At 65.5% G+C, this 49,028-nt stretch carries 46 protein-coding genes, 1 pseudogene and 1 riboswitch; of the genes and pseudogenes, 22 read left to right on the top strand and 25 right to left on the bottom strand.

From position 1 onward, the window contains the following. From Q376_RS0108455 to Q376_RS0108445, 3 genes are all read left to right on the top strand, one after another. The coding region (locus tag Q376_RS0108455) for a sugar phosphate nucleotidyltransferase (protein WP_027349957.1) at window positions 1–534 on the top strand (534 nt) is incomplete at its 5' end. A 285-nt stretch (window positions 535–819) separates the two neighbouring features. Then, window positions 820–1,680, top strand: a complete 861-nt coding sequence (locus Q376_RS0108450) for a helix-turn-helix transcriptional regulator (RefSeq protein WP_211266625.1) — start codon at window positions 820–822, stop codon at window positions 1,678–1,680. Window positions 1,681–1,768: 88 nt separating this feature from the next. Further along, a complete protein-coding gene (locus tag Q376_RS0108445) occupies window positions 1,769–2,410 on the top strand; it encodes a LysE family translocator (RefSeq protein ID WP_027349955.1) in 642 nt (213 codons plus the stop codon). A 386-nt stretch (window positions 2,411–2,796) separates the two neighbouring features. Here Q376_RS0108445 and Q376_RS0108440 read toward each other — a convergent pair whose 3' ends face one another. Further along, complete coding sequence (locus tag Q376_RS0108440) at window positions 2,797–4,269, bottom strand: MFS transporter (protein ID WP_043446919.1); 1,473 nt, start codon at window positions 4,267–4,269, stop codon at window positions 2,797–2,799. A 98-nt stretch (window positions 4,270–4,367) separates the two neighbouring features. Here Q376_RS0108440 and Q376_RS0108435 point away from each other — a divergent pair, with 98 nt between their 5' ends. After that, window positions 4,368–5,171 (top strand): helix-turn-helix transcriptional regulator, encoded by an 804-nt coding sequence (locus Q376_RS0108435; RefSeq protein ID WP_027349953.1) that lies wholly within the window; start codon window positions 4,368–4,370, stop codon window positions 5,169–5,171. Between the two features lie 108 nt (window positions 5,172–5,279). On the opposite strand, the gene Q376_RS0108430 is transcribed toward Q376_RS0108435, so the two are convergent. Further along, the gene (locus Q376_RS0108430; RefSeq protein ID WP_052365074.1) at window positions 5,280–6,479 is read right to left on the bottom strand and encodes an MFS transporter; all 1,200 of its coding nucleotides are present in this window, start codon (window positions 6,477–6,479) and stop codon (window positions 5,280–5,282) included. A gap of 152 nt (window positions 6,480–6,631) precedes the next feature. Between Q376_RS0108430 and Q376_RS0108425 the strand changes: the two genes are divergently transcribed. From Q376_RS0108425 to Q376_RS0108415, 3 genes are all read left to right on the top strand, one after another. Next, the gene (locus Q376_RS0108425; protein WP_027349951.1) at window positions 6,632–7,534 is read left to right on the top strand and encodes a LysR family transcriptional regulator; all 903 of its coding nucleotides are present in this window, start codon (window positions 6,632–6,634) and stop codon (window positions 7,532–7,534) included. A gap of 308 nt (window positions 7,535–7,842) precedes the next feature. Then, the gene (locus tag Q376_RS0108420) at window positions 7,843–8,478 is read left to right on the top strand and encodes a YbhB/YbcL family Raf kinase inhibitor-like protein (RefSeq protein ID WP_027349950.1); all 636 of its coding nucleotides are present in this window, start codon (window positions 7,843–7,845) and stop codon (window positions 8,476–8,478) included. 3 nt (window positions 8,479–8,481) lie between these two features. Continuing rightward, window positions 8,482–9,372 (top strand): helix-turn-helix transcriptional regulator, encoded by an 891-nt coding sequence (locus Q376_RS0108415; RefSeq protein ID WP_052365073.1) that lies wholly within the window; start codon window positions 8,482–8,484, stop codon window positions 9,370–9,372. Window positions 9,373–9,478: 106 nt separating this feature from the next. On the opposite strand, the gene Q376_RS0108410 is transcribed toward Q376_RS0108415, so the two are convergent. Then, on the bottom strand, window positions 9,479–10,417 hold the full coding sequence (locus Q376_RS0108410) for a patatin-like phospholipase family protein (RefSeq protein WP_027349948.1): 939 nt from the start codon (window positions 10,415–10,417) through the stop codon (window positions 9,479–9,481). 489 nt (window positions 10,418–10,906) lie between these two features. Here Q376_RS0108410 and Q376_RS0108400 point away from each other — a divergent pair, with 489 nt between their 5' ends. Next, complete coding sequence (locus tag Q376_RS0108400) at window positions 10,907–11,845, top strand: AEC family transporter (protein WP_043446916.1); 939 nt, start codon at window positions 10,907–10,909, stop codon at window positions 11,843–11,845. 8 nt (window positions 11,846–11,853) lie between these two features. On the opposite strand, the gene sixA is transcribed toward Q376_RS0108400, so the two are convergent. The 3 genes from sixA to Q376_RS0108385 are packed head-to-tail and all read right to left on the bottom strand — an operon-like array spanning window position 11,854 to window position 15,035. After that, on the bottom strand, window positions 11,854–12,339 hold the full coding sequence (gene sixA / locus Q376_RS0108395) for a phosphohistidine phosphatase SixA (protein ID WP_027349946.1): 486 nt from the start codon (window positions 12,337–12,339) through the stop codon (window positions 11,854–11,856). Window positions 12,340–12,380: 41 nt separating this feature from the next. Then, window positions 12,381–13,451 (bottom strand): NAD(P)H-dependent glycerol-3-phosphate dehydrogenase, encoded by a 1,071-nt coding sequence (locus tag Q376_RS0108390; protein WP_027349945.1) that lies wholly within the window; start codon window positions 13,449–13,451, stop codon window positions 12,381–12,383. A 48-nt stretch (window positions 13,452–13,499) separates the two neighbouring features. Continuing rightward, on the bottom strand, window positions 13,500–15,035 hold the full coding sequence (locus tag Q376_RS0108385; RefSeq protein ID WP_081803454.1) for a protein adenylyltransferase SelO: 1,536 nt from the start codon (window positions 15,033–15,035) through the stop codon (window positions 13,500–13,502). 340 nt (window positions 15,036–15,375) lie between these two features. Here Q376_RS0108385 and Q376_RS0108380 point away from each other — a divergent pair, with 340 nt between their 5' ends. Both Q376_RS0108380 and Q376_RS21920 read left to right on the top strand, forming a co-directional pair. Then, complete coding sequence (locus Q376_RS0108380) at window positions 15,376–16,038, top strand: response regulator (RefSeq protein ID WP_027349943.1); 663 nt, start codon at window positions 15,376–15,378, stop codon at window positions 16,036–16,038. Next, the gene (locus Q376_RS21920; protein WP_245598927.1) at window positions 16,035–17,525 is read left to right on the top strand and encodes an ATP-binding protein; all 1,491 of its coding nucleotides are present in this window, start codon (window positions 16,035–16,037) and stop codon (window positions 17,523–17,525) included. The genes Q376_RS0108380 and Q376_RS21920 overlap by 4 nt, the downstream gene beginning before the upstream one ends. An 80-nt stretch (window positions 17,526–17,605) precedes the next feature. On the opposite strand, the gene Q376_RS0108370 is transcribed toward Q376_RS21920, so the two are convergent. The 3 genes from Q376_RS0108370 to Q376_RS0108360 all read right to left on the bottom strand — a co-directional run bounded on the left by Q376_RS0108370 (window position 17,606) and on the right by Q376_RS0108360 (window position 20,942). Further along, window positions 17,606–18,397 (bottom strand): protein bax, encoded by a 792-nt coding sequence (locus Q376_RS0108370; RefSeq protein ID WP_027349942.1) that lies wholly within the window; start codon window positions 18,395–18,397, stop codon window positions 17,606–17,608. A gap of 260 nt (window positions 18,398–18,657) precedes the next feature. Continuing rightward, a complete protein-coding gene (htpG, locus tag Q376_RS0108365; protein ID WP_027349941.1) occupies window positions 18,658–20,550 on the bottom strand; it encodes a molecular chaperone HtpG in 1,893 nt (630 codons plus the stop codon). Window positions 20,551–20,612: 62 nt separating this feature from the next. Then, complete coding sequence (locus Q376_RS0108360; RefSeq protein WP_027349940.1) at window positions 20,613–20,942, bottom strand: YkvA family protein; 330 nt, start codon at window positions 20,940–20,942, stop codon at window positions 20,613–20,615. Between the two features lie 144 nt (window positions 20,943–21,086). On the opposite strand from Q376_RS0108360, the gene Q376_RS0108355 reads away from it, so the two are divergent. Beyond that, the gene (locus Q376_RS0108355) at window positions 21,087–23,060 is read left to right on the top strand and encodes a transglycosylase SLT domain-containing protein (protein WP_245598926.1); all 1,974 of its coding nucleotides are present in this window, start codon (window positions 21,087–21,089) and stop codon (window positions 23,058–23,060) included. Between the two features lie 9 nt (window positions 23,061–23,069). On the opposite strand, the gene Q376_RS0108350 is transcribed toward Q376_RS0108355, so the two are convergent. The 5 genes from Q376_RS0108350 to Q376_RS23995 form a co-directional block, all read right to left on the bottom strand. Then, entirely contained in the window at window positions 23,070–24,071 is a 1,002-nt protein-coding gene (locus Q376_RS0108350) for an ABC transporter substrate-binding protein (RefSeq protein WP_155834226.1), read from the bottom strand. Window positions 24,072–24,120: 49 nt separating this feature from the next. Then, complete coding sequence (locus tag Q376_RS0108345) at window positions 24,121–24,885, bottom strand: ABC transporter permease (protein ID WP_027349937.1); 765 nt, start codon at window positions 24,883–24,885, stop codon at window positions 24,121–24,123. Beyond that, entirely contained in the window at window positions 24,878–25,660 is a 783-nt protein-coding gene (locus tag Q376_RS0108340; RefSeq protein WP_027349936.1) for an ABC transporter ATP-binding protein, read from the bottom strand. The genes Q376_RS0108345 and Q376_RS0108340 overlap by 8 nt, the downstream gene beginning before the upstream one ends. Window positions 25,661–25,713: 53 nt before the next feature. Continuing rightward, window positions 25,714–25,822: riboswitch (TPP riboswitch) on the bottom strand. Window positions 25,823–25,858: 36 nt separating this feature from the next. Then, complete coding sequence (locus tag Q376_RS0108335; RefSeq protein WP_027349935.1) at window positions 25,859–26,293, bottom strand: TM2 domain-containing protein; 435 nt, start codon at window positions 26,291–26,293, stop codon at window positions 25,859–25,861. Window positions 26,294–26,407: 114 nt separating this feature from the next. Next, the gene (locus Q376_RS23995) at window positions 26,408–26,899 is read right to left on the bottom strand and encodes a GNAT family N-acetyltransferase (RefSeq protein ID WP_052365072.1); all 492 of its coding nucleotides are present in this window, start codon (window positions 26,897–26,899) and stop codon (window positions 26,408–26,410) included. Window positions 26,900–27,354: 455 nt separating this feature from the next. Here Q376_RS23995 and Q376_RS0108325 point away from each other — a divergent pair, with 455 nt between their 5' ends. Then, on the top strand, window positions 27,355–27,561 hold the full coding sequence (locus tag Q376_RS0108325; protein WP_027349934.1) for a cold-shock protein: 207 nt from the start codon (window positions 27,355–27,357) through the stop codon (window positions 27,559–27,561). A gap of 184 nt (window positions 27,562–27,745) precedes the next feature. Here the strand turns inward: Q376_RS0108325 and Q376_RS21910 are convergent, their stop codons facing one another. The 4 genes from Q376_RS21910 to Q376_RS0108305 all read right to left on the bottom strand — a co-directional run bounded on the left by Q376_RS21910 (window position 27,746) and on the right by Q376_RS0108305 (window position 30,362). Then, on the bottom strand, window positions 27,746–28,105 hold the full coding sequence (locus Q376_RS21910; RefSeq protein ID WP_155834224.1) for a hypothetical protein: 360 nt from the start codon (window positions 28,103–28,105) through the stop codon (window positions 27,746–27,748). A gap of 157 nt (window positions 28,106–28,262) precedes the next feature. Next, window positions 28,263–28,700: a nucleoside deaminase gene (locus tag Q376_RS0108315; RefSeq protein ID WP_027349933.1), complete on the bottom strand. Its 438-nt coding sequence runs from the start codon at window positions 28,698–28,700 to the stop codon at window positions 28,263–28,265. Window positions 28,701–28,718: 18 nt separating this feature from the next. Then, window positions 28,719–29,648 carry a lipid kinase YegS gene (gene yegS / locus Q376_RS21905; RefSeq protein ID WP_052365071.1) on the bottom strand — a complete coding sequence of 310 codons (930 nt, stop codon included), beginning with the start codon at window positions 29,646–29,648 and terminating at the stop codon, window positions 28,719–28,721. A gap of 9 nt (window positions 29,649–29,657) precedes the next feature. Next, entirely contained in the window at window positions 29,658–30,362 is a 705-nt protein-coding gene (locus Q376_RS0108305; protein ID WP_245598925.1) for an MgtC/SapB family protein, read from the bottom strand. Window positions 30,363–30,556: 194 nt separating this feature from the next. Between Q376_RS0108305 and bioB the strand changes: the two genes are divergently transcribed. The 7 genes from bioB (at window position 30,557) to Q376_RS0108265 (ending at window position 38,087) form a co-directional block, all read left to right on the top strand. Further along, window positions 30,557–31,600, top strand: a complete 1,044-nt coding sequence (gene bioB, locus Q376_RS0108300; protein ID WP_027349931.1) for a biotin synthase BioB — start codon at window positions 30,557–30,559, stop codon at window positions 31,598–31,600. 16 nt (window positions 31,601–31,616) lie between these two features. Continuing rightward, complete coding sequence (gene bioF, locus Q376_RS0108295; RefSeq protein ID WP_027349930.1) at window positions 31,617–32,792, top strand: 8-amino-7-oxononanoate synthase; 1,176 nt, start codon at window positions 31,617–31,619, stop codon at window positions 32,790–32,792. Next, window positions 32,792–33,562 carry an alpha/beta fold hydrolase gene (locus tag Q376_RS0108290; protein ID WP_027349929.1) on the top strand — a complete coding sequence of 257 codons (771 nt, stop codon included), beginning with the start codon at window positions 32,792–32,794 and terminating at the stop codon, window positions 33,560–33,562. The genes bioF and Q376_RS0108290 overlap by 1 nt, the downstream gene beginning before the upstream one ends. Then, a complete protein-coding gene (locus Q376_RS0108285; RefSeq protein ID WP_027349928.1) occupies window positions 33,559–34,395 on the top strand; it encodes a methyltransferase domain-containing protein in 837 nt (278 codons plus the stop codon). Before Q376_RS0108290 ends, Q376_RS0108285 begins: the two co-directional genes overlap by 4 nt. Window positions 34,396–34,403: 8 nt before the next feature. Beyond that, window positions 34,404–35,129 carry a dethiobiotin synthase gene (gene bioD, locus Q376_RS21900; RefSeq protein ID WP_043446910.1) on the top strand — a complete coding sequence of 242 codons (726 nt, stop codon included), beginning with the start codon at window positions 34,404–34,406 and terminating at the stop codon, window positions 35,127–35,129. Then, window positions 35,126–36,478: an adenosylmethionine--8-amino-7-oxononanoate transaminase gene (locus Q376_RS21895; RefSeq protein ID WP_043446908.1), complete on the top strand. Its 1,353-nt coding sequence runs from the start codon at window positions 35,126–35,128 to the stop codon at window positions 36,476–36,478. The genes bioD and Q376_RS21895 overlap by 4 nt, the downstream gene beginning before the upstream one ends. Window positions 36,479–36,785: 307 nt before the next feature. Then, window positions 36,786–38,087, top strand: coding sequence for a CitMHS family transporter (locus Q376_RS0108265; RefSeq protein ID WP_027349926.1), 1,302 nt, complete (start codon window positions 36,786–36,788; stop codon window positions 38,085–38,087). Between the two features lie 68 nt (window positions 38,088–38,155). On the opposite strand, the gene Q376_RS0108260 is transcribed toward Q376_RS0108265, so the two are convergent. Next, entirely contained in the window at window positions 38,156–38,671 is a 516-nt protein-coding gene (locus Q376_RS0108260) for a GNAT family N-acetyltransferase (RefSeq protein ID WP_162177893.1), read from the bottom strand. Window positions 38,672–38,928: 257 nt separating this feature from the next. On the opposite strand from Q376_RS0108260, the gene Q376_RS0108255 reads away from it, so the two are divergent. Together Q376_RS0108255 and Q376_RS0108250 are read left to right on the top strand one after the other, a co-directional pair. After that, window positions 38,929–40,740 (top strand): assimilatory sulfite reductase (NADPH) flavoprotein subunit, encoded by a 1,812-nt coding sequence (locus tag Q376_RS0108255; RefSeq protein ID WP_027349924.1) that lies wholly within the window; start codon window positions 38,929–38,931, stop codon window positions 40,738–40,740. Continuing rightward, complete coding sequence (locus Q376_RS0108250) at window positions 40,740–42,482, top strand: NADPH-dependent assimilatory sulfite reductase hemoprotein subunit (protein WP_027349923.1); 1,743 nt, start codon at window positions 40,740–40,742, stop codon at window positions 42,480–42,482. Before Q376_RS0108255 ends, Q376_RS0108250 begins: the two co-directional genes overlap by 1 nt. A 92-nt stretch (window positions 42,483–42,574) precedes the next feature. Here the strand turns inward: Q376_RS0108250 and Q376_RS0108245 are convergent, their stop codons facing one another. The 4 genes from Q376_RS0108245 to Q376_RS21890 all read right to left on the bottom strand — a co-directional run bounded on the left by Q376_RS0108245 (window position 42,575) and on the right by Q376_RS21890 (window position 45,528). After that, a complete protein-coding gene (locus tag Q376_RS0108245) occupies window positions 42,575–43,549 on the bottom strand; it encodes a 5-oxoprolinase subunit C family protein (protein WP_155834222.1) in 975 nt (324 codons plus the stop codon). Next, the gene (pxpB, locus tag Q376_RS0108240) at window positions 43,546–44,250 is read right to left on the bottom strand and encodes a 5-oxoprolinase subunit PxpB (RefSeq protein WP_027349921.1); all 705 of its coding nucleotides are present in this window, start codon (window positions 44,248–44,250) and stop codon (window positions 43,546–43,548) included. The genes Q376_RS0108245 and pxpB overlap by 4 nt, the downstream gene beginning before the upstream one ends. Next, on the bottom strand, window positions 44,247–44,990 hold the full coding sequence (locus Q376_RS0108235; RefSeq protein ID WP_027349920.1) for a 5-oxoprolinase subunit PxpA: 744 nt from the start codon (window positions 44,988–44,990) through the stop codon (window positions 44,247–44,249). Before Q376_RS0108235 ends, pxpB begins: the two co-directional genes overlap by 4 nt. Window positions 44,991–45,129: 139 nt before the next feature. Beyond that, complete coding sequence (locus Q376_RS21890; protein WP_081803451.1) at window positions 45,130–45,528, bottom strand: Crp/Fnr family transcriptional regulator; 399 nt, start codon at window positions 45,526–45,528, stop codon at window positions 45,130–45,132. Between the two features lie 376 nt (window positions 45,529–45,904). Here Q376_RS21890 and Q376_RS0108225 point away from each other — a divergent pair, with 376 nt between their 5' ends. Next, window positions 45,905–46,942, top strand: coding sequence for a fatty acid desaturase (locus tag Q376_RS0108225; protein WP_027349919.1), 1,038 nt, complete (start codon window positions 45,905–45,907; stop codon window positions 46,940–46,942). 30 nt (window positions 46,943–46,972) lie between these two features. Here Q376_RS0108225 and selD read toward each other — a convergent pair whose 3' ends face one another. Both selD and Q376_RS24255 read right to left on the bottom strand, forming a co-directional pair. Next, window positions 46,973–48,007, bottom strand: coding sequence for a selenide, water dikinase SelD (gene selD, locus Q376_RS0108220; RefSeq protein ID WP_027349918.1), 1,035 nt, complete (start codon window positions 48,005–48,007; stop codon window positions 46,973–46,975). Between the two features lie 283 nt (window positions 48,008–48,290). Further along, window positions 48,291–49,028 (bottom strand): annotated as a pseudogene (locus tag Q376_RS24255) (IS5 family transposase); the annotation flags it as partial.

Here is a 49,028-nt window from a genome sequence, read left to right as displayed (position 1 = left end):
GACGAGCCCTTCGTGGTGATGCTGCCCGACGTGCTGGTCGACGCCGATGGCTGCACCTTCGCCCACCAGGTGCCCAACGACCTCGGCGGGATGATCGACGCCTTCGATCGCACCCGGCACGCCCAGATCATGGTCGAGAACGTACCCAGGGAAGTCGCCTACAAGTACGGCATCGTCGCACTCGAAGGCGACGCCCCCGCTCCCGGCGAGAGCGCGATGATCACCGGCATGGTCGAGAAGCCGAAGTCCGGCGAGGAGCCCTCGACGCTCGCGGTGATCGGCCGCTACCTGCTGCCCGGCGAGATCTTCGCCCTGCTCGAGCGCACCGCCCCAGGGGCCGGCGGCGAGATCCAGCTGACCGACGCGATCGACCAGCTGCGTGCCCAGGGCGGGGTCGATGCCTACCGGATGGTCGGTGACACCTACGACTGCGGCTTCCAGCTCGGCTATCTCGAGGCGACGCTGTCGTTCGCCAAGCGTCATCCGAAGTTCGGCGAGGGCTTCAAGGAGATCCTCGCCAAGTACACCGACTGATATCTGCTCACAGAAAAAGAACGTCCGTGGTGAGCCGGGCCTACCATCGTTCGCGGTAAGCCTGGCCACCAGCCGTTCGTCTCCTTCGACTCGCATCGCTTGCTTCATCCAGCAGCGAATCGCGCAAGGCTTCGATGCGCAGCGCAACGGCGCGGCCCGGCGATGTTGCTGGCCGGGGACGCAAATGAATGCTTGTTTCGGGCTCGAAAGCTAAAATTGCCAGCGATCCAGAAGATGGCTGTTGCCGAGACACCACATTTTTTAAGCACAATTTGCGAGCACCGTATGGACGTCGACCTCGAAACGATGACTAGCCGTCCGAACCGTGTGGCCCAGCGCAGCGATACCCAAGCATTCTGGCGCGATCCGGTCCTGCCCTTCGTCGAGAGCCGCCGGGCCTGTCAAAGCCGGGCCTGCTACAAGCGCCACCATCACCCGACCTTTTCGATTGGCGCCGTCGATGGCGGCACCAGCGTCTTCACCGGCGCTACCAATGGCCCGGTTTCCCTGACGCCTGGAACGCTCGTCTTCGTGCCCGCATCGCGGGTCCATGCGTGCAACCCGGCTCCCGATACCGCTTGGAGCTACCAGATGCTGCACCTGGACACAGCCTGGCTCCAAGCTGTTCGGCGGGAGTACGCCAGCACCGACGCGATGGAAGACGAGCCAGTGCGCATCGTGACCGCCCCGGCGGTCTATGCGCGCTTCTGCCGACTCAACGCGCTGCTGTTCGAGGAACACGATCCGATCGAGAAAGAAGCCGCGCTGATCGAGTTCGTCGGGGACTACGACACCGAACAGGGGCTCTCCATCGAAGGCCCGACCGCACCATCGGACCTGGCGGAGCAGATTCGGCCCGCCCTGGACCATCTATATGCTTCGCCCTCCGCCAGTACCCCTTTGGACGAGCTGGCAGGCCTGGCAGGCATGAGCCGCTATCAGGTGATCCGGGCGTTCCGCGCCGTCACCGGGATGACGCCGCACGCCTGGCAGCTCAACCATCGTGTCAATCTCGCCAGGGACTGGATCCACAGCGGAGACAGTCTCGCAGACGTAGCCCTGCACCTCGGCTTCGCCGACCAGGCCCATTTCCAGCGGGTGTTCAAGGCGCATGTCGGGGTGACCCCCGGCCGTTTCCGAGCCTGACGCCGCAAGCGGCGTGGCTGCAATTTTCTTCAATACAGAAAGTGCCCCGACTTGCACACTGCGTGGAAATGCTACGAGTGTGTCCTGAATGCAGCCTTTCCTGATGATTGCCGCAGCGCATTTCCTGGCGCTGCTTTCTCCCGGCCCCGACTTCTTCCTGATCGCGCGCACCTCGTTGTCCGCCGGCTGGCGGGTCGCCAGCGGCGCCTGCCTAGGGATCGCCGTCGCCAATGGCGTATTCATCGTGGCCGCCTTCGCCGGCACCGCCGCAATGAAACCAGACAGCGCCTGGTTCATGACTCTTCAACTGGCCGGCTGCATCTACTTGCTCTATCTCGGTATGCTGTTCATTCGCTATGCCGGCACCAGCGACCTGGCAAACGTACCGGCCAAGGATAGGCACGCCGCACGATCCAGCCTTCGCTTGGGCGCGTGGCACCGCGCCGCCGGCATGGGCTTCCTGTCGGGCATCCTCAACCCCAAGAATGCGCTGTTCTACGCCAGTCTGGCCGCGATGCTGACCGGGCCACACGCCAGCACCGGCTGGAAGATGATCTACGGCACCTGGATGTTCAGCGTCGTGCTGCTGTGGGATCTGCTGGTCGCGGTCATGATCGGCAACCACGCCGTCCTGCAGCGCTTTGCGCGAGCGCTGCCGTGGCTGGAACGCATTTCCGGCGCCATGCTGATCCTGCTGGCGGTGGGCGTCCTCGTCCTCCTGGTACGTTGAGAAGCACGCGATAATACAGGCGCGAAGTCTCACCCTCAGGCAGCGCAGCAAAATGGCCCGCCACCGCAAGCAGGACGCCGAAGGCGCCATCCACATGCCCCCATGCACCGGCCTAAAACCCACGCCAGCATCAGCCGTTCCGCCGGCGCTGCGGCACCAAACTGAATTCCATGCCGTCATCGAGCATCGCATAGCACTCGCTGTACGTCTGCTGGCGGGCGATGTTCCAGGCAGGTGTCGGCGGCGAGATCCTTCACGACCTGCGCCAGTTCCCGATTGCGCACCGGCAAGCCGATTCAGCGCATGGCGCTACAAGCCAAAGATGGTTCTATGCTGCTGCCTGCCGCCACCGAAGTGCGGAGGATAATGTTGCTGCTGGAGCTCCATCACGCGCTGCCCCTTGTCAGCCCACCCGACCGCTGAGTTCTCGCCAGCATCAGCAAAAGCGTACAGACCAGCAGAGCTGTGCCCAGGTTGTAGAGCATTCCCGCGACGAAGGCCGAGGCATACTGGCCCGCTTGCGCTGCCACGCCATCACCTATGGCAAGGGCTGAGCTGAACAGGATCCCGACCGCCGCCACACCCAACGCCGCACCGACCTGCTGAACGGTTGAGATTACGCCTGACGCCATGCCCGCCTGGGCCTCATCGACAAAGCCAAGCACCAAGTTCAGCAGCGGCGTCATGATGAAGCCCTGGCCCGCACCGACTACAACCAATACGGGGATCAGCCGTGTGGGTACCAGCTCGGCACCCACCATCCGAACCTGCGCGATCAGCAATCCAATGGAAACGGCATAGACTAGCGCACCCGCGACGATTGCACTGATTCCCCAGCGCGCCACCAGCCGCGGCGCTGCCAGCGATGCCAGCACGAAGCCCACGCTGCACGGCGCGAAGATGCTGCCGGCGACGAAGGGGTCAAGCCCCAGCCCGGTCTGCACCAGCAAGGCGAAGCACAGGAAGAACGAACTGGACGTGGAATAGACCAGCAGCACCAGCAACGCGCCCAGTGCGAAACGGCGCTGGGCTAGCAAGCGCATGTCCACCAGGGGCAATCCGCCCGCCATGCGCCGCTGCTCCTGCTGCCGATGGAACAGCGCAAGCAGCACCATCGCCGCGCCTAGCGACCACAGGCTCCAGACCGGCCAGCCTTGATCCGGCCCCTCGATCAACGGCACCAACAGCAGCGCTAGCCCAGCGCTGACCAGCACCACGCCCGTCCAGTCCAGCCCGAGGCGCTGCGGCGTGCGGGATTCAGGGATGTAACGTGCCACCGCGATGGCGAATAGCCCGATAGGCACGTTGATGAGAAAGATGCTGCGCCAGTCCAACCCGAACAGGTCGGCATGTACCAGCCAGCCACCGAGCACCTGACCGGCGATGGCGGCCAAGCCCAGCGTCATGCCCAACAGGGCGAAGGCGCGTCGGCTGTCGTCACCGTCGAAGTTGACGCGGATGGACGCATAGACCTGCGGGAACAGCAAGGCGGCCGCCAGCCCCTGTACTACCCGCGCACCGATCAGAAAGCCGGCGCTAGGCGCTAGTCCGCACAAGGTCGAAGCGATGGTAAAACCCGCCATGCCGATGACGAACAGGCGACGGCGGCCAAACAGATCGCCCAGCCGCCCACCGGTAATCAGCAGCATCCCGAAGGCTAACTCGTATCCGGCCACGATGAAGCCAATCTGCGCGAAACTCGCGCCCAGCCCAGCCTGCATCCTAGGGATGGCCACATTGATCACGAACAGATCGAAGATCGTCACGAATCCCGCCAACAGCAGTACAGATAGACCGAGCCAGGGCGGGCTATTGACAGTGCGCTCAGGCAACACTGATGGGTAGGAATTTGAGTTCATCTTGTGTATCCAGGGTAGAGAGGCAATCATTTTCAAACCCCTTTTAAACGATTACAATTTAATCATTTATGCTATTACCAAAAGCAACGAGATAAACAATGCGAACCTTGGAACGAACGCGCCCCGATCTGGCGGCTTTCCTGCTGGCGCACCGTCAGCGGCTGTCGCCCGCCGACGTGGGATTGCCCAGCGGTGGCCGCCGCCGCACGCCGGGACTGCGACGTGAAGAAGTCGCCGCGCTCGCTGGCGTCGGATTGACCTGGTACACCTGGCTGGAACAGGGGCGCGACATTGGCGTGTCAGCCACTTTTCTGGACAATCTTGCACGTGTACTGAAACTGGATGCCGCCGAGCGGCGGCACCTATTTCTGTTGGCTCACGAACGCCCGCCCGCCGAACAGGGCAAAACATGGTGCGTGCTGCCGCCGCTGGTACGGCGTCTAATGCATGACCTGCCGCATCCAGCCTTCGTACTCAACCTGCGCTGGGACGTGCTGGGCTTCAATGCGCCGGCCGACCAGATTTTCGGCTTCGGGACGCATACGCCCGAGCGGCGCAATCTGCTCTGGCTGCTGTTCACCGATCCCGCCCTGCATGCCCGTTTCCACGAATGGGAAAAACAGGCTCCACTGATGCTGTCGAGCTTCCGCCGCGACTTCGCCCGCGCCACGCAGGAAGCCGACATTCACGAACTGGTGAACGAACTGGAACGGGTGTCGCCGGAGTTCAAGACGTGGTGGCGCAAGCACGACGTTCACGGCTCCTGCAATGGCGTGCGCGAGCTGATGATCGACGGCAAGGCCGAGCCGTTCGAACACACTTCGCTGACCATCGACGAAGACCGGCACCTGCGGCTGGTGGTCTATGCCATGCCACAAGCTCGAACGGCGCAGAAGCATTGATCGAGGCCATATCGACCGCTCGATATGCAGCCGCTCGGCGGCGCGGGCGAAGTGCAGTTCTTCGGCCACGGCCAGAAAACGGCGAAAGTATCGTAGCTCCCTCGCGCCTTACCTCCTCGCCGCCGGAAAGCCATGCTGGTCGGCGGCCCACACCACGACCAGCGTCGCCGCCAGCAGCACCAGCAGCGTCGGAGAGAACGCCACGGCACCGGCGTAATCCAGCAACACGCCGCCGACGATACCACCGCCTGCAATCGCCATGTTCCAGGCCGTGACCAGCATCGACTGCGCCACGTCGGCCGCATCCCTGGCCGTCTTGGCGATGGCGGTCTGCAACAGCGTCGCCGCACCGCCAAACGCAATCCCCCATGCCGCTACTGCGGCATACATCACGATAGGCTCAGCGCCTGCCACGCTGAGCGCCAGCGCGGATAGGCCGAACAATGCCGTGTTCATGAGCATCAGCGCACGCAGGTGGCGGTCGATCAGCACACCGATGGCCCAAATACCCAGCAGCGACGAGACACCAAACACCAGCAGCACCAAGCCCGTCCGTTCGGCCATGCCTACCACCGCGAGGAAAGGCGCGATGTAGGTGTAGAGGATGTTGTGCGCCAGCACGAAGGCCAGCACCACGAACAATACCGGGCGCACGCCTGCCATAGTGAACACACGCCCAAGAGGCAAGCGTTTGCCCACCGCCTGCCCGGCGAAGTCCGGGACCTGAATGCGTACCCACACCATGAGCGCCAGCGCCAATGCGCTCATGATGCCAAAGCACATCCGCCAGCCCATCAGATTGCCCAGAAACGTCCCTGCGGGCACACCCAACGACAGCGCCAAGGGCGTGCCGACCATCGCAATGGCGATGGCACGACCCTTCTGGTGCTCGGGCACCATGCGCGCGGCGTAACCTGCCAGCAATGCCCATAGCAACCCAGCCGACACGCCTGCCAGGAAGCGCGCCACCATGGTCACGGCATAGCTGCCAGAAAGCGCCGTCACAGTACTGGCAATGGCGAATCCCGCAATGGCCATCAGCAGCAGCGGGCGACGCCGCATGCCCTGCGTGGCGGCGGTCAGTGGAATCGCGGCCGCCAGCGATCCGATCGCGTAGATGGTGACGAGCTGCCCGGCCAGCGCTTCGGAAATGCCTAAACCCGCACTGATTTGCGGGAGCAGGCCCGCCGGCAGGGCTTCGGTCAGGATCGTGACGAATCCAGCCAGCGCCAAAGCCAGCAAAGATGCAAGGGGGAGACGGGCATCTGGAGGATTCGTGCCGTCGAGCGTGATGGTTGAGCGAGCCATGAGATGCCTTTTCAGGTGCCGATCACGGGCGAAAAAGACGCGAAAACGACAGGGGTGGGATTCAGGCAGTCATGTTGATGGCCCCTCCAATTCAAGACAATAATGCTATTATTCAAAACACATCGGACAAACATTCCTAAATCGGCGGAGCGATGGAATCTCTCAGTGGCATCGCATTCTTCGTGCAGGCAGCGGAAACCCGCAGCTTTTCCGAAGCGGCTCGCCATCTCGGCGTGTCCTCATCGGCGGTGGGTAAAAGCATGTCCCGGCTGGAAGAACGCCTGGGTGTGCGGCTGTTTCATCGCAGCACGCGCAGCATCACGCTGACCACCGAGGGTGCGCTGTTCCTCGAACGCTGCCGCCGCATCCTGTGCGAAGTCGAAGCGGCTGAGCTGGAACTGTCCGAGACCCAGCGATCACCCAAGGGACGGCTGCGCATCAGCCTGCCCCTGGTTGGCATGTTGGTCATGCCCGCGCTGACTGCCTTCATGCGGCGCTATCCAGCCATCGAACTGGACGTAGATTTCTCCGATCGCTTGGTGGACGTGATCGAGGAAGGCTTCGATGTGGTGATGCGCACCGGCGAGCCGACGGACTCGCGCTTGATGTCGCGCCCACTTGGCAACTACCGGCTGCAACTGGTCGCCGCGCCCGACTATCTGGCGAGTCACGGGACGCCCGAGACACCCGCCGACCTGGTACATCACATCTGCTTGCAGCACAAATTTCCCAGCACGGGAAAACTCGAGCCGTGGCCATTGAAGTCCGCCGCAGGCACCTCCGAATGGTCGCTGCCGACCTCGATGGCTTGCAATACGTCCGCAGCCCTGATGGACGTGGCCGCAGCGGGCCTGGGTATCGCGTGCCTGCCGGACTTCATGGTGCGCCGAGCCATCGAGCGTGGCGAACTGGTACCCGTGCTGGACGCGCATATCGAGCATCAGGGCACCTTCCGGCTGCTGTGGCCGTCGAGCAAGCACCTATCGCCGAAGCTGCGTGTGTTCATCGACTTCATGGTCGAGACGCTTTTTGCGAATACGGCAGCGATACCGTGACGGGTCAGAGGTTGATGATCCCCAGCACGCCATAGCCGTTCCGACACACTTCTCGGGCTTGGGTGAAGATGTGTCTTCCAAGGTTCGTAGCGTCGAGCACCCTGTGGTATCCACACCGTCATATGTGCTGCATCTGAAATTCGTCGCCGACAACCAGGGAAACGAGCCAAAAGCGATCAAGTTGACTGGATAGGGAAAATAGTTGACTGGATGTGACGTTTTCAAAAATTCATGCAGCCCTAGAATTCCATACCGCGCTCAGCCTTTAACATCGGCATCTTTCATCAACGCATAGGACGAAAGCTCAGATGCAACTCATCAGCCACAGCTTCCAGGACGGCCAGGCGATCCCTGGCGAATTCGCTTTTGGGGTATCCGATGCCGCTGCACACGTTGCACTGTCGTCGAACCGGAATCCGCACTTGGCATGGAGTGACATCCCCGAAGGCACGCAATCCTTCGTGCTCATCTGCCACGACCCTGACGTTCCAAGCCAAGGAGACGATGTGAACCAGGAAGGCCGCGAGGTGCCTGCCGAGCTACCGCGCATCGATTTCTTCCACTGGCTGCTGCTCGACATTCCCGCCAGCATCACGCGGATCGAGGCCGGCTCGCACTCCAACGGTGTGACGCCACGCGGCAAGCCTGGCCCTCTTGCTGCCGATGGCTTGCGCCATGGCATCAACGACTACACCGCCTGGTTTGCCGACGACGCGCAGATGAACGGCGAATACTATGGCTACGATGGGCCATGCCCGCCCTGGAACGACAGGTTGGTTCATCGCTACATCTTCACGGTCTATGCGCTGGCAACGCCTACGCTCGCCGTGGACGGACCGCTGACGGGCGCCAGCGTACGCGCGGCCCTGGCCGCCGCGCCGGTGCTGGGGCAAGCCAGCCTGACTGGCCTGTATAGCCTCAACCCATCCATACCTCTTGATTGACCTGTGAGCAAGCGCAAGCCGGCCCCGGTATCACCGCGAAAGACTGCTTCCGTCCTGGCGGAAGCAGTCATCCGCACGCACTGGTCGTCGCCATCTGGCGCACCGGTGCTGCGGCGTGGCCTGTGCACTCTTGCGCAGCCTGTCCTGATGCATGCCCAGCACACGCCACGATTTCTGTTCCATGACGCCACCGTGCTTCTGGTCGTCGCGGGGCGGCTCTATCTCGATGATGCCGTCAGTCCACTGTCGGTCGACGCGCAGACGTCGCTGCTGCTCGTCGAGCCGGGCACATGTGCCGATTTGCTGAAAACGCCGGGCGGCCCCGAGAAGCGCTTTTGCTCCATTTTCCTGACGCTCTCGGCCAATTTGCTGGAGGCGTTTCACCGTGATCACTCCCCGCCCCCGCCGAACGACGGCAACCAGGTGTCTTGTAGGCAGGCATGGTTGGATGACGATCTGGAATCGACGTTCCGGCGAGTGATCGAAAGCGTGGAAGCCAAGCCTGTGAGCGACGAACGGCTCCAGTACCGGCTAAGGGACTTTCTCCTCGCCCTCACTGAACGAAACCATGCCTTCAAGGATGCAAAGCTAGGCGGCACGGCCGGGCGCTTGCGCAGATTGATTGGCGAAGCGCCGGATCAGCGCTGGACAGCGCACGAGGCAGGACGTGCATTGGCGATGAGCGAAGCCACGCTGCGACGCCGCCTGGCAGGCGAAAGCGTGCGCTTCGAGAAGCTACTGGTCGACATCCGCATGCACCATGCCATGATGCTGCTCCAGACGACATCCTGGAGCATTCCCCGCATCGCGCAGGCCTGCGGATACCAGTCTCGCGCGCGTTTCGCCGACCGATTCCGCGCACGCTTCGGCTACCTGCCTTCTGCGGTTCGTTGACAGCAGAACGGCCCTGTCGCCATCGCGGCGGGCACCGCTACCTTGGCGATATCCCGGATTCGTCTCTTCAGACCAATTCCGCAGACCAATTCCGCAGACCAATTCCTCAGGCCAATGAATGGCCCGCGGCCCCCTCCTCGTAGCGATCAAGCGCCTTGGCCGCCAGGTAGCGGCCAAGCACGATCAGCTCCGCGGCACGATGGAATTCGTAGCTGCCGCACACGGTCTTGGGGATCTCGATCAGCACGTCGGGCGGGCTACCGGCGATCTTGTAGCTGGCAAGCGATGCCTGGGTGATGTCGAAGGAGCGCAGGATCAGCTCGATCCTGCCCAGCGCCTGCGCGCGGCGGCGATGGATCGGGCGTTCGCTGGACGGTACCTTTGGTGCATCCAGCGCCTTCTTGCGCCGGCGCCAGGGGAAGAGCGTGCGCCGGTCGTCGTCCAGCTCTTCTCGCAGCGCTGCCGGCAGCAGTTGGTCGATGCTCACGTTCTGCGGCGAGAGCGCAGTGACATTGACCGCGATCACCAGGTCGTTGCGCACCGAAAGCGTCGGCAGGATCGGCAGCGGATTGACCAGGCCACCGTCGACCAGCAGCCGGTCGTCGATGCTCACCGGCGTGATCACGCCCGGGATCGCGATCGATGCGCGAATCGCACGCATCAGCGAGCCGCGCTGGAACCACACCTCGCGCTGGCGGACCAGATCGGTGGCGACGCTGGTGAACGGGATCGGCAGCGATTCGATGTCGATTCCCTCCAGCCACTGGCCGAGATGCCCCATCACCCGGCCGGCACGCATGGTGCCGGCGCCGCTCCAGGTCAGATCGACCAGACGGAGCACGTCGAGATAGCCGAGCCGGCAGACCCAGTCGCGATAGCCGTCGAGGTGCCCGGCGGCATGAATGCCGCCGATCACCGCGCCCATCGAACAGCCGGAGATCGCGGCGATCTGGTAGCCACGCGACTCGACCTCCTCGATCACACCGATGTGGGCATAGCCTCGCGCTCCGCCGCTGCCGAGCGCGAGCACCGCGCGGGGGCTCATGAGACGCCCCCGCGCGTCGCCGGCGCCGCTTCTAAGCTCGAATAGCGAGAGGCAGCCGCTTCATCTTTACGTCTCAGCTCGGCCATCTCCATGCGGTTCTCCCCAACGCTACCCCGGAGGGACGCGGGGCGGCTCGTTCCGGGTAGTGAAATCGTCTACGATGGTCGCCTTGACCCAGCCGGGCAAGGCGTCTCTCCCACAGGCGGCCCATGTTAGAACGTCGGTCGCGCAGGGGCGAGCTTCGCCCGCCCGCCGTCATCGCCATCCATACAACAACCAGGACGATATCGTGTCACGACCCTCTTCCTCGCGCCGCTGGCGCTCGCCGCTCTTCCTGCTGATCGCCGCCGCGGCCCTGCTGTTCGCCTTCCTGACCCTCTAGGTAGAAGCCTGCGCCCACGCCGCCCCGGGCCGCGGCGTGGCTCTTCATTGCTTTTCACCCCGTAGGCAGCGCCGGACGGGGCTCGAGCGCCCGCGAGGAAAATCACCATGAGCCTGCTGGAAACCCTTGCCCGTACCCTCGACGTCACCCTGCCGATCTTCTCGATGCTGATGCTCGGCGTGGTCCTCAAGCGCTGGCGCTGGATCGACCGTGCTTTCATCGATACCGCCTCGGCGCTGGTGTTTCGCGGCGCGATGCCGGTGATGATCTTTCTCAACACGCTCGAAGCCGATCTCAGCACCATCGAGCCGTGGCTTCTGGTCTACTTCGCCATCGCCACCTTGGCGACGTTCCTGCTCGCCTGGCTATGGGCGCTGCGCTGGGTGGAGCGCGCCGACCGCGGCGCATTCGTCCAGGGCGCGTTCCGGGGCAACGGGGCGATTCTCGGCCTCGCCTTCGCCGGCGGCATGTACGGCAGCTACGGATTGAGCGTCGGCGCCCTGCTGATAGCGACGCTGATCCCACTCTACAATGCGCTCTCGGTGCTGGTGCTTTCGCTCTATCGGCCGCAGCGGCAGGTCAGCGTCGGCAGCATCCTGCTCGGCATGGCGAAAAATCCCTTGATCCTCTCGGTGTTCGCCGCTTTCTGCTGGCGCTCGCTCGGCCTGCCGATGCCTTCGTGGGTCTCCACCACCGGCCATTACTTCGCAAGCCTCACCCTGCCGCTGGCGCTTTTGTGCATCGGCGGCACGCTATCGCTCGCCGCCTTCCGCGATACCGGACGGGCAACGATCGAAGCCAGCTTGCTGAAGATGGTCTGGCTGCCGCTTCTTTCCATCCTCGGCGCCTGGGCCTGCGGATTTCGCGGCGCGGAACTCGGCATGCTGTTTCTCTACTTCGCAAGCCCCAGCGCGGCGGCCGGCTTCATCATGGCGCAGTCGATGGGCGCCAATGCACGGCTCGCCGCCAGCGTGATCGCGCTGACCACGCTGATCTCGGTGGTAACGATCACCTTCGGGCTGTTCGTGATCCAACTGGTCGGTTAGCGAGCGCGTCACGGGCTCGGTAGCGGACTCGGTAGATAGTAACGCCCAAGGGTCGCACAGCCGGCAGCCCAGACATCGGCCTCCAGCTCGACGACCTCGGCGGTGGACATCGGCCGCCGTGCGCGCGTATTGCCATCGACCAGCCGGCCGACCAGTTCCGCGACCAACGGCATATGGCTGACCACCAGCCGGTCCCCCTCCCCCGGCTGCTCGCCCAGCCACTCGATCACCGCCTCGACCGGCGCATCGGGTGTCAGCAATGGCAGCACCAGCGAGCGCTCGATGCCAAGCCCGCGCGCCACCTCGCGAGCGGTGCGCTGGGCGCGCTCATAGGGGCTGGAGACGATCTCGAGCCGCGACGCCGCCTCACCCAGCACCTCGACGAGCCAACTGGCGCTGGCGTTCGCCTCGCGCACGCCGAGTTCACTGAGCCGACGCTCGGGATCGGGGCTGCCCGACAGCGCTTCGCCATGGCGCATCACATAGAGCTTCATGCGGTTCTCCTTTCGAGACCGGCCCGACGTCGGGCCGGCATTCATGGATTCGGGCCTTGGTCGAGCCGTTGATGGGCACGACGCGCCTCCTCCCTGGACAGGGTGAACTCGACATCGCTCGAATGGTCGCTACGCATCAGCGCTCGTGCCATCTCGGAGGCAGCGACGCCTTCGAACATCACGTGATAGAGGCCATCGACGAGAGGCATGTAGATGCCTTCCCTCTGCGACTTGGCGTAGATCAACCGCACCGTGTTGACCCCTTCGGCGACTTGCCCCAAGCCTTCGACCGCAGAGTCGAGGCTCATCCCCTCGCCCATCGCAAGCCCGACACGGAAGTTACGTGAAAGCCTCGATGAGCAGGTGACGATCAAATCGCCCACCCCGGCGAGCCCGAGAAAGGTCATCGGATTGGCGCCCTGGCTGACCGCGAAGCGGCTCATCTCGGCCAGCGCCCGGGTGATCAGCATGCTCTTGGTGTTCTCGCCCATGCCCAGCGCGTGGGCCATGCCGGCGGCGATCGCATAGATGTTCTTCAGTGCGCCGCCGAGCTCGACGCCGTAGCGATCGTTACTGGCATAGACACGGAAGTACTCGCAGCTGAGCACCCGCTGCACCTGGGCGCGGGTGAGATCGTCATCGCTTGCGATCACACTGGCGGTGAGCTGGCGCCGCGCCACCTCGGCGGCGAGGTTGGGGCCGGAGAGCACGCCGATGTGGCGGCTGGCGGTCTCCTCGGCAAGGATCTCGCTCATCAGCCGGAAGCCATGCTCCTCGATCCCCTTGGTGGTGCTGACCAGGATGGTCTCGGCCCCGATCCAGGGCGCGGCCTGACGAACGACCTGGCGAAACGCCTTGGAGGGAATCGCCACCAGTACCAGGGTGGCCTGCTCGAGCACGAACTCGAGCTCGGTCGAGGCGACCACGCCGGGGTCGATCTCGAAGTCGGGCAGATAGCGGTCGTTGCGCCGCTCGCGGTTGATCCGCTCGACCAGCGACGCATCGCGCATCCACTGGCGCACGGTGGCGCCGCCCACCGAAGCGATGCTCGCCAGCGCGGTGCCGAAGCTGCCGCCGCCGAGGACCGCGACCCGTAAAGTCTCTTTGCTCATCGACTCGTTTCCATCGTCATCATCGACCGGAGCGCACTGCCTGCGCGCTCAAGATGAGCACGACAGGCAAACCGGAGCGCCCGCGGGAGGCGCCGAGGCATACGCCTCGGCGCCAGGTTGGGGGGTGAAGGGCGCGCTCAGGCAGGCACGCAGGCGCACGAGCTCGGCGGTGTCCGCCGAGGTTTCGATCGCCTCGATCGCACGCTGGGCCAGATGAGTCCTGAGCACATAGAGTGGGTTGACCGCATCCATCGCGGCGATCCGGGCAGACTCGGCGCGGGTCTCCATGGCGAGCCGATCACGATAGCGCGAAAGCCAGTCGCGGCTCGCCGCGCCGTCGCCGAGCGCGGCCCTGAGCCGCTCGCCAGGCTCATCGCCATGCCAGTCGGCGAGTGCACGAAAGCAGAGTTGATAATCGCATCGTCCGGCCTGCAGCAGGGCGAGGAAGTCGCCCAAGAGCCGAGGGTCGCCGGGCTGCTCGAGCTCGAGCCCGAGCCGTGCGCGCATACGCTCGCCATAGCGCAGGTTGAGCCGCTCGCCGTAGCGCTCCAAGGCGCCGGCGAGCGCATCGCGAGCGCGCTCCTCGCCGCCGAGCTCTTCGCCGATCGGCCCGAGCAGCGCCGACGCCAGCCGGCTGAGATTCCAAAGCCCGACCGAGGGCTGCTCGGCATAGGAATAACGTCCTTCCTGGTCGGTGTGGTTGGGGTTGAAAGCCGGATCGAAGGCGTCCTGGAAGGCGAAGGGGCCATAGTCGAAGGTGAGCCCGAGGATCGACATGTTGTCGGTGTTCATCACCCCGTGGACGAAGCCATAAGCCTGCCAGGCGGCGATCATCTCGGCGGTGGCGGCGACGACTTCGTCGAACATCGCCGCGGTCGGCGACTCGTACTCGCGCAGATGCGGCCAATGGCCATCGATCACGTAGTCGATCAGCTTGCGCAGGCCGGGCTGGTCGCCGCCGAAGGCCAGCCATTCGAAATGACCGAAGCGGACGTGGCTCGGCGCCACCCGCAAAAGCGTCGCCCCCGGCTCCCAGCGCTCACGGCGCACCCGCTCCTGGTTGACCGCCACGGCCAGCGCGCGGCTGGTCGGCACCCCGAGCGCGGCCATCGCCTCGCTGGCCAGGTACTCGCGCAGCGAGGAGCGCAGCACCGCCTGGCCATCGGCGAAGCGTGAATAGGGGGTAACGCCTGCGCCTTTGAGATGGAGGTCGAAACGTGCGCCGTCGGGTGCCAGCCACTCACCGAGCAGCAGGCCGCGGCCGTCGCCGAGCGACGGGTTGTAGATGCCGAACTGGTGACCGGTGTACTTCTGCGCGATCGGATCCATCCCCGGCCACAGCCGCTCGCCACCGAGCAGCGCGGTGAGCGCTTCGGCTCCCGGCCGGTCGGCGTCGAGGCCCAGCAGCGCCAGACAGCCCGGGCTGACGTCGAGCAGTCGAGTGCCCTTGCGCGGCGTCGGTGCGACCCGGGTGAAGAAATGCGCCGGCAGCCGCGCATAGCGATTGTCGAAACACGCAGCGAAGCCTTCGAGACCCGCGTCCAGCCCGGCTCCATCACCGTGCTCTCGCTGATACCCTGTCATTGCCCTACCTCCCGAGGCCCTTTCCACTTGGCCCGAAGCCTGCATCATAGCTGGCGGCGAACCCCAGCGCTCGCATGCGGTCGAATCAAGGCTTCGCCGCTGATCGCGGGGTCGACGGCCAGCGCTTTGGATAGACAATGAGGGCGATGGCCGCCCGGTACAATCGGGCATCATCCAGATCGGCGCCATCGAAGCACGCGACTATGTCGATGGATGGCGCATGATGGACGCAGTAGCATCCGAATCTTGGTACGGATACCCAGGCGCGGGGCCATGGCCCAGCAATCGACGAGCGATAGCGATGCTTGCTCGACCATAGGACAAGACAAAAGGGAAACAGATGAGAATTCTACTCGTCGAAGACGATCCACTCTTGGGTGACGGCGTCGAGACCGCGCTCAAGCGCGAGGGCTACCAGGTCGAATGGCTGCACGATGGGGCCAGCGCGCTGGAGGCTCTGACGCAGGGCGAATTCGGCGCGGTAGTGCTGGATCTCGGCCTGCCGGGCATGGATGGCATGGAAGTGCTGCGCCGGCTGCGTGAAAGCCAATCGCTGCCGGTGGTGATCCTCACCGCGAGGGACAGTCTCGATGACAAGGTGATGGGGCTCGACGCGGGCGCCGACGACTACGTGCTCAAGCCGTTCGAACTCGAGGAGCTGCTGGCACGGCTGCGGATGGTGATGCGCCGCGCGGTCGGGCGGACCACCCAGGTGCTCACCGTCAACGACCTGACCATCGATGAGTCGCGCCACGAAGTGACCTGGAAGGACAAGCCGGTCAAGCTCGGGCGGCGTGAATACGCCCTGCTGCTGGAGCTTGCCAACAATGCAGGCCAGGTGCTCACCCGCCCTCACCTGGAGCAGCTGCTCTATGGCTGGGACGACGAGGTGGAGTCCAACGCGCTCGAGGTGCACATCCACCATCTGCGCAAGAAGCTCGCTCCTGAGCTGATCGTCACCCTGCGCGGGATCGGCTACCGGCTGGAGGACAACGCCCGGTGAGCGGGAAGCCGCGCAGCGAAAGGCGGCGCGGCATCGGTTCGATCCGTCGCTACCTGACCCGAGCGATCCTGGTGATCCTGTTCGCCAGCTCCGCCGCCTCGCTGGTAGTCTCCTACGTCATCATCGACGACGAGATGGATGAGATCTTCGATGCCCAGCTGTCGATGCTCGGGCGTATCGTCACCGGCATGACCACTGCCGAGACGAGTGCGCAGGAGTACCAGCGGATCGCCGACCAGCTCACCGATCGGGAGAACATCGCGCGCTTCTATTCGCTGACGATGTCCCATGGCCGCCTCGACGACGACGCAGCCGATCCCGACCAGCCCTCTCCCGACGAGCCGGTGCTCGCGCTGGGATTCTGGAACGACGACGGTACTCCGCGCTTGCTCAGCGGCAGCTGGAGCGCCGATCCGCCCTTCCCCGCCCCCCAGCGGACTGGCTATGCCTGGGTCGACTACCAGGACCACAGCTGGCGGGTCTATACCCGCTACGACGAGGCGAGCCGGATATGGGTCTCGATCGGGCTGCGCGAACGCTTCCAGACCCTGCTGTCGCGCAAGATCGCCTTCGGCAATACCCTGCCCGATGCGATCAGCGTGATGCTCGCCGCGATCCTGATCTATTTCGTCATCCGCCATGGGATGTCGCCGCTCGGCAATCTTTCCCGCCAGCTGTCGCGCCGCCATGACCAGGATCTTTCGCCGATCGAAGGCGAGGTTCCACGCGAACTCGCCGGGTTGCACAATGCGCTCAACGCCTTCATCGAGCGACTGCGCGAGGCGCTCGAGCGCGAGCGCAGGTTCACCGCCGACGCCGCCCACGAGCTGCGCACGCCGCTGGCGGCGCTGAAGATCCATCTCGACAACGCCCGCGCGAGCGACGGCGTACAGAGCGAGGACTCGTTCGACAAAGCGCGCCTCGGTATCGAACGGCTGCAGCGCGTGGTCGACCAGCTTTTGACGCTCGCACGGCTCGACCGCCACCGGCCGAATGCGCCCGCCCGGGTGGATCTTTATCCCATCGCCGCACAGCTGGCCAGCGAGCTATGGCCCCTCGCCGAGGCGCGAAGCCAGCGCCTGGCGATGAGCGGCCTGACCAGGCTCGACATCTACGCGGACCCCACCGAGGTCGGCGTACTGCTGCGCAATCTGCTCGACAATGCGCTGCGCTATACCCCCAACGGGGGCAGCGTCGAAATCCGCCTCGAACGCATCGACGGCATGCCCTCGCTCTGCGTGGTCGACGATGGCAGCGGCATCGAGCCCGAGCTGCTGGACAAGGTGACCGAGCGGTTTCGCCGCGGCTCGGCGCCGCGCGCCTCGGGCAGCGGGCTGGGGCTGTCGATCGTGGCGACGCTGATCAAGCAGCAGCGAGCGCAGCTGCACCTGCGCAATCGAGCCGAAGGCGGGCTAGAGGCACGCATCACCTGGCCTGCGACGCCGAGCGATCCCGCCATCGCGCAGGATCACTCGCCCCGTCGCTGAGCACCATCCGGGAGTCAAACGAAAAACGCCGGCGACCATCGGTCGCCGGCGTCGATTCACATGCGCTTCAGGCTATGACTTCAAGCCGCTGGCTCGTCGACCTGTCCACGCAGGGATTCGATCATGTCGGTGTTGATGTTGAGCAGCAGTCGGAGCTGGTCCATGTAGGCGGTTCCGCGCACCGAGTAGCGGCCGAGCGATGCGATCAACGCCTCGGCGGTGACCTCGCGGCCCTGGCCGCGCAGCGCGGCGCGCTGCTTGCGCAGGTTGTCGTACGCCTTGTGCCCGTTGAGGTTGAGGAAATAGGCGTGGACGCCATCCTCGACCGAAGCGAACTGCTGGTAGCGGTCGCCGGTGCCGCGCTGCTCGACGCCGCACTCGGCACCGAAGCAGCGCATACCGAAGAGGTTGTTGCTCTCACGCGCGAAGCGGGAGGTGCCCCAGCCGGATTCCTCGATCGCCTGTACCAGCACTAGCTGCATCGGCAAGGTATCGACCCGGCTCAGCAGTTCGTCCCAATCGGTGCGCTGGGGATCGGCGCAGTTCATCCGGTAGTCGTCGCAGATACGCTTGAGCCGCTCGCGGGCCGGGCGCGTCCAGGTATTGCGCTCGCGGGCGGCGAGCAGGAATTCACGATCGTCTCGAACCATGGCGTTCTGCCGTTCGATGATCGGAATCAGCAGGTTGAAGAAAGCGATCTTGCGATCCGGCCCGGCGCGTTGCTCTCGCAGGTCCGGCATACTGGTGACGACGCTGTCATCGAGGAGTGCTTCTCCACTCGTTTCACTATCGGCGGCGAGCGAGAACTGCAAAGGAAATGCCGAAAGAATGAGCGTCAGCACGAGCGTCCTGGGATCAAACGTTCGTGTCATCGAGGATGTACTCTAGTTCATGTCGCGCAGAGACTAACAGCATCAACGCGAAAATGCACCCAACTGCGCCCAGCATCGCCGATCTGTACACAAAACGGCGTTCTATATAAACCTGAAAAAAACCTTCGCTCACAGTCGGTTAGCAAGAGAAACGGGCGCGTCCCGGCAGGCGGCTCGCTACCCGACCAGGATGTCGAACCAACCATCGAAATACGCCCGGCAGGTGCCGCCGCGGGCGCGGCGGCACCTGCCGGCGAGGCTCAGCCGACCAGCAGCGCGTTGAGCCGTTTGACGTAGGCCGCGGGATCGTCCAGCTGCCCACCTTCAGCGATGATCGCCTGGTCGAGCAGCACTTCCCCAAGGCGGCCGAACGCCTCTCCCTCGAGCCCCTCGAGCCGCGCGATCAGCGGATGATCGGGGTTGATCTCGAGGATCGGCTTGCTCTCCGGCACCGGCTGCCCGGCGGCCTCCATCAGGCGGCGCATCTGGAAGCCCATGTCGTGCTCGTCGAGCACCACGCAGGCCGGAGAGTCGGTCAGGCGGTGGGTGACCCGCACCTGGGCGACGCGTTCACCGAGCTGCTCCTTGAGTCGTTCGACCAGCGCCTGCTTGGCCTTGGCGCTCTCCTCCTGGGCCTTCTTCTCTTCTTCATCCTCGACATCGCCGAGATCAAGATCGCCCTTGGCCACATCGACCAGCGCTTTGCCGTCGAACTCGGAAAGATGGCTCATCAGCCACTCGTCCACGCGATCGCTGAGCAGCAGCACTTCGATGCCTTTCTTGCGGAAGATCTCGAGATGCGGGCTGTGACGCGCGGCGTTGAAGCTGTCGGCGACCAGGTAGTAGATCTTCTGCTGGCCTTCCTTCATGCGTCCGACGTAGTCGGCGAGCGACTGGTCCTGCACTGCGCTATCGGTATGGGTGGTGGAGAAACGCAGAAGCTCGGCGATCTTCTCGCGGTTGGCGTAGTCCTCAGCGGGCCCTTCCTTGAGCACCGAGCCGAACTGGCTCCAGAACTCCTGGTAGCGCTCGGGCTCCTTGGCCAGCTTCTTGAGCATGTCGAGCACGCGCTTGGTCAGCGCGCTCTTCAGCTTCTCCACCTGCGGGTCCTGCTGGAGGATCTCGCGCGAGACGTTCAGCGACAGGTCGCGGGTGTCGATCACCCCCTTGACGAAGCGCAGGTAAAGCGGCAGGAACTGCTCCGCATCGTCCATGATGAAAACGCGCTGGACATAGAGCTTGAGCCCGCGCACGCCCTCGCGCTGGTAGAGATCGAACGGCGCCCGCGCGGGCACGTAGAGCAGGCTCGTATACTCGAGCTTGCCCTCGACCTTGTTGTGGCTCCAGCTCAGCGGGTCGGTGAAGTCGTGGGCGATGTGCTTGTAGAACGCCTTGTAGTCGTCATCGGAGAGCTCGCTCTTCGGCCGGGTCCACAGCGCCTGGGCCTCGTTGACCGTCTCCCAGCTGACCACGCTGCGTTTCTCGCCGTCTTCGCCTTCCTGCTCCTCGACCTTCGGCATCTGCACCGGCAGATCGATATGGTCGGAGTACTTGCGCACCAGCGTGCGCAGGCGGTACTCATCGGCGAATTCCGCCGCGTCGCTCTTGAGCGCGAGCTTGATCTCGGTGCCGTGGCGCTCGAGTTCGATCGGCTCGATGGTGAACTCGCCCTCGCCGCGCGAGACCCACTGGGTACCCGCAGAGCGCTCGCTGCCGGCCAGCCGGGTACGCACCGTCACCTCGTCGGCGACGATGAAGGCGGAATAGAAGCCGACGCCGAACTGACCGATCAGCTTGGCATCCTTTTGCTGTTCGCCGGAGAGCTGCTTGAGGAATTCGGCGGTGCCGGAGCGCGCGATGGTGCCGAGGTTGGCGATCACGTCTTCGCGGCTCATCCCGATGCCGTTGTCGCGCACGGTAACGGTGCGCGCCTCGGCGTCGAACTCGATCTCCACGCGCAGCTCGCTGTCGCCTTCGAACAGCGAATCGTCATCGAGGGCGCGATAACGAAGCTTGTCGCAGGCATCCGCCGCATTGGAGATCAGTTCGCGAAGGAAAATCTCGCGATTCGAGTAAAGCGAATGGATCATCAGATGCAGAAGCTGCTTCACTTCCGTCTGGAATCCTAGCGTCTCTTTCTGGTCTGCCGACATCTGCAAAACGTCCCTAGGTCAACGGTGGAATATGCGCAAAGATGGGGCGAGCGCGGCGATTTTCAAGAGTCCCGACGCGCATCCCGCGCCCGTCGCCAGGCGCGATAGCCGTCGAGATCCTCGTCGAGCTTGGCCAGCAGCCAGCCGCTGATGATCAGATCGTCGAGCTGCCCCCAGAACGGGATGAAGTCGGGCACCAGATCGAAAGGAAAGAACAGATAGACCAGCGCCACGACCAGCAGCGCCATCGCCCGCTTGGGTAGCGGACGGTAGTCACCGCGCAGATAGTCATGCATCATCAAAACGATCGTACGCAGCGCCTTGCCGATCCTGAGCAGCACGTTGCCGCGCCCGACCAGCAGACCGAACAGGTTGAACTTTCGTCGTTTCATCGCGTGCACTCCTATGCGCAGGCCAAGCCGGCCAAGGTATCTTCGCCGCCGAACAAACGCCCCAGGCACCCATGGAGATGGGGGCCCCGCGTCGTAAACGCAAGCCCGTGCACCGCCGCACCTGGTCCGACGACAGGAGTTGATGTGTCCAGAACGCCCCCCGCCCCACCCTCGCCCCTGCGCCACCTTCTCGGCCTCGGTATCGCCACCGCGCTCTGCGCCGGCCTCTTAGCGCCGCACCCCGCCCAGGCCGACGACATGGCGATGCGCCAAGCGCTGGCCGATGCCCGTCAAGGCAGCTGGAGCCGCATCGACCAGCGCACCGACCGCGTCGACCACCTGCTGGACGGCTACATCGAGTACCATCGCCTGCGCCACGCCCTGCCCGACGTGGCACCTCAATCGATCAACGATTTCATTGCCCGCCACGACGACTCCCCGCTGGCCGGCTGGCTGCGCGGCCTGGCCCAGACCGCCTACGGGCGGGCGGGCAACTTCGCCGCTTTGCTCGCGGTCAGCGACGGCGAACCGATCGGCACCGAGCGCCAGTGCTACTACTACACCGCGCTGCTGGAGCGCGAGCCGAGCGCTGCGGCGGCGGGAGGACGTGCGCTATGGCGGGTCGGAAGTTCCCAGCCCAACGCTTGCGACCCGCTGTTCCAGCGGCTGCGAGCGAGTGGCGCGCTGACCACCGAAGACGACTGGACGCGGCTGATGCTGGCGTGGGAGAACGGCAGCACCGGCCTGGTCAACCACCTGCGCCGTCTGATCGATGACCCAGCCTGGCGCGATGCGCTCAATGCCTTCGACCGGGTGAACGCCGATCCCTCCCAAGTGGCGACCCTCCCTGCCCGGCTCGGCCCCGACGGCAGCGCGGGCCCGAGCCTGCTCGCCGCGACCTTCCATCGGCTGACCCGCGACAATACCGCCGCGGCGCTGGCCGCCTGGCAGCGCTTGGGCGAGCAGGCCACCCTGGACGCCGAGCAGCGCCGATCGATCGAGCACGACCTCGCTTTCTACGCGATGGCACGCGGCGTGCCCGGTAGCCAGCCATGGGTCGATCGCGCCCTGCCCCGGCTCGAGGCCGACGATCTCTACGAGCTGCGGGTACGTAACGCACTGGCCGCGCGCGACTGGCAGGCGGTGTTCGACTGGGTGCCGAAAATGCCGGACAGCGTGCGTACCGAGTCGCGCTGGCAGTACTGGCTGGGCCGCGCCAGCACCGAGCTCGGAGACCCGACCACCGCACGCAGCGCCTTCGAGGCCGCGGCCCAAGGGCGCAATTTCTTCGCCTTCGCCGCCGCCGACAGGCTCGGGCGCCCCTATGCGCTCAACGACGCCTCGCGCCCGGTGCCGCCCGAACGCATCGCGCAGGTCGCGCAGACCCCTGCAGTGCAGCGCGTCGCCGCGCTCTATCGGATCGACGAACCCGGCCTCGCCCGCAGCGAGTGGGTCGCGCTGCTCGAGCGCTCGGACCACGCCCACAGCGAAGCGATGGCCGCCTACGCGATCCAACAGGGCTGGTACGAGCTCGCGGTGCAGGCCTCGATCAGCGCCCGCGCCTGGGATGCCCTGGCCTGGCGCTTCCCCCATGCGTTCGAGCCCGAGTTCGTCAAGTGGGGCGCCTCTCGCGGCGTCGACCCGTACTTCCTGATGGGCATCGCCCGCCGCGAGAGCGCCTTCAACCAAAGGGCACAGTCCCCGGTCGGCGCGCGCGGACTGATGCAGCTGATGCCGGACACCGCGCGCCACTTGAGTTCGCGTCGCAACATCCCGTACGCCGGGGTGGAGAGCCTCGAGGATCCCGAGGTCAACGTCGCGTTCGGCTCGGCCTACATTCGCGATATGCTCGATCGTTACTCGAACAATCGCATCGCCGCCGCCGCGGCCTACAACGCAGGCCCCGGGCGGGTCGATCGCTGGCTCGCCAATGGCAACCAGCCGTTCGACCTGTTCGTCGAAAGCATCCCGTTCCGCGAGACCCGCGAGTACGTGCTCGCGGTGCTCGCCTATCGTGCGATCTTCGAAAGCCTGGCCAAGGGCTCGAGCGAAGGTGTGAAGATGCTCAGCGACGCCGAGCGCAACGCCTACTACGACGCCTCGATGCGCTCGGGCTGAGGCGAGGGATCAAGGGGCCGGGGCATTGAGATCGACCGCGAGCGCATCGAGCGGCTGCTCGCGTTCGATCAATCCGTGCTCGAGCAGAAACCGCTGCATGCCGAGATAACGCCCGCTGTCGAGCGCGGCGGGACTGGGCGAAAAGCGCCCCAGCGTGAGCTCGAAGGCACGCTGGTTGACCTCGCTGTCGAGGCTTGGGTCGTAGCGCCTGAACGACTCCCAGGCCTCCTCGGGGTGGTTGTCGATCCAAAGCGTCGCCTCCTCGACCGCCTTGATGAAGGCGCGCAGCGCATCGCCTTTGGCAGCGATGGTGGCGGGGCTGGCGACGAAGATCAGCTCATCGTAGACCGGCACGCCGTGCTCCTCGACGAAGAAGCTGCGCGGCTCGACGCCTTGGGACTCGAGCTGGGCGGCTTCGACGTTGCGGTAGGCGCCGATCACCGCATCGACCTGGCCGCTCAGCAGCGCCGGGGCGAGCGAGAAGTTGACGTTGACCCGCTCGACGTCGTCGATCCCGATCCCCGCCTGCTCGAGCATCGTGCTCAGCAGCGCCTGTTCCACTCCCGCCACCGAATAGCCGATGCGCCTGCCGCGAAGCCCGGCGAGGTTCTCGATACCGCTGTCGGCACGCACCATCACGGTATTCAGCGGAGTGGCGACCAGCGTACCGATGCGCTTGAGCGGCAGGCCTTGATCGACCTCGAGGTGCAGCTGCGGCTGGTAGCCGATCGCTACGTCCACCTGGCCCGCCGCGGCGAGACGCCCAGGCGTGGAGGGATCGCCCGGCGCATCGATGGTCACCTCGAGCCCGTGCCGGGCGAACAAGCCACGCTGCTCGGCGATGACCAGCGGCGCATGGTCCGGATTGACGTACCAGTCGAGCATCAGGTGCAGCGGCGTGGGTGGCGCATCGGCCGCCCAGCCCGGCGCCGCGGCGATGGCGAAGAGCAGCGCGCAGACCCGGGTCAGCGGCCAGCGGGCGAAGCGCGTGAAGGTGGTAGCGGGTTTCATCGAAACGTCCTCGTGGTTGAACGCAGCAAAGCGCGGCGGCGGCGATGGCTCAGCGATGGCTGACCGCCCGCCAGGGCAGCAGCCACCTGGCGACCAGCTCGGTCGCCGCGTAGAGCAGCAGGGCGAAGACGATCAGCACCAGCAGCGCCGCGAACATCAGCGCGGTCTGCATCTGCGCGTTGGCCTGGATCATCAGGTAACCGAGCCCGGCGCTGGCTCCAGCCCACTCGCCGATCACCGCGCCGATCGGTGCGCAGATCGCCGCCAGGCGTAGGCCGGAGCAGAACGACGGCAGCGCCGCGGGCAGGCGCACCAGCAGCATGATGCGCAGAGGGCTCGCGCGCATGATCAATGCCAGGTCGAGCCAACCGCGCTCGGTCTGGCGCAGGCCGTCGTAGCAGGTCGAGGCCACCGGAAAGTAGATGATCAGCGCCGCCATCAGCACTTTCGGCGTCATACCGTAGCCGAACCACAGCATCATCAACGGCGCCAGGGCGAACAGCGGGACCGCCTGGGAGGCGATCAAGAGCGGCAGCAGCGGACGTCGCAGCAGCGCGCTGGAGGCCAGGGCGAGCGCGGTGAGCACACCACCGCTGACCCCCACCGCGAGGCCGAGCAGCATCTCGACCAGCGTGACCCAGGCATGGGGCGCGATCAGCGAGATCCGCGCGATCAGAGTCTCGAATACGCTCAGCGGATCGGGCAGCAGATAGGCCGGCGGACGCAGCAGCATGACCAGCAGCTGCCAGGCGAGCAGCAGCACCAAGATCGTGACCGGCGCCCAGATCAGCGCGCCGCGTTCAGGCTCACGCATCGGTACGCTCCCCGCCGGTGCCGCGCAGTCGCTCGAACAGCGCGGCCTGTACCCCGGCCACCGCGACGTCGCCCGGCGTGCGGGGCGGATCGCCGGGCGGCAGCGCCATGGCATGGAGCCGGGCGTCGGCGCCGAACACGTACAAGGTATCGGCGAGACGCAGCGCCTCGAGCGGATCATGGGTGACCAGCAGCACGCTCTGCTCGGCCAGCACCTCGGCCGCGAGGTCCTGCAGTTCGAGGCGGGTCAGCGCGTCCAGCGCCGAGAAGGGCTCATCCATCAGCACCACGCCACCGGCCTCGAACAGCGTACGCGCCAGCGCCACCCGCTGGCGCTGGCCCCCCGAGAGGCTGTCCGGCCAGCGCGCGCCCAGGCCGGCCAGACCGACGCGCTCGAGCAGCGCCTCGGCACGCTCGCGTGCATCGCTCCAACGCTGGCCGCGCAGTGCAGCGCCGACGGCGACGTTTTCGACCGCCCGGCGCCAGGGCATCAGCATGTCGCGCTGGGGCATCCACGCGATCGGTACCGAGAGTTCTCCTCCCTCGCCGTTGCGCCGCTCGATGTGCGCATGGCCTTGGCGACCGACCTCCACCGGCAGGCCGGCGACCATCCGCAGCAGGCTGCTCTTGCCGCAGCCGCTGCGCCCCATCAGGCAGGTCCAGCCGCGTCCGGGCAGCGACAGCGAAAGCGCCTCGAACAGCGGTCGATCGCCGGCGAAGCACAGCGAGGCTTGGGAAATACGCAGGATTTCAGCGGGGGGAACAACGGGGACCATGGGGGCGCGCGACGACCTCGTGATGCGAGCGGCTCGAGCGAGGGGCGCGGTGATTCGATCAGCGCTGGATTCCCTCCGCCGGTATTCAGCCGGATCAGGTTCAAGGGGTTGTGCCGAGCACTCTCAGCGCGCCGAACGAGACGCGCACCCCCATCCAAGCATCGAGTCTATACCCTGCGCCGTCGCGCCGATAGCGGCTCAGCGCAGCGAGCTGCCATAGCTCTTGCGCACGTTGCGCATCGATATCTGGTCGTTCAGGGTCCAGAAGTCATAGAGCACGCCGAGCAGGAACAGCCCGCCGGTGAGCAGATAGATCACCCCGGTCACCCATTTGCCCATGTACATGCGGTGCAGGCCGAAGATGCCGGTGAACGTGAGCAGCACCCAAGCCAGCGAGAAGTTGATCCGGCCACTGCGGAAGCGAAGATCGGCCTCGCGGTCCATCCGGTGGATCAAGAACAGGTCGATGATCCAGCCGATCAGGAACAGGCCGAAGGTGAAGAACCATATCGTTCCGGTGACGGGCTTGCCGTAGTAGAAGCGATGCGCCCCGGTGAAGCCGAACAGCCACAGCAGATAGCCCAGCAGTTTGCTGTGCGTGTCGTTGAGTGTTGGAGAAGCGGAATAACCCATCGTGACTCCCAAAGCTTGATGACATCCCCGTATCGCTGCTGGATACGGGCACGCGACACTCTTTACACCACGGGATGGCGAACGCCCAGGCGCTCGCGCCCCTTTCCGTTCCGATCAGACCGTTCGCTGCATGTCGAGCAGCCCCTCGATGTCCGGGTCGCCTCCGGACACGTCGAAACCGACCCGAGCGTAGAGCTCGCGGGCAGGGTTCTCGGCGAAGACCTTGAGCCGCAGGCCGTGCACCCCTTCGCTGCGCCGACGCGCGATCCACGCCTCGAGGATCAACCGTCCACGCCCCTGCCCGCGCACCGCTTCGCTCAGGTGCAGCTCGCGCAGATAGGCGTACTCGCCCTTGATGTCCCAAGCGATCACGCCGGATGGCACGCCGTGATGCTCGAGGATCAGCGCATCCAGCCCCTGCCACTGCTGCATGAACATTTTCGGACTGAAGCGCATCTGCCGGCGCGCCCAATAGGGTGACATGGTGCGTTCCACCAGCCGACAGGCGAACTCGGCATCCTCTTCCCCCTCCGCCCGGCGCCAACCTCTGGGCAGGATGAAGGGTGAGACTGCGAGGTCGAAACGATGGGGTAGTCTCTGGCTCATCGACGACTCCGGCGAAGTAGGGGTAGCGAATGCGCTACGCGCAAGAGGGTATCGCGATTCGGCTTTCGCGGCGCCTCCTCTTCTTTCTTTATCAGAACTTTGCATGAGTGTCTCCACGCGCCGGCATCATCTCGCGGCCAACCACCGCCGGGGCTGCAACGCGCGGGAGGAAGATTGAACCGAACACGCAGCCCAAAGGGAGATTTCGTCATCTCCTGGCTATGGACCTGGGTCGAATTTCGCTCTATGTTGCTCTGGCGGGGCTAGGTGGCGGTGGCAAAGAATCGACTTGACGCTTTGCCTGCCACTGACGCATCCTGCGAGCGTAGGTTTGCAGGTTGGATGTCGTTGGTAGCGGTCGATCTTTCGATTTCCGAGCGTCATTCCCCCCTGATAAGCCCCACGCAATATCGAGCCCAGGCTCGTTCATTACTCAGGTATGTAAGGAAATCGACATGGCAACTGGTACTGTCAAGTGGTTCAATGACACCAAAGGCTACGGCTTCATCTCCCCGGACGACGGCGGTGACGACCTGTTCGCTCACTTCTCCGAAATCCAGGCTGAAGGCTTCAAGTCCCTTCAGGATGGCCAGAAAGTCTCCTTCGACGTCACTCAAGGCAAGAAGGGTCTTCAGGCAGCCAACATCAAGGTCGTCAACTAAGCGACGCTTGATCGCCCGGCTCTCCTAGCGCCGGCAAGAACATCGAAAGCCCGCTCATCAGAGCGGGCTTTTTTCGTATCGCTCCGTCATAAGTCCCCCGACGGCGCACCCTCCCGCCGGGGACCGAAGAGCGGACCGGAGCTGCCTTGCAGCGCCCCGCCCCCCCCCCGCTCATCCTATAACGCTAGGGCGTGGTGGTGGTGTCGTCTTCCGAGGAAGCACCGCCATCGACGTCACCTTCGAGGGTACCCGACTGCGGGTCCGCCTCTGGCACACTGCCGGCGTCATCGGGGGTCGACTCAGGCATGGGCTCCTGGGTCGCGTCGCCACCGGGCGTCGGGCTGTCGCTGCTCGGCGGAGCGGTGGTCTCCGGAGCCGGAGGCGCCGTGGTTTCCGGCGGCATGGTCTGCTCGGTCGGGGCCGGTGTGCTACCAGACGGCGCCTGATCGACCGGCGGCGCATCGTCATCGCCACCGCCACAGGCCGTGAGGCCAAGCGCTGCCACCAGCGTGATGCCTGCAAAAGCGAGAGTCTTCCTGCTCACGTTCCGCCTCCTTGTCATTGCGTATCCTACCGTTATGCCCAAATAGTGATCACAGAACGCCTTACATTGCAGCAGAGGCACTAACTCGGGGCAAGTAAAGGCGCAATACGTTTTGTATCCATGCACCTCGAATCGATCTCGCCCAGCACCGGGATCATCACTCGCCGATATCTTCATTCCACACTTCAGGGTGCTCGCGAATGAACCTCGCCATCAGCTCGATACACTGCTCGTCCTGCAAGACGCTCACCTCGACGCCTGCATCGCGCAGGCGCTGCTCCTGCCCGAGGAAGTTTCGATTCTCGCCGACCACTACCTTGGGGAAGCCGTAGAGCTCGATCGCTCCAGCGCACATCGAGCACGGCGAGAGCGTGGTGTAGATTACGCTGTCTCGGTAAACCGAAGCTGACTGCCGCCCGGCGTCCTCGAGCGCGGCCATTTCACCGTGCAGGATGGGACTGCCATTTTGCATCCGCTGGTTGTGTCCGCGGCCGATGATCTTGCCCTGGTGGACGATCACCGATCCGATCGGTACACCACCAGCCTCGTAGCCCTTGAGCGCCTCATCGAAAGCCGCTTGCATGAAAGTGTCCATTCATACCTCCGCCAGTGATCACTCGTCGCTGCCGACCAGGGCATGCGTACCATTGCGTTCGAGCAGCTTGCTGTCTTCCGGCAGCACCACCTCGATCGCTTTCGGCACCACTTCGATGCGGGCCTGCTTGATCTCGCGCATCTCGCCGTCGAGAGTCACCGGCAGCGACTGCTCGCACTCGATCTCGAGCCAAGGCACCTGGAAATAACGCACCAGGTCGCCACGCCCGGAAAGCTGCTCCAGCTCGCGTACCAGCCGGGGCACGTCGCGCAGCCGGAAGGCATCGATCACCAGCACGTCGAGCAGACCATCGTCGATGAAGGCCTTCGGTGCCAGCTCCTGCGAGCCGCCGGCCTGGCGACCGTTGCCGATCGCGATCACCACCATCGCGGCCTTGCCTTCGTAACCCGGCATTCTCAACCGCCCTTCGTAGGGCGAGAAGCTCAGGATGCGTGCCGCACCGACCAGGGAATACGCCCCGCCGCCGAGCATCCGCTTGAGGATCGCCGGGGTGCTCGCGGTGACCGAGGCACCGAAGCCGCCGGACACCACATTGATGAAGTAGGCGTCGCCGATCTTGCCCAGGTCGATCGGATAGGCGTTCTCGCGTACCGAGAAGGAGAACGCCTCGGTGGGTTCCAGCGGAATACCCGCCGCACGGGCGAAGTCGTTGGCGGTACCGAGCGGAATCACTCCGAGCGCGGGGCGACGCCCGAGCGGCAGCTTCATCAGTGCGTTGGCGGCGCCGTGGAGGGTGCCGTCACCGCCGCCGACGATCACCCGCTCGACCCCGTTGGCGCTGGCCTGATGGATGAAATCCTCGATGTCGCTGCCTTCCCAGGTGACGCGAACGTCGACACCGATACCCTGCTTGCGTAGCCGGGTCACCATCTTGCGCAGCTTAGGCTGGTCCGATGACTTGCCGTTGAGGATCAATCGAATACTCAAGTGCGCTCCTTAACCGGCGACCGGGGTCAGGCGAAAACCGACCAAGTGCTCGAGACTGAGAAGCCGTTCGCTGAGCCGGGTGAAATTGTCGCGCGAATACGAGCGCAGCATCATTTGGTACTCGAAGGTCTCGGTGGAATGGCTGAGATGGTAGCTGATGCTCAGCACCCGGCAACCGTACGACTCGATCAGCGTGCGGACGAACTTCTCGTCCGGCGTGCTGCTGGCCGGAAAGCGCAGGGTGTGAGTGGCGAACATCTGGCTGCGCATGCGCGACTCGACCTGGCGAAACAGCGCCAGCGTCACCAGCGTCGCGACCGTGGTCAGCACCGCCGGCCACCAGAAGCCGATGCCGAAGAGGATACCTATCGAGGCGGTGATCCAGATCGACGCGGCGGTGGTCAGCCCGCGCACGGTCAGTCCCTCCTTGAGGATCACCCCGGCACCGAGGAAGCCGATCCCGGTCATGATCCCCTGGGCCATGCGGGTCGGGTCGGTCTGGACGTGACCGACCATCCCACTCGGCAGCCATTCGGCCTGGTAGGTGGTGATCAGCGTCAGAAGCGAAGAGGAGATACACACCAGCGCATGGGTGCGAAACCCCGCCGGACGACCGTGAAAGCTACGTTCCAGCCCAATCAGGCTGCCTGCGAGCCACGCCGTGGCGAGGTGCAGGACAACGCCCGTGGGATCACTGCCCATCCAGTCACTCAAGGTCGCAAGTCCTTCGATACAAGTCGGTTTCCAAGTTGACGAGATTAGCCTTTTTCCCTCTCCGCCAACATAGCGAGAGCGTTACCAGGCGAGTCGAAATGTAGATGTAAACCAAATACACCTGACAAGGTTGACATATTCACGATCGAATCGAGAAACTGTGACCGCCTTCCCTTCGATAAAAAGCGAATTCCATGACCGAGCCCAGACACGATTGGCGACGCGATGAGATCGAGGCACTGCTCACGCGCCCGTTCAACGACCTGCTGTTCGACGCCCAGCGCGTGCATCGTGCGCACTTCGACCCCAATGCGGTGCAGGTGTCCACCCTGCTGTCGATCAAGACCGGCGCCTGCCCGGAGGATTGCAAGTACTGCCCGCAGTCGGGGCACTACAACACCGGCCTCAGCCGCGAAAAACTGATGGCGGTCGAGCGCGTGCTCGAAGAGGCGCGCCAGGCCAAGGCGGCCGGTGCCACTCGTTTCTGCATGGGCGCGGCGTGGAAGCACCCCAGCGCCCGCGACATGCCCTACGTGATCGAGATGGTCAAAGGAGTACGCGCCCTCGGGCTCGAGACCTGCATGACCCTCGGCCGGCTCGATGCCGACAAGGCACGCGCGCTCGCCGATGCCGGCCTCGATTACTACAACCACAATCTCGACACCTCGCCTGAGTTCTACGCCAGCATCATCACCACCCGGACCTACGCCGAGCGCCTCGAGACGCTCGACCACGTACGCGATGCGGGGATGAAGATCTGCGCCGGCGGGATCCTCGGCATGGGTGAGTCGATACGAGACCGCGCGGGGCTGCTGCAGCAGCTGGCCAACCTGCCGGTACATCCGGAGAGCGTGCCGATCAACATGCTGGTCAAGGTCAAGGGCACCCCGCTCGAGCATGCCGAGGATCTCGACCCGTTCGAATTCGTGCGTACCGTGGCCGCCGCCCGCATCCTGATGCCGCGCTCCCACGTACGGCTCTCAGCCGGGCGTGAACAGATGTCCGATGAGCTCCAGGCGCTGACCTTCCACGCCGGGGCGAACTCGATTTTCTATGGCGAGCGCCTATTGACCACGACCAATCCGCAGGCGAGCCGCGACCAGCGGCTGTTCGAACGCCTGGGCCTGCATCCCGAGCGGCGCGAGGCGTTCGATGACGACACCCTCGACCTGGCGATCCAGCAGACCCTCGGTGCCCAGCGAGTCGCCGAGCTGAGCGTCGATGCGGCGGCACGTTGAGGACGCCACGTTGAACATGTCGGCAAGCCTCGACGCCCATCTCTCCACGCGCCTGCAGCAGCGCCATGCAAGCGGGCGTCATCGCTGCCGCACGGTGCGCGAACTGCCCGAGCGTACCCTCGACTTCGCCGGCAACGACTATCTCGGCCTCGCCCTCGACCCGCGCCTGCACCAGGCGCTGGCCGAGGGGGCGCGCCGCTATGGCGCCGGAGCCACGGCATCTCCATTGATAGGCGGCCAGCTCAAGATCCACGAGCGGCTGGAGGCGGCGCTCGCCGAACTGCTGGATCGTCCACGCGCTCTGCTCTTTCCCAGCGGCTTCCAGGCCAACCTCGGAGTGATCGGCGCGCTGGCCGGACGCGGAGACCACACGTTCCACGACCGGCTCAACCACGCCTCGCTACTCGATGGCAGCCGGCTGAGCGGCGCCCGGCTCGAACGCTTCCTGCATGCCGATGCCGGCGACCTCGACGCCCGCCTGTCGCGCACGAAGGGGACGGGGGCGCGGCTGGTGGTCAGCGATGCGGTGTTCAGCATGGATGGCGACATCGCCCCGCTCGCCGAGCTCGCCCGGGTCAGCCGCGCCCACGGTGCCTGGCTCGTGATCGACGACGCCCACGGCGTCGGCGTGCTCGGTCCGCGCGGAGGCGGTGCAGCGAGCGCCGCCGGGCTTTCCCTCGAGCAGGTGCCGGTGCTGGTCGGCACGCTGAGCAAGGCATTCGGCGTTCAGGGTGCCTTCGTCGCCGGCAGCGAGAGCCTGATCGATGCACTGATCCAGTTCGCCCGCCCCTACGTCTACTCCACCGGGCTCGCCCCGGCGCTGGCGAATGGCGCGCTCGAGGCCGCGAGGATCATCACCACCGAGCCGGAGCACCGCCAGCGGCTCGGCGCCAACATTGCCCATCTGCGCAAGATGGCCCAGGCGGCTGGCCTTACGCTCGCGCCCAGCACCACACCGATCCAGCCGCTGCCGATCGGCGATGAGCGCGCGACGATGGCACTGGCCCAGGCGCTGGCGCAGGATGGCACTCGGGTCGGCGCGATTCGCCCGCCGACCGTACCGCTCGGCGGCTCGAGGCTTCGTATCACGCTCAGTGCGCGACACCGCGCCGACCAGATCGAGCAGCTGGTCGAGCGGATCGTTCACCACCGCCGCGCTCTCGGTCTCAACCCGCTGACGGAGAAGCCGTGATGCATCCACAGCGCCTGATTCTACTGCCCGGCTGGGCGATCGGCCCGCGAGCGCTGGCCCCTCTCGCCGCGAGCCTCGAGCGCGCGGCGGGCTGGCTCGAGGTCGAGACCCCAGAGTTGCCGCCCTACGGGCACGCCCGCCCGGAGGTCTGGCTCGAAGCGCTGGGCCTGGCGCTGGGCCTCGACGACAGCCGCGAGGACCCGCGTCCCACCTGGATCGGCGGCTGGTCGCTCGGCGGCATGCTGGCGGTGGCGCTCGCAGCCAGGCGCCCCGAGCGCTTCGCCGGCGTGATCGGCCTCGGCGCCAATGCCCGCTTCCTCAGCGCCAGCGACTGGCCGCAGGCGATGCGACCGGCGACCTTCCAACGTTTTGCCAGCGAGCTCGAACACAGCCCCCACGACACCCTGCGTCGCTTCGGTGCGCTCGCCGCCCAAGGCAGCCGCGATACCCGACGGCTGGCGCGGGTGCTGGTGCAGGCGCTGCTCGACGTATCGCTGCATGAAACCCGCGCCGGGCTCAAGCTGTTGCGCTGGCTGGATAACCGCACCGCGCTTTCGACCCTTACGCTTCCGCAGCTCTACCTGTTCGCCGAGCACGACGCGCTGGTGCCTTTCGCCTCGCAGCAGGAGGTGCAGCGGCTCTGCACCCGCCAGGCCACGTGCATGCGGATCGAGAATGCGGGCCACGCCTTCGTGATCGATCAAGCCGCGCTCAGCGCCGAGCGGATAAGCGCCTTCATCGCGGCGAACCCGACGGAGCGCGAGCGGTGACCCAGCCCGCCGCGGTTTCGCCGGCGAGCGGCGAGAAGCGCCGGATCGGCGCCTGTTTCGCCGCCGCCGCCGCAAGCTACGACCACGCCGCTGCGCTGCAGCGTGAGATCGGCCTGGCGCTGCTCGACGAGCTCTCGGGCCATGTGACGATGCCACCGAACGGACGTTGCCTGGATCTCGGCTGCGGCACCGGCTTCATCCTCGACCAGCTGGCCGCCCGCGGGGTGGCGGCGGACCACCTGTTCGGTGCCGATCTGGCCATGCCGATGCTCGAGCAGGGGCGACGCCGCCGGCCCGGGGCGCGGTGGCTGTGCGCCGACGCCGAGCGGCTGCCGTTCAATGACCGAAGCTTCGAGCTGATCATCTCCAATCTGCCGGTGCAGTGGCTCGATGGGCTCGAGCGGTTTCTCGCCGAAGCCGCGCGCACCCTGCGCCCTGGGGGCTGGCTCGCATTCACCACGCTGGGAACCCGGACGCTCGCCGAATTCGAACGCCTGTGCCGCGACGCCGCCCAGCCATCGCGGGTCAATCGCTTCATCACCAAGGACAAGCTCAAGGCCTGCCTCGAGCACGCCCCGCTGCGCCTGGAAGCCCAGCGCCGTTCGCGCCATGTGCGACGCTATCCCGGCGCCTGGGCGCTGATGCGCGAGCTCAAGCAGCTCGGCGCGCACCATCTGGCATATCCCACCCACCCTCACCTACATGCCCGCGCAGCCGGCCTCGGCGGCCGCAGCCGACTCGTCGCCCTGGAACGGCTAGCCGGCCTTCGCTATCCCGAAGGCGTACCGGCCAGCTACGACACCCATTTCATCATCCTGCGCAAGCCCGATTGAGCCAAGCCATGTCCCATCACGCCTATTTCGTCACCGGCACCGACACAGACGTCGGCAAGACCCGGATCGCCTGTGCGCTGCTCCACCTCGCCCGCGCCCGCGGCCTCTCCACCGCCGCCGGCAAGCCGCTCGCCTCAGGAGCCGAACGATACGCCGAGGGCCTGCGCAACGACGACGCCCTGGCGCTCGCCGCCGAATGCCGGCCGCGCCTGCCCTATGCCATGGTCAACCCATTCACCTTCGCCCCGGCGATCGCGCCGCACATCGCCGCCCAAGAGGCGGGAGCGGCTCTGTCTCTGGCTGCGGTGGCCGCGCCGATGCGCGCGCTGCTCGCACAGCGGGCCGACTTCAGCTTGATCGAGGGCGCCGGCGGCTGGCGAGTGCCGATCGACGATCGTCATACCCTGGCCAACCTGGCGCAGACGCTGGATCTCGACGTCATCCTGGTGGTCGGCGTGCGCCTCGGCGCGCTCAACCACGCCCGACTCAGCTTCGAGGCGATCGAGGCCGACGGTCTGCGCGTCGCCGGCTGGGTCGCCAACCTCGTCGACCCAGGCATGGCGTCCGCGCCGCAAGCGTCCCGTCTGGACGCCAACCTGGCGAGCCTCGCCCACTGGCTGCCCGCTCCCTGCCTCGGCGTGGTACCGCACCTGGACGCCCCGACTCCCGCCGCCGTCGCCGCCCATCTCACCCTGACGCCTCTGCTCGAGGCAGCGCCGAGGAGAGCCGAATGAGCCTCAACGCCCAGTGGACCGAACGCGACCTGCGCGCGGTATGGCACCCCTGCACCCAGATGAAGGACCATGAGCGCCTGCCGATGGTGCCGATCCGCCGCGGCCGTGGCGTGTGGCTCGAGGATTTCGACGGCAAGCGGTACCTCGACGCGGTGAGCTCGTGGTGGGTCAACGTGCTCGGCCACGCCAATCCCGAGATCAACGCCCGGGTCAAGGCCCAGCTCGATGAGCTCGAGCACGTGATTCTCTCCGGCTTCACTCATCGTCCGGTGATCGAGCTCTCCGAGCGCCTCGCCGAGCTCGCGCCGCCGGGCCTCGGCCACTGCTTCTACGCCGACAGCGGCTCGGCCGCGATCGAGATCGCGCTGAAGATGAGCTTCCACTATTGGCGCAACTGCGGCCGCCCCGAGAAGCGCCGCTTCCTGACCATCGCCAACGGCTACCACGGCGAGACCCTCGGCGCGCTCTCGGTCAGCGACGTCGGCCTCTACACCGACACCTACCGCGCGCTGCTGCTCGATGTGATCAAGGTGCCGACGCCGGACTGCTTCGGCCTGCCGCGCGAGCAGTGGGAGGCCCACGCCGAGACGATGTTCGCACCAATGGAGGCGGCGCTCGCCGAGCACGCCGACGAGCTCGCCGCGGTGATCCTCGAGCCGTTGATCCAGTGCGCGGGCGGCATGCGGATGTATCCACCCGGCTACCTGCGGCGGCTGCGCGAGGCCTGCGACCGCCAAGGCGTGCAGCTGATCTTCGATGAGATCGCAGTCGGCTTCGGTCGCACCGGCACGCTCTTCGCCGCCGAGCAGGCGGGGGTCAGCCCGGACTACCTTTGCCTGTCCAAGGCGCTCACCGGCGGCTACCTGCCGCTGTCGGTGGTGATGACCACCGACCAGGTATTCGACGCCTTCTACGACGACTACGAGCGGATGCGTGCCTTTCTCCACTCGCACAGCTACACCGGCAACCCACTCGCCTGCGCGGCGGCGCTAGCGACGCTCGAGCTTCTCGAGCGCGACCAGGTGATCGAGACCAATCGGGCCAAGAGCGCGGCGATGGCCCGGGCGAGCGCCCCGCTGCGCGATCACCCCCAGGTCGGCGACGTGCGCCAGACCGGCATGGTGGTGGCGATCGAGATGGTCGCCGACAAGGCAACGATGACCCCTTACCCCTGGCAGCAGCGCCGCGGCCTGAAGGTGTTCCAGCATGCGCTGTCGCGAGGCGCGCTGCTGCGCCCGCTCGGCAGCGTGATCTATTGGATGCCGCCCTATGTGATCAGCGAGGAGGAGATCGCGTGGCTGGGCGAGCTGACCGCGGAGTGCATCGAGGTGGCTACCGGCGAGCGGTAGCCCGAGCGGATACGGGCGTCCTTTTCGAACCTCCAATACCACAACGGGACCAAGCAAAGATTATATTCAAGTTAATCGGACTGCGAATAGCGGGCAAAAAACCACTTTATTTAGTCACAAAAATCCCCCCTACCAAAGCACAACACAGATTGGCGTCCGCGCCCGTATCGCCTCGACCGAGCATCGATTAGGGTTCCTCCGTCCTCGCCCCGAACGCCGCTCTAGAGCGCATGCGGCGATTCAACGATGCCGAATAGAAGATCAAAAAGATGCGCATCGCTTCCCCTTCGATTTGGAGAACCGTGAGATGTTGACGACGCTTGGCTTTGGCATGGTCGCTTCCTTCATGTATCTGATCATGAGCAAGCGGCTGACCCCCGTGCTCGCGCTGATCCTGGTGCCGATCATCTTCGGCCTGCTCGCAGGCGCCGGCGGAGAGCTCGGCGCGATGATGCTCGATGGCATCCGCAACATCGCCCCCACCGGGGTGCTGCTGATGTTCGCGATCCTCTACTTCGGGATCATGATCGACACCGGCCTTTTCGATCACCCGGTGCGGCTGATTCTCAAGCTGGTCAAGGGCGACCCGCTCAAGGTGGTGATCGGCTCGGTGGCGCTGGCGCTGCTGGTCTCGCTCGACGGCGATGGCTCGACCACCTACATGATCTGCTGCGCGGCGATGCTGCCGCTCTACAAGCGCCTCGGCATCAATCCGCTGATCATGACCTGTCTTTTCATGCTCGCCAGCGGCGTGATGAACCTCACCCCTTGGGGCGGCCCGACCGCGCGCGCGGCGAGTGCGCTCTCGCTCGACCCGGCCGACATCTTCGTGCCGATGATCCTGCCGATGGTGGCGGCGATCGCCTGGCTGTTCCTGCTCGCCAGCCTGTTCGGCCTGCGCGAGCGCAAGCGCCTCGGCGTGCTCAAGGAGCGCCTGGTGGAGAACGACACCGAGGTGTTCGTCTCCCCCGACGAGCACGCACGCCGGCCGAAGCTTCTGTGGTTCAATGGCCTGCTGACGCTCGGGCTGATGGCCGCGCTGATCAGCGGCATACTGCCGCTGCCGATCCTGTTCATGATCGGTTTCTGTATCGCGATGGTGGTCAACTACCCGAGCCTGGCGATGCAGAAAGCGCGGATCGATAGCTACGCGCCCAGCGTACTGGCGGTGGTCTCGATCATCTTCGCCGCAGGCGTGTTCACCGGCATTCTCGGCGGCACCGGCATGGTCGAGGCGATGTCGACATCGCTGATCAGCGTGATCCCCCCGTCGATGGGCCCCTATCTGGCACCGATCACCGCCCTGCTCGGGCTGCCGTTCACCTTCTTGATGTCCAACGACGCCTTCTACTTCGGGGTACTGCCGGTGCTCGCCGAGACCGCCAGCCACTATGGCATCTCGACCGTCGAGATCGCCCGCGCCTCGATCATCTGCCAGCCGTTCCACCTGCTCAGCCCGCTGGTGCCCTCGACCTATCTGCTGGTCGGCCTGGCTGGGGTGGACTTCGGCGATCACCAGCGCTTCACCTTCTTCCTCGCGATCATCACCTCGCTGGTGATGATGTTCACCGCCATGGCGCTGGGCATGTTCCCGCTGCTCGCGGGCTGAGCAGGCGCTCAGATCCCAATTGACCTTGGCGTGGAGAGCGTGGTTCGACTCGGCGAGCCTTACACTGCTCAGAGCTCGCGCAGCATCACGCTGACCCATTCGCCAAGCCACTCGCGCCGGTCGATCTCGCGCCAGCCAAGTCGAGCATAGAGGGCCTGCTGATCGGGCGTATACAGATAAAGCCGCTCGAGGCCCGCGCTGCGGGCCCGCTCGGCAAGCGTTGCCACCATCCAACCGGCGAGACCTTGCCCGCGCGCTTGGGGTGCGATGAAAACCGAGGCAAGCCAGGGTGTCCAGGCCGGCTCCAGATCCATGTCGTAGGCCAGCAGTTGGATGCCGCCGAGTATCTCGCCGTCCAGCTCGAGCACGTAGCTGGAGGGCACCGGCTGGCCCGGTGCGCCACACTCATCGGTGAGCGCCGCCTCCCAACTGCGCGCATTCTGATGAGGGTGCAGCCCGCCCCACTGCTCGTACTGCCACCCACTCAAGATGCCCAAAGCGCGCTCTCCGCGCGCCAATCGGCGCAGCCGCAGGTCGCTGGGCTGGTCTACCCGATGGGGATCTCGCTCGCCCGCTGCACTCATCAATGAAAACCATTCCCGACAAAGATAAGGGGTATTGAAAGCTTGGATAAGAAGGCCTGAATAGTGCCTTACCAATGGCTGGGATACCATCGCGGTCAAGATCCATGCGCCCTCGGTTCCCATCGGGGGCTCGTCGCGTGACTGACACCCGAACCAACCATCACGCTATAAGAAGATCTCTTTTCATACCTTCTAATTCTAGTCGCTCCTCGTTAGCATGCTCGCCCGCGACCTGAGGACGACGATGAGGAAAGACTATGTCCAGTGGCCCCCTGCTCGACACCAATAGCCCGCTGAGCGCGGCTCAGGCGGAGCGTCTCAATCAGGCCCTGGCAGGCCTCGACGCGCGCCAGCTCACCTGGCTCTCGGGCTATCTCTCCGGGCTCGGCGCGGCCGGGACGCTGTCGGCGCCCGTGCAGGCTCCCGCCAGCGGCGCTGACACCGCGTTTCCCTTGGTGATCCTCTACGGCAGCCAGACCGGCAACGCCGAAGGGGTAGCCGAGATGGCGCTCGAGCGCGCCAAGGCGCGTGGCTTCGAAGCCCGACTGGCCGATATGGCCGAGTTCGGCAAGAAGGACTTCAAGGCGCCCGCCAACTACCTGATCGTGGTCAGCACCCAGGGCGAGGGCGATCCACCCGACACCGCCGAAGGCTTCTTCGAGCTGATCAACGGCCGCAAGGCGCCGGATCTCAAGGGCTCGCGCTTCTCGGTGCTCGGCCTTGGCGACTCCAGCTACGAATACTTCTGCCAGATGGGCAAGCTCACCGATGCGCGGTTCGCCGAGCTGGGGGCGGAGCGCATCCTCGACCGGGTCGATTGCGACGTCGATTACGATGAGCCCGCCGAGCGCTGGATCGAGGCCACGCTGGATGCCTATCAGGCGCTCAAGGGCGAGTCCCAGGCGCCCCAGCCGGCCGCTGGCTTCGCCATGCCGGCCGCCGCCGCGGCGCCGAGCGCCTACTCGCGCAAGAACCCGTTCGAGGCCGAGGTGCTCGAGTCGATCCAGCTCAACGGCCGCGGCTCGCTGAAGGAGACCCACCATATCGAGCTTTCGCTCGAGGGCTCCGGGCTCAGCTACCAGCCCGGCGACGCGCTGGGCATCGTGCCGCAGAACGATCCGGGCTACGTCGATGAGATGCTCGATACCCTGGCAATGGATGCCGAGCATGACCTCGGTGAGGGACGACTGCTGCGCGATGCCCTGCTCAAGGAGCTGGAGGTCACCACCCTCACCCGGCCATTCGTCAAGCACTGGGCCGAACTGAGCGAGGCATCGGAACTCAAGCGCCTGCTCGCGGAGGATGCCAAGGACGAACTGCGCGACTGGCTCTACGGCCGCCAGCTGATCGACATCGTCCGCGACTATCCGGTCACCGGCATCGACGCGCCGACCTTCGTCAGCGCGCTGCGCAAGCTGCCGCCGCGGCTCTACTCGATCGCCTCCTCGCTCGACGCCAACCCCGACGAGGTCCACCTGACCGTCGGCATCGTGCGCTACGAAGCCCACGGCCGCGCCCGCGGCGGCGTCACCAGCACCTGGCTTTCCGATCGCGTCCGGCCGGGCGACACGGTGCCGATCTACATCGACCACAATAAGAACTTCAAGCTGCCAGAGAGCGGCGATACACCGATCATCATGGTCGGGCCGGGTACCGGCATCGCGCCGTTCCGCTCGTTCATGCAGCAGCGCGAAGAGGACGGTGCCAAGGGCGGCAACTGGCTGTTCTTCGGCGATCAGCACTTCGAGTCCGACTTCCTCTACCAGGCCGAGTGGCTGAACATGCGCGCCAAGGGGCTCCTGACCCGGCTCGACGTGGCGTTCTCCCGCGATCAGGCGGAGAAGATCTACGTCCAGGACCGGATGCGCGAAAAGGGTCGCGAGCTTTACGAGTGGCTGGAAAACGGTGCCCACTTCTACGTCTGCGGTGATGGGGAGCGCATGGCGGTGGATGTGCACAATACGCTGATCGAGATCGCCAAGACCCACGGTGGCCGCGACGAGGAGTCGGCGACCGCCTGGCTGCGCGAACTGCAGCAGGCCAAACGCTACCAGCGGGACGTTTACTGATGACCGATATCATTGCCAAACTGCGCGACGAGGACCTGACGACCTACGCCGCCAACGAGAAGCTCAAGGTCGATAGCGACTACCTCCGTGGACAGCTGATGGAGGACATGGCCGACATCGCCACCGGCGCGGTCTCCGATGGAGACCTGCAGCTGACCAAGTTCCACGGCTTCTACCTCCAGGACGACCGCGACCTGAGAAGCGAGCGCCGCCAGCAGAAGCTCGAGCCGCTCTACTCCTTCATGGTGCGGCTGCGCATCCCGGGCGGTCGGCTGAGCACGGCCCAGTGGCTGGTGATGGACCGGGTCGCCACCGACTACGCCAATGACACCCTGCGCGTCACCACCCGCCAGACGCTGCAGTACCACGGTGTGTTCAAGCGCAACCTGCGCGCGCACCTGAAGACGATCAACGACGTGATGGTCGATACCATCGCCGCCTGCGGCGACGTCAACCGCAACGTCACCTCGACCGCCAACCCGCACCGCTCGCGGCTGCATCTGGAGCTCTTCAAGCTGGCGGCGAAGATCAGCGACCATCTGCTGCCCCACACTCGCGCCTACCACGAGATCTTCCTCGGCGAGGAGCGGGTCTACGGCGGCCCGGACGAAGTGGTCGAGCCGCTCTACACCAAGCACTACCTGCCGCGTAAGTTCAAGATCGGCCTGGCCCTGCCGCCGGACAACGAGATCGACATCCACACCAACGACATCGGCTTCATCGCCATCGTCGAGGGCGGTGAAATCGTCGGTTTCAACGTCGCGGTGGGCGGCGGCATGGGCTCGACCCACGGCGAGCCCGATACCTATCCGCGGATCTCCGACGTGATCGGCTACGTGCCGGTCGACAAGGCGGTCGACGTCGCCGAGAAGATCATGCTGGTCCAGCGTGACAACGGCGACCGCAAGAGCCGCAAGCACGCGCGGGTCAAGTACACCGTCGATACCATGGGCCTCGAGGGCTTCAAGGCCGAGCTCGAGAACTACCTCGGCTACGCGCTCGAACCAACCCGTGACTATCGCTTCGACACCACCGGCGACCTGCTCGGCTGGTACCAGGGCGAGGACGGCCTGTGGCACTACGGGCTGTTCGTCGAGAACGGCCGGGTCAAGGACTATCCCGAGGACAGCCCGATCCACGCCGGAATGAAGCTCAAGAGCGGACTGAAAGCGATCGCCGAATCGTTCGATGGCGACATCGTGATGAGCTGCAACCAGAACGTGATCATCAGCAACGTGCCGGAGGCCGCCAAGGCTTGCATCGACGAGCTGCTCGACAAGTTCAACATGGTCAAGAGCGCCACCCCGCTGCGCCAGCACTCGATCGCCTGCGTCGCATTGCCGACCTGCGGCCTGGCGATGGCCGAAAGCGAGCGCTACCTGCCGACCCTGCTGGACAAGCTCGACGCAGTGATGCGCGACGCAGGGCTCGAGCAGGATCCGATCGTGCTGCGGATGACCGGCTGCCCAAACGGCTGCGGCCGCCCGTTCATGGCCGAGATCGGCTTCGTCGGTAAAGCGATCGGGCGCTACAACCTCTATCTCGGCGGCAACTTCACCGGCACCCGGTTGAACAAGATGTATCGCGAGAACATCGACGAGAAGACGATCCTCGAGGAACTGACCCCGATGATCCACCGCTACGCCCGGGAGCGCGAGCCGGGCGAGTGCTTCGGCGACTTCGTGATCCGCGTAGGGATCATCAAGGCCACCGTCAACGGCCTCGATTTTCATACCCAATAGGCAGCTACGCCGCTGACGGCATCGACGAAAAAACGCACGCCCCGGGGCGTGCGTTTTTTCGTTCGTTTGGATGAATAGCCAAGCCACGCCACTCAGTACGGCTGCGGCGGCGGATGATCGAAGAAGTCGTTGAAGCGCGCGAGTTCCGCTTGCATGGTCTCCACATCGATCGGGGCGAAACGCACCTCCTGGCGCGCCGGCACCTGGGACAGACGGCCGAGATCGAGCGGGTGCAGCCAGCCGAACAGCGGATAGCCCCCCATCGTCTGGCAGTCGGACATCAGCACGATCGGCTCGCCATTGGGCGGTACCTGGATCGCGCCCGGGCAGATGCCGAGCGACATCTTGCGGCTCGGCACCTCGCGCAGCGGCCGTTCGTGGCAGAGACGGATCCCCATCCGGTCCGAGCTGGCCGAGACCTGCCAACGCTGGTCGAAGAATCGCTCCACCTGGGCGGTGGGAAAGAGATGATGATCGCCTCCCGGCAGCACGCGCAGCAGCGGCACCTCCCGATAGTCGGGAATCATCTTCCACGGTACCCGTGCCCCGAGGCGGAAGGCGTCCCCACCCGGAGGATGGGGCAGCAAATCGCCGCGGGCGAGCGGCCGCCCGTCACCGTGCAGGCCGCCGAGGCGGTTGCGCGCGTGGGTGGCTACCGAGCCCAGCTTGGGTTCGACCAGGAATCCGCCGCGCACCGCCAGGTAGCCGCGCTGGCCGCTGGAGGCGAAGCCAACGCTCAGGGTCTGCCCGGCGCGGATGGCGAAGCGGCTCCAGCCGGAGAGCGGACGCCCGTCGAGGTGCAGCGCCATTCCCGCGCCGGTGAAGGCCAGCCAGGTATCCTCCCGGGCACGCAGCCGCAGGCCGCCGAGGGTGACCTCGATCAAGGGGCTGCCGGCCGGATTGTCGAGCATCCGGTTGGCCCAGGCCGCCGCGTGGGGGTCCATCACCCCGGACCGGGAGACGCCGAAGCGCTGGCTGCCGATCCGGCCGCGATCCTGGATCAATGACAGCACCCCCGGTTCGAGCAGTTCGAGCGCCCCCGTCCCGCCCTTCTTTCGCTGGGTCATTTCACTCTCCCCACCGGCATCTCCCACTCGCCGTCGAGGGCGTGGAACTCGTTTTCGTCGATGGCGTAGAAGCGCACCGCATCGCCCACCTCGAAGCGTCCGGGTGGCCAGCGCGAGGGGTCGTAGAGCCGGGTCGGGCAGCGCCCGATCAGATTCCAGCCCCCCGGCAGGGCCTGAGGATAGATCCCGGTCTGGTGCTCGGCGATCGCCACGCTCCCCGCCGGCACCAGGGTCCGCGGAGTGGCGCGACGCGGACGCACGAGCAGCGGATCGAGCCCACCGAGATAGGCGTAGCCGGGCACGAAACCGACCGCGCCGACGTAGTAGTCGCCGGCGGCGTGGCGTTCGATCACCTCCTCCACGCTGAGCCCGCAGGCCTCGGCGACCTCGGCGAGGTCTTCGCCGACGTACCATACCGGCATCTCGTGGCGGCGCGCGGTGCGTACCTGGCCGGTATCGAGCTCACGCCAATCGGAGAGCATCGGCCCGAGCAGGCGCTCGAGGCTCGGGTAGTCGATGCGACGCAGCGAATAGTGGATCAGCAGGGTATCCCAGCCGGGGATCATGTCGAGCACCGCCGCTCCGAGGCGGGCTTCGACCCGGCGGGCGAAGTCGATGATCGAGCTCGAAAGCAAACGGCTCGGCGGGCGCTCGAAGCTGATCAGTGCGGCCTCGGCCCCGGCGGGTTCGATCCGGATCACTGGGCCTCCAGCGCTGCGCGCAGCCGGGCCAGCACCGCCCGCGACTGCGGATTGTCACCGTGCACGCAGAGGGTGTCGGCGGCGAGCTGCATCGGCTGGCCGTCGATGTCGTCGAATGCCTCGCCGCGCGCGATCGCAAGCGCCTGGGCGACGATCCGCTCCGGGTCCTTGTGCACCGCATCCGCACGCGAGCGCGGCGAAAGCCGCCCATCGGCGAGATAGGCGCGATCGGCGAAGGCCTCGAACAGCACCGGTACACCCGCCGCTTCGGCCGCCGCGAGCACCGGCGCGCGATCCGCCACCGCCAGCGTCATCAGCGGTAGGCCCTCGCGGTAGAGCCGGCAGGCGCGCAGCGCCGCGTCGAGCATCTCCGCCCGCTGGTAGATCGCGTGGTACAGCGCACCGTGGGGTTTGACGTAGTCGACCTGGGTACCGTTGGCGCGACAGAAGGCGTCCAGCGCACCGATCTGGTACAGCAGCAGGTCGGTGACTTCATCGATACGCATCTCCATCGCCCGGCGTCCGAAGCCTTGCAGGTCGGGATAGCCGGGATGGGCACCGATCGATACCCCATGCTCGACGGCAAGCCGCACGCTCTGCGCCATGACGCTGAAATCGCCGGCGTGGAAGCCGCAAGCCAAGTTGGCCTGATCGACCAGCGCCATCGCCGGCGCCTCGTCGGCGATCCGCCAGTTACCGAAACTCTCACCCATATCGCAATTGAGCAGCAGCCGGGCCATGCGGGGGTCTCTCCTGTAGCTCGTCGTTATTGAATGCTGTTGTCGAAGCTTGGACGACGAGTCTGCGCAAGCCACGCGCGCGGTGTCCAACAAAAAAACCAGATCACCGGCGATAAGCCGATGGCCCGAATGGGCGTGATCAGGCCTCGATCCGCGGGTGGTCGTGGAGCACCACGTTGAGCAGCGAGCTGTGGATCTCGATGCCGCCGTTGTAGGAGATGAAGCCGAGCTCGCGGAAGCGGTTCATGAAGAAACTGACCCGCGAGCGCGTGGTACCGATCATCTGCGCCAGCGTCTCCTGGCTGATCTTCGCGATCACCGGCTCAGGCCCACCCTCCTGGCCGAAATTCGCCAACAGCAGCAGCGTCCGGGCGAGGCGCTTTTCGCTCGAGTTGAACAGCTGGTCGACCAGGTCGGCCTCTACTCGAATGGCGCGGCTCAGCAGATGGGCGATGAACGCTTCGGAGAACTCCGGCTGCTCGCGGATCAGCCCAACGATCGCCGGCTTCTCCAGCCGCACGATCACCGCATCGGTCATGGTCGTCGCCGTCGAAATGCGCAGCGCCTGCCCGGCGAGGCACCTCGCCGATCCTCGACAGCACCAATGCGGCCTCGAACGATGGCGGATGACGGATCGTCATGACACGACCTCCTCTGGTGGCGCACCGCTGGCTATCGCTGGAGTCACCGATGGCGTCGGCGCCATACGGCGGCCGCTGGAACCACACTGAACGAGCGTAGCACGCCGGCGGTGATCAATAATGCTCAGACATCGGGCGGCGCACGGCGCAGAATGGACTCACAGGAGACCCATCGTCGAACTTCCCCTCGGCATGCCCCCTACCCCGGACAGGCGCCCGGCAATCGGCTCAACGGTTGCCCGGCGAGCATCCTAGCCTCTCAGGAGCCGCGCTATGAAACCTCTGGCCGCGCCAATCGATGCCAGCGCACGGACCCGCGCGCTGATACGCGCGCTGGGTGGCTACCGCGTAGCGCATCTGCGCCGAAGCCTGGCGGAGATCGCGATCACGGTGATTCCCTTCGTCCTCGCCTGGGCGCTGCTCTGGTACTGCGTAAGCCAGGGCTACTGGATAGGCCTGGCGCTGGTCATCCCCGCGGCGGGACTGCTGGTACGCATGTTCATGATCATGCACGACTGCAGCCATGGCTCGTTCTTTCGCTCCCGGCGCACCAACGACTGGGTCGGACGGGCGATCGGCGTGCTGACCCTGACCCCGTTCGACTTCTGGCGCCACACCCATGAGCTCCACCACGCCAACTCGGGCAATCTCGACCGCCCGCGGGTCGGCGGCATCGACACCCTGACCGTGCGCGAGTATCGCGCGCTAACGCCGCTCCAGCGGCTGCGCTATCGCGCCTACCGCCACCCGCTGGTACTGTTCGGACTCGGCCCGGCGTACATCTTCCTGCTCGACAACCGGCTGCCGGTAGGCTTCATGCGTGCAGGCGCGATGCCATGGCTGAGCACCATGGCGACCAATCTGGCGATCGCCGCCGTGACGGCGGCGATGATCTGGCTGGTCGGCGTCGTCCCCTTCCTGCTCGTGCAGCTACCGATCATGCTGCTGGCCACCTCGATCGGGGTATGGCTGTTCTACGTCCAGCACCAGTTCGAGGAGACCTTCTGGGCCCGCGACGAGGAGTGGAACGTGCGCGTAGCGGGGCTGCACGGCAGCTCGCACTATGACCTGCCGGCAGTGCTGCGCTGGTTCACCGCCAACATCGGCGTCCACCACGTCCACCATTTGTGCTCGCGCATCCCTTGCTACCGCCTGCCTGAAGTGCTGCGGGAACATCCCGAGCTCCGCGACATCGGCCGGCTGACCCTGGGTCAGAGCCTCGTCTTGGTGCGCCTGATGCTGTGGGACGAAGACCAACGACGGCTGGTCTCCTTCAAGCAGGCACGCCCTGCGCTGGACGCGCGGGACTGAACGCTCGCCGGGCGGGTCGCGCAGTGCGCATCAACGCAGTTCGACCGCATGGCGCCGCTTCGCCACCAGCTCGCCGAACGAGACCAGCGCAAGGCCGAGCTCCGCGGCCATCGCCAGGAACGCCCCCTCCTCGCGCGGCTCGACCGCGACCAGCAGCCCACCGCTGGTCTGCGGATCGCAAAGTACCAGCCGCTGACGCTCGCTCAGCCCCTCGATGCGCTCACCGTAGCTTGCGAAGTTGCGAGTCGTCCCGCCCGGCACGCAGCCGCGCTCGATGTACTCATCCACCCGCTCGAGCACCGGCACCCTGGCGGCATCGATGCTGGCGGTGAGCTCGCTGCCATCGGCCATCTCGACCAAATGCCCGAGCAGGCCGAAGCCGGTCACATCGGTCATCGCCCTGACCCCTTCGAGCCGCGCGAAGCGGCTGCCCGCGCGGTTGAGCGTGCACATCAGATCCCGCGCCACGCCGACGTCCTGATCGAAGAGCGCGCCCTTCTTCTCCGCGGTGGTGAGAATGCCGATGCCCAGCGGCTTGGTCAGGTAGAGCCGGCAGCCCTCGGTGGCGGTGTCGTTGCGCTTGATCCAGCGCTTGTCGACAAGGCCCGTGACCGAGAGACCGAAGATCGGCTCCGGCGCATCGATCGAATGGCCCCCGGCCAGCGGAATGCCCGCTTCATCGCACACCGCCCGTCCACCGCGAATCACCTCCCGCGCCACCTCCGGGCCAAGCTTGTCGACCGGCCAACCGAGGATCGCGATCGCCATCAGCGGATCCCCCCCCATCGCATAGACATCGCTGATCGCATTGGTCGCCGCGATCCGGCCGAAATCGAACGGATCATCGACGATCGGCATGAAGAAATCGGTGGTCGAGATCACCCCGCGCTCCTCATCGATCGCATAGACCGCCGCATCGTCACGCGAGGCATTGCCCACCCACAGCCTGGGATCGAGATGCTGCGCCCCACTGCCAGCGAGGATCACCTCCAGCACCTTCGGCGAAATCTTGCAGCCGCAGCCCGCACCGTGGCTGTACTGGGTCAAGCGGATCGGCTCACTCATCGCGGCTCCCTCCATCCAAGGGGTGGAAAACATCGGAGCCTGGATTCTCAAGGTTAGCGAAGGGATTGCCAAGGTTGCGAGGGTCGGACAAAGATCGAAAAAGGCGGGGGCTTTCATCCAAGCGATCCGCAAAGCGCACGTGGAGCGTAGCGGCTCGTGGCTGGAGATAGCGGCAGGCTAGCCGCCAGTCTCCCATCGCTGAGCTGTACGCTCAGTATATGCAGACTGGCTTACACCCATCGCGATGGAAGACATGGCCTACGCGAGTGAAGATGCTGGAGAACTAGGTTTTGTACGAAAAGTCGGCACGTAGGCGACGGTCTATGCAAGCGAGGCATACCATGGCACGAAAGCTACGGGCCAGCTTGTCATAGCGCGTAGCGATTCGGCGTAGTTCCTTGAGCCAGCCAAAGCCCCGTTCGATGACATTGCGCTCCCGATACTTGGGCTTGTCGAACCCTCGGGGTAATCCGGGACGAGGTTTTCGATGCATCTTGCGCTGCGCAATGACCGGCTTCATCCGGTGCCGGTCGCAGTAGCGGCGCAATTCATCGCTGTCGTAGCCCTTGTCTGCCACGACATAGCGGCAGCGCTTTCGGGGCCGGCCCATGTTTCCCGGTAGACGAATCGTTTCCATCGTGGGAATGAAATGACGAAAGTCGGCGTCCTGACCGGGTGACAATGTGAAAGCCAGTGGCCATCCATGCCGGTCGCAGACCAGATGAATCTTGGTGGTCAAGCCGCCCCGGCTGCGGCCCAGCGCATGGTCTACCGGTTCGTCCGCCCCCCCTTTTTACCGCCTCCCGTGGCGGCTCGAGTCGCACGAACGGCCGTGGAATCGATCATCCAGGTGTCCAGGTCCATCAAGCCATCCTCACGAAGCTTGAGCTGAAGACGTGCCAGCACCGCATCGAAGGTGCCGTCATCGCGCCACTGGCGAAAGCGTGCGTACGCGGTGCTCCAAGGGCCATAGCGCTCTGGCAAGTCGCGCCATTTGGCCCCCGAGCACAGGACCCAGAAG

The sequence above is a fragment of the Halotalea alkalilenta DSM 17697 genome, from assembly GCF_000621205.1.
Classification (GTDB): Bacteria; Pseudomonadota; Gammaproteobacteria; order Pseudomonadales; family Halomonadaceae; genus Halotalea; species Halotalea alkalilenta.
The sequence above is the reverse complement of the archived record's forward strand: the minus strand, read 5'-3'. Positions and strand labels throughout refer to the sequence as shown.

Excerpts from the sequence above, each read along its gene's own strand:
- Q376_RS0108450 (WP_211266625.1), top strand. The coding sequence starts at position 820 with ATGGACGTCGACCTCGAAACGATGACTAGCCGTCCGAACCGTGTGGCC.
- Q376_RS0108445 (WP_027349955.1), top strand. The coding sequence starts at position 1,769 with ATGCAGCCTTTCCTGATGATTGCCGCAGCGCATTTCCTGGCGCTGCTT.
- Q376_RS0108440 (WP_043446919.1), bottom strand. The coding sequence starts at position 4,269 with ATGAACTCAAATTCCTACCCATCAGTGTTGCCTGAGCGCACTGTCAAT.
- Q376_RS0108435 (WP_027349953.1), top strand. The coding sequence starts at position 4,368 with ATGCGAACCTTGGAACGAACGCGCCCCGATCTGGCGGCTTTCCTGCTG.
- Q376_RS0108430 (WP_052365074.1), bottom strand. The coding sequence starts at position 6,479 with ATGGCTCGCTCAACCATCACGCTCGACGGCACGAATCCTCCAGATGCC.
- Q376_RS0108425 (WP_027349951.1), top strand. The coding sequence starts at position 6,632 with ATGGAATCTCTCAGTGGCATCGCATTCTTCGTGCAGGCAGCGGAAACC.
- Q376_RS0108420 (WP_027349950.1), top strand. The coding sequence starts at position 7,843 with ATGCAACTCATCAGCCACAGCTTCCAGGACGGCCAGGCGATCCCTGGC.
- Q376_RS0108410 (WP_027349948.1), bottom strand. The coding sequence starts at position 10,417 with ATGAGCCCCCGCGCGGTGCTCGCGCTCGGCAGCGGCGGAGCGCGAGGC.
- Q376_RS0108400 (WP_043446916.1), top strand. The coding sequence starts at position 10,907 with ATGAGCCTGCTGGAAACCCTTGCCCGTACCCTCGACGTCACCCTGCCG.
- sixA (WP_027349946.1), bottom strand. The coding sequence starts at position 12,339 with ATGAAGCTCTATGTGATGCGCCATGGCGAAGCGCTGTCGGGCAGCCCC.
- Q376_RS0108390 (WP_027349945.1), bottom strand. The coding sequence starts at position 13,451 with ATGAGCAAAGAGACTTTACGGGTCGCGGTCCTCGGCGGCGGCAGCTTC.
- Q376_RS0108385 (WP_081803454.1), bottom strand. The coding sequence starts at position 15,035 with ATGACAGGGTATCAGCGAGAGCACGGTGATGGAGCCGGGCTGGACGCG.
- Q376_RS0108380 (WP_027349943.1), top strand. The coding sequence starts at position 15,376 with ATGAGAATTCTACTCGTCGAAGACGATCCACTCTTGGGTGACGGCGTC.
- Q376_RS0108370 (WP_027349942.1), bottom strand. The coding sequence starts at position 18,397 with ATGACACGAACGTTTGATCCCAGGACGCTCGTGCTGACGCTCATTCTT.
- htpG (WP_027349941.1), bottom strand. The coding sequence starts at position 20,550 with ATGTCGGCAGACCAGAAAGAGACGCTAGGATTCCAGACGGAAGTGAAG.
- Q376_RS0108360 (WP_027349940.1), bottom strand. The coding sequence starts at position 20,942 with ATGAAACGACGAAAGTTCAACCTGTTCGGTCTGCTGGTCGGGCGCGGC.
- Q376_RS0108350 (WP_155834226.1), bottom strand. The coding sequence starts at position 24,071 with ATGAAACCCGCTACCACCTTCACGCGCTTCGCCCGCTGGCCGCTGACC.
- Q376_RS0108345 (WP_027349937.1), bottom strand. The coding sequence starts at position 24,885 with ATGCGTGAGCCTGAACGCGGCGCGCTGATCTGGGCGCCGGTCACGATC.
- Q376_RS0108340 (WP_027349936.1), bottom strand. The coding sequence starts at position 25,660 with ATGGTCCCCGTTGTTCCCCCCGCTGAAATCCTGCGTATTTCCCAAGCC.
- Q376_RS0108335 (WP_027349935.1), bottom strand. The coding sequence starts at position 26,293 with ATGGGTTATTCCGCTTCTCCAACACTCAACGACACGCACAGCAAACTG.
- Q376_RS23995 (WP_052365072.1), bottom strand. The coding sequence starts at position 26,899 with ATGAGCCAGAGACTACCCCATCGTTTCGACCTCGCAGTCTCACCCTTC.
- Q376_RS0108325 (WP_027349934.1), top strand. The coding sequence starts at position 27,355 with ATGGCAACTGGTACTGTCAAGTGGTTCAATGACACCAAAGGCTACGGC.
- Q376_RS0108315 (WP_027349933.1), bottom strand. The coding sequence starts at position 28,700 with ATGGACACTTTCATGCAAGCGGCTTTCGATGAGGCGCTCAAGGGCTAC.
- bioB (WP_027349931.1), top strand. The coding sequence starts at position 30,557 with ATGACCGAGCCCAGACACGATTGGCGACGCGATGAGATCGAGGCACTG.
- bioF (WP_027349930.1), top strand. The coding sequence starts at position 31,617 with ATGTCGGCAAGCCTCGACGCCCATCTCTCCACGCGCCTGCAGCAGCGC.
- Q376_RS0108290 (WP_027349929.1), top strand. The coding sequence starts at position 32,792 with ATGCATCCACAGCGCCTGATTCTACTGCCCGGCTGGGCGATCGGCCCG.
- bioD (WP_043446910.1), top strand. The coding sequence starts at position 34,404 with ATGTCCCATCACGCCTATTTCGTCACCGGCACCGACACAGACGTCGGC.
- Q376_RS21895 (WP_043446908.1), top strand. The coding sequence starts at position 35,126 with ATGAGCCTCAACGCCCAGTGGACCGAACGCGACCTGCGCGCGGTATGG.
- Q376_RS0108265 (WP_027349926.1), top strand. The coding sequence starts at position 36,786 with ATGTTGACGACGCTTGGCTTTGGCATGGTCGCTTCCTTCATGTATCTG.
- Q376_RS0108260 (WP_162177893.1), bottom strand. The coding sequence starts at position 38,671 with ATGAGTGCAGCGGGCGAGCGAGATCCCCATCGGGTAGACCAGCCCAGC.
- Q376_RS0108255 (WP_027349924.1), top strand. The coding sequence starts at position 38,929 with ATGTCCAGTGGCCCCCTGCTCGACACCAATAGCCCGCTGAGCGCGGCT.
- Q376_RS0108250 (WP_027349923.1), top strand. The coding sequence starts at position 40,740 with ATGACCGATATCATTGCCAAACTGCGCGACGAGGACCTGACGACCTAC.
- Q376_RS0108245 (WP_155834222.1), bottom strand. The coding sequence starts at position 43,549 with ATGACCCAGCGAAAGAAGGGCGGGACGGGGGCGCTCGAACTGCTCGAA.
- Q376_RS0108235 (WP_027349920.1), bottom strand. The coding sequence starts at position 44,990 with ATGGCCCGGCTGCTGCTCAATTGCGATATGGGTGAGAGTTTCGGTAAC.
- Q376_RS21890 (WP_081803451.1), bottom strand. The coding sequence starts at position 45,528 with ATGACCGATGCGGTGATCGTGCGGCTGGAGAAGCCGGCGATCGTTGGG.
- Q376_RS0108225 (WP_027349919.1), top strand. The coding sequence starts at position 45,905 with ATGAAACCTCTGGCCGCGCCAATCGATGCCAGCGCACGGACCCGCGCG.
- selD (WP_027349918.1), bottom strand. The coding sequence starts at position 48,007 with ATGAGTGAGCCGATCCGCTTGACCCAGTACAGCCACGGTGCGGGCTGC.